This window comes from Bacteroides parvus (assembly GCF_017309675.2).
In the GTDB taxonomy this organism is placed as follows: Bacteria; Bacteroidota; Bacteroidia; order Bacteroidales; family Bacteroidaceae; genus Bacteroides; species Bacteroides uniformis.
In genome coordinates this window covers 57,672-115,342 of record NZ_CP084680.1, presented here as the reverse complement: position 1 = coordinate 115,342, position 57,671 = coordinate 57,672, and the positions used below count along the sequence as shown (strand labels likewise).

Annotated in this window: 47 protein-coding genes (2 of these 47 cut by a window edge); 32 read left to right on the top strand and 15 right to left on the bottom strand. The window is 46.0% G+C overall.

Annotated elements, in window-relative coordinates:
* The 4 genes from JXR92_RS00475 to JXR92_RS00460 form a co-directional block, all read right to left on the bottom strand.
* On the bottom strand, window positions 1–2,245 hold the 5' portion of the coding sequence (locus tag JXR92_RS00475) for a TonB-dependent receptor (protein ID WP_119961197.1). Its footprint begins 1,079 nt before the window's first position; 2,245 of the gene's 3,324 nt are visible here — the first part of the coding sequence; its start codon is at window positions 2,243–2,245; its stop codon lies off the left edge, out of view.
* A 225-nt stretch (window positions 2,246–2,470) separates the two neighbouring features.
* Window positions 2,471–3,475: a FecR family protein gene (locus JXR92_RS00470; protein ID WP_131225430.1), complete on the bottom strand. Its 1,005-nt coding sequence runs from the start codon at window positions 3,473–3,475 to the stop codon at window positions 2,471–2,473.
* Window positions 3,476–3,528: 53 nt separating this feature from the next.
* Window positions 3,529–4,110, bottom strand: coding sequence for an RNA polymerase sigma factor (locus JXR92_RS00465; RefSeq protein WP_118273886.1), 582 nt, complete (start codon window positions 4,108–4,110; stop codon window positions 3,529–3,531).
* Between the two features lie 545 nt (window positions 4,111–4,655).
* Window positions 4,656–5,525: an NAD kinase gene (locus JXR92_RS00460; protein ID WP_138344936.1), complete on the bottom strand. Its 870-nt coding sequence runs from the start codon at window positions 5,523–5,525 to the stop codon at window positions 4,656–4,658.
* Between the two features lie 104 nt (window positions 5,526–5,629).
* On the opposite strand from JXR92_RS00460, the gene JXR92_RS00455 reads away from it, so the two are divergent.
* The 13 genes from JXR92_RS00455 to folE all read left to right on the top strand — a co-directional run bounded on the left by JXR92_RS00455 (window position 5,630) and on the right by folE (window position 16,795).
* Entirely contained in the window at window positions 5,630–6,343 is a 714-nt protein-coding gene (locus JXR92_RS00455; protein ID WP_005829949.1) for a pyridoxine 5'-phosphate synthase, read from the top strand.
* Window positions 6,343–7,059 (top strand): MotA/TolQ/ExbB proton channel family protein, encoded by a 717-nt coding sequence (locus tag JXR92_RS00450; protein WP_005833356.1) that lies wholly within the window; start codon window positions 6,343–6,345, stop codon window positions 7,057–7,059. Before JXR92_RS00455 ends, JXR92_RS00450 begins: the two co-directional genes overlap by 1 nt.
* 34 nt (window positions 7,060–7,093) lie before the next feature.
* A complete protein-coding gene (locus JXR92_RS00445) occupies window positions 7,094–7,504 on the top strand; it encodes an ExbD/TolR family protein (protein WP_005833355.1) in 411 nt (136 codons plus the stop codon).
* Window positions 7,505–7,538: 34 nt separating this feature from the next.
* Window positions 7,539–8,357 carry a TonB family protein gene (locus JXR92_RS00440; protein ID WP_005829957.1) on the top strand — a complete coding sequence of 273 codons (819 nt, stop codon included), beginning with the start codon at window positions 7,539–7,541 and terminating at the stop codon, window positions 8,355–8,357.
* A 14-nt stretch (window positions 8,358–8,371) separates the two neighbouring features.
* Window positions 8,372–8,926 carry a DJ-1 family glyoxalase III gene (locus JXR92_RS00435; protein WP_005829959.1) on the top strand — a complete coding sequence of 185 codons (555 nt, stop codon included), beginning with the start codon at window positions 8,372–8,374 and terminating at the stop codon, window positions 8,924–8,926.
* A 34-nt stretch (window positions 8,927–8,960) separates the two neighbouring features.
* The gene (locus tag JXR92_RS00430) at window positions 8,961–9,635 is read left to right on the top strand and encodes a 2-C-methyl-D-erythritol 4-phosphate cytidylyltransferase (RefSeq protein ID WP_138344938.1); all 675 of its coding nucleotides are present in this window, start codon (window positions 8,961–8,963) and stop codon (window positions 9,633–9,635) included.
* Window positions 9,623–11,719 (top strand): ATP-dependent DNA helicase RecG, encoded by a 2,097-nt coding sequence (gene recG, locus JXR92_RS00425; protein ID WP_005829964.1) that lies wholly within the window; start codon window positions 9,623–9,625, stop codon window positions 11,717–11,719. The genes JXR92_RS00430 and recG overlap by 13 nt, the downstream gene beginning before the upstream one ends.
* Before the next feature lie 269 nt (window positions 11,720–11,988).
* On the top strand, window positions 11,989–12,858 hold the full coding sequence (locus tag JXR92_RS00420) for a M23 family metallopeptidase (protein WP_005837478.1): 870 nt from the start codon (window positions 11,989–11,991) through the stop codon (window positions 12,856–12,858).
* 135 nt (window positions 12,859–12,993) lie between these two features.
* Window positions 12,994–13,536 (top strand): DUF1599 domain-containing protein, encoded by a 543-nt coding sequence (locus JXR92_RS00415; protein WP_005833349.1) that lies wholly within the window; start codon window positions 12,994–12,996, stop codon window positions 13,534–13,536.
* On the top strand, window positions 13,526–14,818 hold the full coding sequence (locus JXR92_RS00410; protein ID WP_117965205.1) for a BT_3928 family protein: 1,293 nt from the start codon (window positions 13,526–13,528) through the stop codon (window positions 14,816–14,818). Before JXR92_RS00415 ends, JXR92_RS00410 begins: the two co-directional genes overlap by 11 nt.
* A gap of 64 nt (window positions 14,819–14,882) precedes the next feature.
* Window positions 14,883–15,638: a triose-phosphate isomerase gene (gene tpiA, locus JXR92_RS00405; RefSeq protein WP_005829974.1), complete on the top strand. Its 756-nt coding sequence runs from the start codon at window positions 14,883–14,885 to the stop codon at window positions 15,636–15,638.
* Window positions 15,639–15,740: 102 nt separating this feature from the next.
* The gene (locus JXR92_RS00400; protein WP_117600821.1) at window positions 15,741–16,199 is read left to right on the top strand and encodes an SPOR domain-containing protein; all 459 of its coding nucleotides are present in this window, start codon (window positions 15,741–15,743) and stop codon (window positions 16,197–16,199) included.
* An 8-nt stretch (window positions 16,200–16,207) separates the two neighbouring features.
* Window positions 16,208–16,795, top strand: coding sequence for a GTP cyclohydrolase I FolE (gene folE, locus JXR92_RS00395; RefSeq protein ID WP_005829983.1), 588 nt, complete (start codon window positions 16,208–16,210; stop codon window positions 16,793–16,795).
* A 22-nt stretch (window positions 16,796–16,817) separates the two neighbouring features.
* On the opposite strand, the gene dnaG is transcribed toward folE, so the two are convergent.
* The 9 genes from dnaG to recJ all read right to left on the bottom strand — a co-directional run bounded on the left by dnaG (window position 16,818) and on the right by recJ (window position 29,142).
* Window positions 16,818–18,920, bottom strand: a complete 2,103-nt coding sequence (gene dnaG, locus JXR92_RS00390; RefSeq protein WP_131225426.1) for a DNA primase — start codon at window positions 18,918–18,920, stop codon at window positions 16,818–16,820.
* Between the two features lie 87 nt (window positions 18,921–19,007).
* A complete protein-coding gene (locus JXR92_RS00385; RefSeq protein WP_117600823.1) occupies window positions 19,008–19,781 on the bottom strand; it encodes a prephenate dehydrogenase/arogenate dehydrogenase family protein in 774 nt (257 codons plus the stop codon).
* A 101-nt stretch (window positions 19,782–19,882) separates the two neighbouring features.
* Window positions 19,883–20,950, bottom strand: coding sequence for a bifunctional 3-deoxy-7-phosphoheptulonate synthase/chorismate mutase type II (locus tag JXR92_RS00380; RefSeq protein WP_119961191.1), 1,068 nt, complete (start codon window positions 20,948–20,950; stop codon window positions 19,883–19,885).
* A gap of 168 nt (window positions 20,951–21,118) precedes the next feature.
* On the bottom strand, window positions 21,119–22,303 hold the full coding sequence (locus tag JXR92_RS00375) for a pyridoxal phosphate-dependent aminotransferase (RefSeq protein ID WP_117965209.1): 1,185 nt from the start codon (window positions 22,301–22,303) through the stop codon (window positions 21,119–21,121).
* Complete coding sequence (locus JXR92_RS00370; protein ID WP_138344940.1) at window positions 22,278–23,126, bottom strand: prephenate dehydratase; 849 nt, start codon at window positions 23,124–23,126, stop codon at window positions 22,278–22,280. The genes JXR92_RS00375 and JXR92_RS00370 overlap by 26 nt, the downstream gene beginning before the upstream one ends.
* Before the next feature lie 294 nt (window positions 23,127–23,420).
* Window positions 23,421–24,170, bottom strand: a complete 750-nt coding sequence (locus tag JXR92_RS00365; protein ID WP_138344942.1) for an endonuclease/exonuclease/phosphatase family protein — start codon at window positions 24,168–24,170, stop codon at window positions 23,421–23,423.
* Window positions 24,171–24,191: 21 nt separating this feature from the next.
* Window positions 24,192–25,151 carry a tetratricopeptide repeat protein gene (locus tag JXR92_RS00360; RefSeq protein WP_138344944.1) on the bottom strand — a complete coding sequence of 320 codons (960 nt, stop codon included), beginning with the start codon at window positions 25,149–25,151 and terminating at the stop codon, window positions 24,192–24,194.
* A gap of 108 nt (window positions 25,152–25,259) precedes the next feature.
* Entirely contained in the window at window positions 25,260–27,239 is a 1,980-nt protein-coding gene (locus JXR92_RS00355; protein WP_226791221.1) for a RecQ family ATP-dependent DNA helicase, read from the bottom strand.
* A gap of 187 nt (window positions 27,240–27,426) precedes the next feature.
* Window positions 27,427–29,142 (bottom strand): single-stranded-DNA-specific exonuclease RecJ, encoded by a 1,716-nt coding sequence (gene recJ / locus JXR92_RS00350; RefSeq protein ID WP_117600829.1) that lies wholly within the window; start codon window positions 29,140–29,142, stop codon window positions 27,427–27,429.
* Between the two features lie 191 nt (window positions 29,143–29,333).
* Between recJ and yaaA the strand changes: the two genes are divergently transcribed.
* The 14 genes from yaaA to JXR92_RS00280 all read left to right on the top strand — a co-directional run bounded on the left by yaaA (window position 29,334) and on the right by JXR92_RS00280 (window position 50,961).
* Window positions 29,334–30,107: a peroxide stress protein YaaA gene (gene yaaA / locus JXR92_RS00345; RefSeq protein ID WP_138344947.1), complete on the top strand. Its 774-nt coding sequence runs from the start codon at window positions 29,334–29,336 to the stop codon at window positions 30,105–30,107.
* 147 nt (window positions 30,108–30,254) lie between these two features.
* Window positions 30,255–31,250 (top strand): phosphatidylinositol-specific phospholipase C, encoded by a 996-nt coding sequence (locus tag JXR92_RS00340; protein WP_138344948.1) that lies wholly within the window; start codon window positions 30,255–30,257, stop codon window positions 31,248–31,250.
* Window positions 31,251–31,333: 83 nt separating this feature from the next.
* Window positions 31,334–32,158: an ROK family protein gene (locus JXR92_RS00335; RefSeq protein ID WP_117600832.1), complete on the top strand. Its 825-nt coding sequence runs from the start codon at window positions 31,334–31,336 to the stop codon at window positions 32,156–32,158.
* Window positions 32,159–32,332: 174 nt separating this feature from the next.
* A complete protein-coding gene (locus JXR92_RS00330) occupies window positions 32,333–35,497 on the top strand; it encodes a SusC/RagA family TonB-linked outer membrane protein (protein WP_117600833.1) in 3,165 nt (1,054 codons plus the stop codon).
* A 34-nt stretch (window positions 35,498–35,531) separates the two neighbouring features.
* A complete protein-coding gene (locus tag JXR92_RS00325; RefSeq protein WP_117600834.1) occupies window positions 35,532–37,121 on the top strand; it encodes a RagB/SusD family nutrient uptake outer membrane protein in 1,590 nt (529 codons plus the stop codon).
* Between the two features lie 20 nt (window positions 37,122–37,141).
* Window positions 37,142–37,963, top strand: a complete 822-nt coding sequence (locus tag JXR92_RS00320) for an endonuclease/exonuclease/phosphatase family protein (protein WP_117600835.1) — start codon at window positions 37,142–37,144, stop codon at window positions 37,961–37,963.
* Window positions 37,964–37,975: 12 nt separating this feature from the next.
* Entirely contained in the window at window positions 37,976–38,785 is an 810-nt protein-coding gene (locus tag JXR92_RS00315) for a hypothetical protein (protein ID WP_117600836.1), read from the top strand.
* Window positions 38,786–39,009: 224 nt separating this feature from the next.
* The gene (locus tag JXR92_RS00310) at window positions 39,010–41,940 is read left to right on the top strand and encodes a GH92 family glycosyl hydrolase (RefSeq protein ID WP_138344950.1); all 2,931 of its coding nucleotides are present in this window, start codon (window positions 39,010–39,012) and stop codon (window positions 41,938–41,940) included.
* Between the two features lie 17 nt (window positions 41,941–41,957).
* Window positions 41,958–42,827 carry an endonuclease/exonuclease/phosphatase family protein gene (locus JXR92_RS00305; RefSeq protein ID WP_117600838.1) on the top strand — a complete coding sequence of 290 codons (870 nt, stop codon included), beginning with the start codon at window positions 41,958–41,960 and terminating at the stop codon, window positions 42,825–42,827.
* A gap of 122 nt (window positions 42,828–42,949) precedes the next feature.
* On the top strand, window positions 42,950–44,092 hold the full coding sequence (locus JXR92_RS00300; RefSeq protein ID WP_138344952.1) for an alkaline phosphatase: 1,143 nt from the start codon (window positions 42,950–42,952) through the stop codon (window positions 44,090–44,092).
* A gap of 19 nt (window positions 44,093–44,111) precedes the next feature.
* Window positions 44,112–45,716: an MGH1-like glycoside hydrolase domain-containing protein gene (locus tag JXR92_RS00295; RefSeq protein WP_117600840.1), complete on the top strand. Its 1,605-nt coding sequence runs from the start codon at window positions 44,112–44,114 to the stop codon at window positions 45,714–45,716.
* A 14-nt stretch (window positions 45,717–45,730) separates the two neighbouring features.
* Entirely contained in the window at window positions 45,731–47,182 is a 1,452-nt protein-coding gene (locus tag JXR92_RS00290) for a glycoside hydrolase family 125 protein (protein ID WP_138344954.1), read from the top strand.
* A complete protein-coding gene (locus tag JXR92_RS00285) occupies window positions 47,179–49,500 on the top strand; it encodes a glycoside hydrolase family 20 protein (protein ID WP_117600842.1) in 2,322 nt (773 codons plus the stop codon). Before JXR92_RS00290 ends, JXR92_RS00285 begins: the two co-directional genes overlap by 4 nt.
* 12 nt (window positions 49,501–49,512) lie before the next feature.
* The gene (locus JXR92_RS00280) at window positions 49,513–50,961 is read left to right on the top strand and encodes a PA14 domain-containing metallophosphoesterase (RefSeq protein ID WP_138344956.1); all 1,449 of its coding nucleotides are present in this window, start codon (window positions 49,513–49,515) and stop codon (window positions 50,959–50,961) included.
* A gap of 1 nt (window position 50,962) precedes the next feature.
* On the opposite strand, the gene JXR92_RS00275 is transcribed toward JXR92_RS00280, so the two are convergent.
* Together JXR92_RS00275 and JXR92_RS00270 are read right to left on the bottom strand one after the other, a co-directional pair.
* Window positions 50,963–52,135: an AraC family transcriptional regulator gene (locus tag JXR92_RS00275; protein ID WP_117600844.1), complete on the bottom strand. Its 1,173-nt coding sequence runs from the start codon at window positions 52,133–52,135 to the stop codon at window positions 50,963–50,965.
* Between the two features lie 67 nt (window positions 52,136–52,202).
* A complete protein-coding gene (locus JXR92_RS00270; RefSeq protein WP_117600845.1) occupies window positions 52,203–52,637 on the bottom strand; it encodes an acyl-CoA thioesterase in 435 nt (144 codons plus the stop codon).
* Window positions 52,638–52,717: 80 nt separating this feature from the next.
* On the opposite strand from JXR92_RS00270, the gene JXR92_RS00265 reads away from it, so the two are divergent.
* From JXR92_RS00265 to JXR92_RS00245, 5 genes are all read left to right on the top strand, one after another.
* Window positions 52,718–53,281 carry an L-threonylcarbamoyladenylate synthase gene (locus JXR92_RS00265; RefSeq protein ID WP_129643258.1) on the top strand — a complete coding sequence of 188 codons (564 nt, stop codon included), beginning with the start codon at window positions 52,718–52,720 and terminating at the stop codon, window positions 53,279–53,281.
* A gap of 9 nt (window positions 53,282–53,290) precedes the next feature.
* A complete protein-coding gene (locus JXR92_RS00260) occupies window positions 53,291–55,081 on the top strand; it encodes a chloride channel protein (protein ID WP_138344958.1) in 1,791 nt (596 codons plus the stop codon).
* A 99-nt stretch (window positions 55,082–55,180) separates the two neighbouring features.
* Entirely contained in the window at window positions 55,181–56,152 is a 972-nt protein-coding gene (gene fmt / locus JXR92_RS00255) for a methionyl-tRNA formyltransferase (protein ID WP_138344960.1), read from the top strand.
* Window positions 56,153–56,417: 265 nt separating this feature from the next.
* Window positions 56,418–57,068, top strand: a complete 651-nt coding sequence (rpe, locus tag JXR92_RS00250; RefSeq protein WP_005830060.1) for a ribulose-phosphate 3-epimerase — start codon at window positions 56,418–56,420, stop codon at window positions 57,066–57,068.
* A 58-nt stretch (window positions 57,069–57,126) separates the two neighbouring features.
* Window positions 57,127–57,671, top strand: the 5' portion of a protein-coding gene (locus JXR92_RS00245) for a ComEC/Rec2 family competence protein (protein ID WP_138345031.1). 1,492 nt of this gene lie beyond the right edge of the window; only the first 545 of its 2,037 coding nucleotides appear in the window; the start codon lies at window positions 57,127–57,129; the stop codon falls past the right edge of the window.

Below are 57,671 nucleotides of genomic sequence, written 5' to 3'. Positions count from 1 at the left end.
TGTTCCCAAATGCAATGGTTGACATATATGGGAAATCGCCAATACGTTCATTACCCAATGCTCCCCATGTAGCTCTAATCTTCAAGAATGACAGCCAGTCCCAATTAAGATTCTTCATGAAATTTTCTTCGCTGAGTACCCAACCGGCAGAGAAGGAAGGGAATGTCCCCCATCTGTGTTTCTTTGCAAAACGTGATGAGCCGTCATGACGTATATTGGCCTGGAATAAATATCTGTCGGCATAGCTGTACATGACACGTCCGAAGTAGGAACGATAAGCGTACTCTTTTCCTTTTCCAGAGTTGCCAATTAAATCTTTAGGTCCATTATTGAGGTATGGAAAGTTCGTGAGAACGTAGCCGTCTCTGTCAGCACCTAATTCTTCAATATATTCGTAATAGTTTTCGTAACCTGCCATAAGGTTGATGTCATGTTTTCCGGCAAACTTCTTTGCATAGTTTGCTATTAATTGTGTAGTGACATTGTAGCTGTCATTGCGGGTTTCTGAGAGTTTGGTTGTGTTGTATAGTCCGCTGTTGTCTAAGTATCCCCCTATTGTATTGGGATCATCTGCCAATGTATAGCTGGCTGCTTTCTTGAATGTTTTGAACTTGTCGTAATTAAAGCGAGGAGCAACGATTGCTGAAATTTTAAATCCGTCAAAAGGCTTGAAATCAATAGATGCTTTACCGCCCAATGCTGTGTACCATTTTTTTGTTGTACCACCCAATTTCATCAATCCATAAGGGTTGGCTCCTGATTTGCCTTCAGCTATACGGCCGTCATCCCATACTCCTGCATAAATAGCAGGCATGTAGCGCATCATTCCGAATGGAGTGAATTGCGGCATGTGGTGTTTAGTGCGCTTAACATTGAAGTCCAATGTAGCACTTAACTTTTGGGTAATGTTGAAGTCATTGTTTACACGTAATGTATAGCGTTGGAAATAACGGTCACCGTACAGACCGCCTACTTCATCATACGCTAAGGATGCTTTGGTCTTAACGACCTTGCTGCCGCCTGAAAGGTGGATACTGTGACTTTGACGGGTTGCGGACTTCTCAAGAATCAGATCTTGCCAGTCGGTTATAGGATACTGGTTGGGATTGGTTGCATTGTTTTTCACCCAGTTATTAACTTGATCTTCTGAATAGGCTTGGTATTTGCCACCGTCCGGATTATCTGTATATCGTAATTCATTAGCCATTTCCAGAAAACGTTGCACGCCTACAACCTCAGGCTCTGCGGTAGGTATTTCCCAACCGAATTCACCGTTATAGGTCAATGACAGTTCCTTGTCACTGGCTCTTTTGGTGGTGACAAGAATAACGCCAGCAGCGGCACGAGAACCATAAATAGCAGCGGAAGCAGCATCTTTCAATACAGAAATGCTCTCAACGTCGTTGGCATTTACTGAATTGATGTCACCAGGTACTCCATCAACGATAACCAAAGGATCTGAATTCCCGATGGTTGTGATACCACGTACATATATCTTGTCTGCATTTGCACCAGGCGCATTATTGTTACGGGTTACCATTAACCCAGGGATGGTTCCTTGTAAAGCGGTGGAAAGGGAAGTTGTTTTACGGGCGGCTACTTCTGCACCTCCCACAGAACCTACTGCACCGGTCAAGTCTTTCTTTTTTACGGTACCATAACCGATAACAACTACTTCTTCCAAAGTCTTTGAATCTTCTTGCAGCACTACATTGATTGCGCTTTTACCGTTGACAGCAACAGATGCCGGTATATAGCCTACGTAAGAAACGGTTAGAGTAGCTTTCTCCGGCACATCTTCCAATGTATATTCACCGTCAATGTTGGTTATTGTTCCTTGTGTAGAGCCTTTGATAATAACGGAAGCTCCGATAAGCGGCTCATCATTTTCGTCTACGATTCTACCGGTTACTTTCTTTTTAGCACCTACAGATTTGTTGGTTTGCTGGAACAGCAAAATCTGCTTGTTTGCTTTTATTTCAAAGGAGATTTTCGTTCCTTTAAATAATTCTTTCAATACGGTCTCAAGTGAAGCATTTGATACATTTAAATCCTTTTTTGTTTCAAGATTGGGAAGTTTGTCTGTGTAGAATACGTTATAACCGCTAGCTTTTTCAATTTGCGGTATAATCTGCTTGATGGTCTGCTTGTTTACAGATAAACTGATTTGGGCGAAGCTGTTTCCCCAGAAAAACAGTGCACCCAGCAGTACTAAAGACCGCATAATCATTTTGTTTTGTCTCATGTCTAATAATATTAGATTAATTGTTTTTTATTTTGAGAAAGGCGTACCAAAGACCTGCTCTAATAAGATATTAGAGTAACTTATGACGAATTTCTCGTGAATGTTTAAACTAGAATTTTATTTTGCTGCCGAAAGCTGGCAGTTGTGTTTGGTGAAGTAAAAAGTTTATAAAATCTATTCCATATTTTCCTTTTTAAGTTAACATAAAGAGTTTATTAAACACTACTAATATATTACGATCGTATTATCAGATTTTATTTTGTAATTAATGCCGCCAGCTTGGCTGATGTATTCTAATACATTATTCAAACTGCTATTCTTAATGATGCCGTGATAAGTATATTGTTTTACTTTCTCGTTTTTGAATATAAATTTGCAATTATACATTCGAGTAAGCATGGTACAAATTTCTTCAAAAGATTCACCGTAGAACGCTAGTTCATTGCTTCTCCATAGCAAATAACTTGCATTAGGATGAAGCTCGCTTTTTTCGAACTGTCCATTGGTCAGGTTACAAACGAGCCTTTCGTTTGGCTTCATATATGCCTCGTGTCTGCCGTCGTCTACTTTAACCTTTCCACTTATCAGGATTACAGCTACTGATTTATCGTCTTTATGTGCACGTATATTGAAGCTTGTACCTAGTGCTTGTACATTGATGCCATTTGCTTTCACGATGAAAGGCTTTTCCTTGTCCTTTGCAACTTCAAAATAAGCCTCTCCTTCCAGGGAGACCATACGTGTTTTCTTGTTGTAAGTGTTGTCATATACAATTCTTGAATCGGAATTGATGTAGACCTTTGTGCCGTCAGCCAAAATGATGTCGGCCTTCTGCCCGTTGGATACGGACATGGTGACTTCTGTATTGGCGTCATCGGCCGGTCGTTTGACTCCTGCATAATAGGCTCCGCTTCCCACTGCCAATATGATGCAGGCAACTGCAGCATAGCGCCCAATCTGACGCAGGAAACGGTTCCTTGTTTTCAGGACCTTCGTTTCCGTGGTGGAACTTGCGTCTATCTGGCTTAAAAGTTCGGTGAACATTTCATTTTGTACGGCTTTGTCCATCGTGTCCGGAGCCAGTGCCCAGCATTGCTGATAGTATACGGAAAATTTCTGTTGAAAATCCGGTTGCTTAATCCATGATTTTAACTGCACATCTTCTTCAGGGCTGGTCAGTCCACGAAAAAAACGATCCAATAGTTCAATATGACTGTCTTTTTTATCCATGTTCTGTAATATATATCCGCAAGTCTGTCAAAACACTCACAGAATTTTGAATTTTAACAATTGTTTAGAAAGTAAAAGGAGAGAAATAACATGATGAATTTACGTAGTTCTTCTTTCAGTAGTTTCATAGTACGGTAGAAATGAGCCTCTACAGCACGTTCCGTCAAATCTAACTGGGATGCGATTTCCTTATTGGACAGTTCTCCTGCTCTCTTCAGCTGAAAAACCTTTCGTGAAATTTCCGGTAAGCCTTGCAGTAGTTGTTCTATCTGTTTTTCAATGATGGAGATGTCCATATCCACGGTATCTCCTTCGATAGCTGCTTCTTCTGTTTTCAATTTGTTTTCTACAAATTTGTTGTGCAGTAGCATGCGTTCGGTTTCTTTATATACCATGTTGCGTGCAATGGTGCATAGATATGCCGGAAAGCTCTTCGCTGTATCCAGATTGCTGCGTTTTTCCCATATCGCCATGAAGCTGCTTTGGGTGATGTCTTTGGCTAATGACTTATCATATACAAGAAGAATAATGGTGTTATACAGCTTTGCACTATATTTTTCGTACAGCGCTTCAAAGGCAAATTTATTGCCTTCTCTCAATTTGGCTACCAATAGAGTATCATTTTCCTTCTGCATATTAATTCATCTTATATTTAAGGTTATAGACGCCATTCTAAATGGCATTTCCTTTGTTTGACAAAGTGTTATTTTACATAGATTATGCAAGAATAGACTGCAAAGGTGGCGTTTTTATTATTTATTTAAAAGCTTTTGGTTGAAAATATACATTCTTATTGCTTCTACGTCTGGACTTGTTTTATTCTTCTGTCGCGTGTTGAATCAGTTATCGGCTACAGGTGGTAGGTATCTCATTTCGGTATGTCGTTTTCATCTATTCCCAGCCGAAACAAGGGCTGAATAATAATCTGTATTGTTTACAAATAGTGTGGGCCTGAATAGAGTCGTATTCTGAACCTAATTCTGTCGTATAGTGAATGCCATTCAGTCGTATATTGAATAAGGTTCAGTAGTATATTGAATGCATTGTGTTTAATAATGTTGATAATCAGGCTGTTATAAATTTTTTGTTTCGTCCTTAATAAAATGCGACAAATTGCCGGAATATCATTGCGCTCATTTCGCAGTGGATACGAATAAGAATTTTGGGAAGTGATATAGGCTTATCTGATATCTGCCCCCCACATCAGTTTATTACGAAGCGTATCAAAAAAGATGTGGTTGTACCGCTTGACTACCTTTATGCTATAGTCGGCACGTGAGATGTGCAACCGGGTCGTTTCTTTGCAGGACTCGCTACGGCCGTCGATGGCAACCAAGAAGTTATGGCTGCGGCTTTCCACATCAAGTGTAATTTCCCAGTCGTCACAAATAACGATGGGACGGACGTTGAGGCTGTGTGGAGCCACAGGGGTGATGGCGATGGTTTTACTGTGAGGCACGATGACCGGGCCACCGACGCTGAGTGAGTAGGCGGTGGAACCGGTAGGTGTGGAGACAACCAGGCCGTCAGCTTGATAGGTGGTCAACGGAGCGCCATTGATGGCGGCGTGGATACTGATCATGGACGAACTGTCCCGCTTCAATACAGCTATCTCATTGAGGGCGTAAGGGGATTGCATCAAGCGTTCATCGTCGCACCTCAGTTGCAGTACACTACGCTCTTCTACCTTATAGTGATTGTTGTAGATTTCATCGAAGGTCTCTTCCATCTCTTCCGGTGAGATGTCGGCAAGGAAACCCAGCCGGCCGGTATTGATGCCCAGTATGGGGATATTCTTCTTTCCTACACGGCTGGCTGCTTTCAGGAAAGTGCCGTCGCCACCGATGCTGATAATCATGTCGGCACAGAAATCATCTCCGTCAAACAATTCGGCGTCAGGTATGTTTAGATGTAAATCGGCAGTCAGGAAGTGATGAAATTCCCGGCAGATGCAGAGCTGTGCATGATGCTGTCCGAGCAACCGGAAGAGGTTTTCTGCATGCGAGGATTTCTTTGCTTGGTAGGTATTTCCGAATATGGCAAATTTCATAATCAATTCTGTTGGATTGAAGTGCAAAGATGCTATTTTTTTCTCAGAATGCTGCCAATATATAACTATTATTTGTACTTTTGTCCCAAACTATAAACCGAATTATGACTAGATTAAGCGTTAATATAAATAAGGTGGCAACGCTGCGCAATGCCCGTGGAGGTGATGTCCCGAATGTTGTGAAGGTAGCGCTGGATTGTGAAGACTTTGGTGCTGATGGCATTACGGTGCATCCCCGTCCTGACGAGAGGCATATCCGCCGTAAGGATGTATATGATTTGCGGCCGTTGCTGCGGACAGAGTTCAATATCGAGGGGTATCCTGCACCCGAATTTATGGATTTGGTCTTGAAGGTGAAACCGCATCAGGTAACTTTGGTGCCCGACAGCCCTACACAGCTGACTTCAAACGCAGGCTGGGATACCAAGACCCATTTTGACTTCTTGAACGAAGTGTTGGATGAGTTCAACAATGCTGGTATCCGTACTTCCGTATTTGTTTCCACCGATGCCGAAATGATAGAATATGCTGCCAAAGCCGGTGCCGACCGCGTGGAGCTATATACGGAACCTTATGCTACGGCTTATCCCAAAGGACGGGAAGCGGCTGTAGCTCCTTTTGTCGAGGCTGCCAAGGTGGCCCGCAGCTTAGGCCTGGGGCTGAATGCCGGACATGACCTGAGCCTGGTGAATCTGAATTATTTTTATCAAAACATTCCGTGGCTGGACGAGGTGTCCATCGGGCATGCGCTGATTAGTGACGCGCTGTATCTGGGATTGGAGCGTACGGTCAAGGAATATAAAAACTGTCTTCGCTGATGAATGTAATGTTGTTATTGGCCCAAGTGGCTCCGGCACTGACTGACTCTATTGCAGGTGCCAATCCGGTACTGACACAAGTAAACGCTTCCGACGAAATGAATTTATGGAGCATGGCCATCAAAGGTGGCTGGATTATGATTGTCTTGGGTTTGATGTCCGTACTTTGTTTCTACATCTTGTTTGAACGTAATTATGTTATCCGGAAGGCGGGGAAAGAAGACCCTCAGTTCATGGATAAAATAAAGGATTATATTTTGGGTGGGGAATTGAAAGCTGCCATTGCTTATTGTCGCAGTGTGGATACTCCCTCGGCCCGTATGATTGAAAAGGGTATCAGCCGTTTGGGACGCCCGGTGAACGATGTGCAGGCTGCCATCGAGAATGTGGGTAATATTGAGGTTGCCAAACTGGAGAAGGGAATGACGATTATGGCCACGATTTCCGGTGGCGCTCCTATGCTAGGCTTCCTTGGCACGGTGACGGGTATGGTACGTGCATTTTGGCAAATGGCAAATGCCGGAAATAATATTGATATAACGTTGCTTTCCGGTGGTATTTATGAGGCGATGATTACTACGGTGGGCGGTTTGATAGTCGGTATCATAGCTATGTTTGCCTACAATTACCTGGTGACATTGATAGATGGCGTGGTCAACAAGATGGAAGCCAAGACAATGGCATTCATGGATTTGTTGAACGAACCGGCGAAATGATTAATTAAAGAATTAAGAATTAAAACTTAAAGGCGTGTTAAAACGTAGAGCTAAAATATCACCCAATTTCAGTATGGCGTCCATGACGGACCTGATTTTCCTGCTGCTGATTTTCTTTATGATAACATCTACCATGGTATCGCCCAATGCTATCAAGGTACTGCTGCCGCAGGGAAAGCAACAGACTTCTGCAAAGCCTTTGACAAGAGTCATCATAGATAAGAATCTGAATTATTATGCTGCTTTTGGCAATGACAAGGAACTGTCTCTGACGCTTGAAGAATTGACTCCTTTCCTACAATCGTGTGCGGAGAGGGAGCCTGAAATGTATATAGCTTTGTATGCTGACGAAACAGTGCCTTACCGGGAAATCGTGAAGGTGCTGAACATTGCAAACGAGAATAAATTCAAGATGGTGCTGGCTACACGACCACCGGAAAACTAAATCGTACATTGTACATGGCTAAATTGTAAATGCAATGGTGAATCGGAAGAAGAAAGGAAAATATATAGGTATGGCAGGTGCACTTGTGGTGCATGTTGCCATTATTGCCCTTCTGATACTGGTAGGATTCACACCGCCGGAACCCTCGGAAGAAGGCGGTGTACCCGTTATGCTGGGAGAGGTGCCCGATGCACTGGGCGCTGCCGACCCTTCTTTAGTAAAGGTGGATGTCATGCCGGAGGAAACCGCTCCTCAGGTGCAGGAAACGGTGGAGCAGGACATCATTACGCAGGAAACTGAAGAAACCGTTGCCATAAAGCCCAAAGCCGAACCCAAGAAAAAGGAGGAGGTGAAGAAACCGGAAAAGACGGAAGCCGAAAAAGCGGAGGAGGCCCGCAAACTGGCAGCGGCAAAAGCCGAACGGGAACGTAAGGAAGCCGAGGAAGCTGCCCGTAAACGGGTAGCTGGCGCTTTTGGCAAAGGTGCCCAAATGGGTAGTAAAGGCGATACGGAAGGCGAAGGTATTCAAGGAAGTCCTACGGGAAATGCTCCGTCCGGAGCCACTTCGGGTACGGGAGGCTACGGCTCGTTTAATTTGGGCGGACGTTCTCTTGGTGAGGGCGGATTGCCGCGGCCGGTATATAATGTGCAGGATGAAGGTAGGGTTGTGGTGACCATCACAGTGAACCCTGCCGGACATGTGATAGCAACCAGCATCAACCGCCAGACCAATACCGTCAATCCCGCATTGCGGAAAGCGGCAGAGGATGCTGCCAAGAAAGCCCGTTTCAATGCGGTAAGCGGCTTGAACAATCAGACGGGAACAATAACGTATTATTTTAATCTAAAATAAGAGGAGGAACAATTATGGGTACAGTTTATGTTTTTTTTGCCGACGGATTTGAAGAAATAGAAGCTTTTACTTCTGTGGATGTGATGAGACGCGCCGGACTGAACGTAGAAATGGTGACGGTAACCCCTGATGAAATAGTGACGGGAGCACACGATGTTCCGGTCTTGTGCGATAAGAATGTAGTGAACTGCGACTTCTTTGATGCAGAGCTTGTATTATTGCCTGGCGGTATGCCGGGTGCGTCCACTTTGGAGAAGTGTGGAGAACTGCGTAATCTGGTACTGCGTTTTGCCCAAGAGCAGAAACCGATTGCTGCTATTTGTGCGGCTCCTATGGTATTGGGTAAGCTGGGATTGCTGAAAGGCAAGAAGGCTACTTGCTATCCCGGCTTTGAACAGTATTTGGAAGGTGCCGAATGTACGGGTGCTCCGGTAGAAAGAGACGGCAATATCATCACTGGTAAAGGACCGGGCGCTGCCATGGAGTTTGCATTGGCCGTAGTGGAGCTGTTGCAAGGCAAAGAGAAGGTGCAGGAACTGAAAGAAGCCATGTGTGTAACGGATTTATGATTTTAAATCATAAATCATAAATCATAAATCATAAATGGTTCAGTATGCTCTGATTGTTGCCGGTGGTAAGGGCTTGCGCATGGGGACCGAACTCCCCAAACAGTTTCTCCCGATAGGGGGGAAACCTGTTTTGATGCGCACTCTGGAGGCGTTTTATGACTACAATGCTGAGATACGGATAATATTGGTGCTTCCCCACAGCCAGCAGGATTACTGGAGGCTGCTGTGCAGGGAGTACCGTTTTTCATTGCCGCATGCCATTGCAGATGGAGGGGAGACGCGGTTCCACTCTGTAAAGAACGGTTTGGCTTTGGTCAAGACACCAGCTTTGGTCGGTGTGCACGATGGGGTGCGTCCGTTCGTGGCCCGGGAAGTGATTGCACGCTGTTATGACTTGGCGGCCGAAAAAAAGGCCGTAATTCCGGTAATCGGTGTGGTGGAGACCGTTCGCCGTATGGAAGGGGAAGGCAGTGTGACTGTCGGCAGGGATGATTATAGATTGGTGCAGACTCCCCAGGTTTTTGATGCGAAACTGCTGAAAGCGGCATACGAGCAGCCCTATACACCCCATTTTACCGATGATGCTTCTGTGGTGGAGGCATTGGGCGTATCTGTCTTTTTGACGCCGGGAAATCGGGAAAACATTAAAATAACCACTCCTTTTGATTTAAAAATAGCCACAGCTCTGATAGGTTCATGTTCGATTTAGCCACGCGTGACATAAAATATTTGTCGGGCGTCGGGCCGCAGCGTGCTTCGGTGCTCAATAAGGAATTGGGCATTTACTCCTTGCACGATTTGCTATATTACTTTCCATATAAATATGTAGACCGCAGTCGGATTTATTATATTCAGGAGATCGATGGGACGATGCCCTATATTCAGCTGAAAGGTGAAATACTAAGTTTTGAGACGGCTGGAGAAGGGCGCCAGCGCAGGTTGATTGCTCATTTCTCGGACGGTACGGGGGTGGTGGACCTGGTTTGGTTCCAGGGCATCAAATATTTGGTAGGGAAGTATAAAGTGCATCAGGAATATATTGTGTTCGGAAAACCGACCTTCTTCAATGGTAGAATAAATATGGCTCATCCGGATATAGACTCTGCTTCGGATTTGAAATTGTCGTCCATGGGGTTACAACCTTATTATAATACGACTGAAAAGATGAAACGGAGTTCTCTCAATTCGCATGCCATCGAGAAGATGATGAATACGGTGGTGCAGCAGTTGCGTGAGCCGTTGCCCGAGACCCTTTCTCCCGCTATACTTGCCGAGCATCATCTGATGCCGTTGACGGAAGCTTTGGTCAATATACACTTTCCCGCTAATCCGGATTTATTGCGTAAGGCACAGTATCGCCTGAAGTTTGAGGAGCTCTTTTACGTACAGTTGAATATCCTGAGGTATGCAAAAGACCGTCAGCGGAAATATCGCGGTTATATTTTTGAAAGGGTGGGCGAAGTGTTTAATACTTTCTACTCCCGTAATCTTCCTTTTGAACTGACCAATGCACAGAAGCGGGTATTGAAGGAAATCCGTAAGGATGTAGGCTCAGGAAAGCAGATGAACCGCTTGCTGCAAGGGGATGTGGGAAGTGGAAAGACGCTTGTTGCACTGATGAGTATGTTGATGGCGCTCGATAATGGTTTTCAGGCATGCATGATGGCACCTACCGAGATTTTGGCAAACCAGCACTATGAAACCATCCGTGAGCTGCTGTATGGAATGGAGGTACGTGTGGAACTGTTGACCGGTTCTGTTAAGGGCAAGCGGCGCGAAGCTATCCTTGCCGGTTTGTTGACGGGAGACATACATATACTGATAGGTACCCATGCCGTCATTGAAGATACGGTGAATTTTGCTTCGCTCGGTTTGGTTGTGATTGACGAGCAGCATCGTTTCGGTGTGGCCCAACGGGCACGCTTGTGGACAAAGAATGTACAACCTCCCCATGTATTGGTGATGACGGCAACCCCGATTCCCCGCACATTGGCAATGACGCTTTATGGCGACCTGGATGTGTCTGTCATCGATGAATTGCCTCCAGGACGTAAACCGATTGTCACTCTTCATCAGTTTGATAGCCGTCGGATAAGCTTGTATCAGTCCATGCACAAGCAGATTGCCGAAGGCCGGCAGGTCTATATTGTCTACCCGCTGATTAAGGAAAGCGAAAAGATTGACTTAAAGAACCTTGAAGAAGGGTATCTGCATGTTTGTGAAGAGTTTCCCGAGTGTAGGGTTTGCAAGGTACATGGAAAGATGAAACCTGCTGAAAAGGATGCTCAGATGCAATTGTTCGTATCCGGCGAGGCACAGATAATGGTGGCTACCACCGTGATTGAGGTAGGTGTAAATGTGCCCAATGCTTCGGTGATGGTGATTGAGAACGCCGAGCGTTTCGGGCTGTCCCAGCTTCATCAGCTTCGGGGACGTGTAGGACGTGGAGCTGACCAGTCCTATTGTATTCTGGTTACCGGCTACAAGTTGGCGGAGGATACAAGGAAGCGTTTGGAGATAATGGTGCGGACTAATGACGGCTTTGAAATAGCGGAAGCAGACTTGAAACTACGTGGTCCTGGAGATTTGGAAGGGACACAGCAGAGCGGCATTGCTTTCGATCTGAAGATTGCCGATATAGCCCGTGACGGACAACTGCTGCAATATGTCCGTGAAGTAGCGCAAACGGTGGTGGATGCAGATCCACATGGCATGTTGCCTGAGAACGAGGTCTTGTGGCGACAACTGAAAGCGTTGAGAAAAACGAACGTTAATTGGGCTGCCATTAGCTGAAAAAACGGTTAAACATGCACTTTTATTGCATTTTATGTTGTAAAACATGTTTGCTTGTAAATCTCCTATCTATAGGGGATTAAGACATCTTTGCGAGCTTTACAGTTTCCTCCTCTTCGAAAAAATAGTTAATGACTGATGTCGTTTTTCAGAGAGAAATGTTACCTTTGGGAGAATTTTTGAAAATCAATCTGGATATTCGCATAGAACAGGTGGTGTTTGATTTGCCGAGATGCTTGCAACGGATATCAAAATGAATGACGAAACGGATGAATTTTAATTGGATAAAAACTGCTTTATTGGCTGCGACGGCAATGGTTAGCTTGAATTCTTTCTCGCAAGACCTGATTGCCCGCCAGGCCCCCATCGACAGAAAACTTAAGAGTGTTGATTCACTGGCTTTGCAAAAACAGATACGTGCAGAACAATCATTGTATCCGGGTTTGGATTTGTATCCCAACTGGAACAACGAATTCGTACAAGCCTATGGCAATGCGATTGTGCCTGAGAGCTATACATTTGATTTGACCGGTTTCTGTATGCCTACTCCCAATACCCGTATCACGGATGTATTCGGTTACCGTCCCCGGAGAAGAAGAGCTCATTATGGTTTGGATATCAAGGTGTATGTAGGCGATACAATCCGTGCGGCTTTTGATGGAAAAGTGCGCGTTGTCAAGAATCAAGGTCGTCGTGGATACGGCAAATACGTCGTTATTCGTCACGACAATGGCTTGGAAACCGTTTACGGACACTTGTCTAAACAATTGGTTGATACAAACCAGTTGGTAAAAGCCGGCGAGCCAATTGCATTGGGAGGAAATACCGGACGTTCTACCGGTTCACACCTTCACTTTGAAACCCGTTTCTTGGGTATTCCCATCAATCCTGCGCTTATGTTTGATTTTGAAAAGCAGGATATCGTAGCTGATTCCTATACTTTCCATAAGACAAAAGGCTCTTCCGGTACGGCGCGTAGCATGGCATCGGGTGAAGGTCTGTTCTATAAGGTAAAGAAGGGAGACACATTGGGACGGATTGCAGCACGTCAGGGAACCTCCATCGACAAGCTTTGCAAACTGAACAGAATTACGCGTAAAACAATCCTGAGACCGGGACAAGTATTACGCTGCTCATAAAAACGTAAACAATCTCTATAGAAGAGGGTACTTTAATAGATTTTAGAGTGCCCTCTTTTTCTTTTTCTTTAATTATTCCTATCTTTGCAGCGCACTGTGAAAATAGGCTGTATTCCAGCATAAACAAGCAAGGAAATGAAAGATACCAAGCAACAGTTTGAACATGTCATTGCGGTTTGCCGTGACTTGTTCTCCAAAAAACTTCATGATTACGGTCCGGCGTGGCGCATTCTTCGTCCGTCTTCTGTGACAGACCAGATATTCATCAAAGCTAACCGCATTAGAAGCATTGAAACGAAAGGAGTGACTTTGGTAGATGAAGGCATCCGTTCTGAATTCATAGCTATTGTCAACTACGGAATTGTAGGGCTGATACAGTTGGAGCTTGGATATGCCGAGGCTGCCGATATGACCAATGAAGAGGCATTGGTGCTGTATGATAAATATGCCAAAACCTCTTTGGAGTTGATGCTTGCCAAAAATCATGACTATGATGAGGCTTGGCGCAGTATGCGTATCAGTTCGTATACGGATTTGATATTGATGAAGATTTATCGGACAAAGCAGATTGAAAGCTTGTCCGGAGCGACTTTGGTTTCGGAAGGTATTGATGCCAATTATATGGATATGATTAACTATTCTGTATTTGGTTTAATTAAGATTGAATTTGGAGATTGACAAGAAACATATTATCAGGAAAGTTTGGGTGAACCTCTGCCGTTTTCTGTTGGGGGCTTTGTTCATATTTTCCGGATTTGTGAAAGCCGTTGATCCGTTGGGCTTCTTCTATAAAATTCAAGATTACTTGACGGCTTTCGGCATGATTTCCTGGTTTCCTTCTTATGCACCTTTGCTGGTAGGGATAGTGTTGTCTGCCATAGAGTTTAGTGTAGGTGTTTTCTTGTTTTTGGGTATACGCCGGAAGGTGGCATCTGCATTGGCGTTATTGCTGATGGCTGTAATGACTCCGCTAACACTTTATTTGGCTTTGGCGAATCCGGTATCTGACTGCGGATGTTTCGGTGATGCGTGGATATTGACCAATTGGCAGACTTTCGGCAAGAACGTAGTCTTGTTGGTGGCGGCAGTATCTGTATTCAAGTGGCAGGATTTACTGGTACGTTTCATTACTCCGAAGATGGAGTGGATGATTTCCATGTATACGTTTCTATTTGTGTTTGCGTTGTCCTTCTATTGCCTGGAGAATTTGCCGATACTTGATTTCCGACCTTACAGAATTGGAGCGAATATCAAGGAGGGCATGGAAATTCCGGAAGGTGCTAAACCAAGCGTGTTTGAAAGCCGGTTCATTTTGGAAAAAGGAGGAAAGCGTCAGGAATTTACATTGGACAACTATCCGGACAGTACATGGACGTTTGTAGAATCACATACGATACTGAAGGAAAAAGGTTATGAACCTCCCATTCATGATTTTTCCATGATGAGTCTGGATACATGGGAAGATATAACGGACAGCGTACTGTCGGATAAAGGATATACGTTTCTGCTGGTTGCCCATCGGATAGAAGGAGCGGACGACAGTAACATCGACCTTATCAATGAAATATACGATTACAGTGTGGAGCATGGTTATGGCTTTTATGCCTTGACTTCATCTCCGGAAGACGAGATAGAATTGTGGCGTGACAAGACTGGAGCAGAATACCCTTTCTGCCAGACAGATGATATTACGCTGAAGACCATTATCCGTTCAAATCCTGGTCTGTTGTTGGTAAAGGACGGAACAATTTTGAATAAGTGGAGTGACAACCGGCTGCCTGATGAATATGTGCTGACCGATAGCCTGGACAAGTTGGAATTGGGCAAGCAGAAACAGGAAAGTGACTTACAAACAATAGGCTATGTGTTGCTGTGGTTCATCCTTCCTCTGATGATGGTGCTTTGTGTCGATATTTTAGTCGTAAGGCGTCGGGAGAAACAACGCCTCAGACAACAATAGTATCAAATAGTAAATAGTAAATTGTCAAATAGTAAATACATTAACCCTTTTAATAATAAAAAAAATGAGAAAAAACATTGTTGCAGGAAACTGGAAAATGAACAAAACCCTCCAAGAGGGTATTGCTCTTGCAAAAGAACTGAATGAAACATTGGCTAACGAAAAGCCTAACTGTGATGTAATCATCTGTACTCCGTTTATCCACCTGGCATCTGTTACTCCTTTGGTAGACGCTGCCAAGATTGGTGTAGGTGCAGAAAACTGTGCAGACAAGGAGTCAGGCGCATATACCGGCGAAGTATCAGCTGCTATGGTTGCTTCTACTGGTGCAAAATATGTCATTCTGGGTCACTCTGAACGTCGTGCTTACTATGGTGAAACAGTTGCTATTCTGGAAGAAAAAGTAAAATTGGCTTTGGCTAACGGTCTGACTCCGATTTTCTGTATCGGTGAGGTATTGGAAGAACGTGAAGCAAACAAGCAGAATGAAGTGGTAGCTGCTCAGCTGGCTTCTGTATTCTCTTTGTCTGCCGAAGATTTCTCTAAGATTATCTTGGCTTACGAGCCGGTTTGGGCTATCGGTACCGGTAAGACTGCTACTGCAGAACAAGCACAGGAAATCCACGCTTTCATCCGTTCATTGATTGCTGAAAAGTATGGTAAGGAAATCGCTGACAACTGCTCTATCCTTTATGGTGGTAGCTGCAAGCCCTCCAATGCAAAGGAATTGTTTGCCAACCCGGATGTTGACGGCGGTCTGATTGGCGGTGCTGCCTTGAAGGTTTCTGACTTCAAGGGTATCATCGATGCCTTTAATTAATGGATAATGGAGGATTGATAATTGATAATGGGGATGTGCCCGTTGTCAGTTATCAATTCCCTTTGTTTTTCATTATCAATTATCTACTATCAATTATCAATTATGAAAAAGCTTGGTTTACTTTTAGTTGCATGTTTCGTTTTTGCAACGATTTCTGTAGCGCAGAACAATATTGTGAAAAGCCTGGAACGTAATGTACCAGGACAAGGCAGGGTGACTATCCATCAAGATGCGCGCATTGCGGCATTGATAGGTTCAGAATATGTACCTGCCGGTTCGGATGAGCAGAAAGTAATTAAAAGTTCGGGTTACCGCATACAGGTTTATGCAGGGAATAATACCCGTCAGGCCAAGAACGAAGCTTATGCGGTAGCTACCCGCATCAAGGAACATTTCCCCGAACTTACAGTTTATACCTCTTTCAATCCTCCTCGCTGGTTGTGCCGTGCAGGAGATTTCCGCAGTATCGAAGAAGCGGATGCCATGATGCGTCAGTTGCGGGCTACCGGTGTATTCAAGGAAGTCTCTATTGTGAAAGAGCAGATAAATATCCCTTTATAAAGAATATCATGTTAGGAAAAGAAGAAATTGTATCTCCTTCATTGGATGAACTGAAGGAACATTATCACCGCATCCTTACTCTGCTGGGTGAAGATGCCGGACGTGAAGGTTTGCAGAAGACACCTGAACGGGTGGCGAAGGCCATGTTGTCGTTGACGAAAGGGTATCATATGGACCCGCACGAGGTACTTCGTTCAGCCAAGTTTCAAGAAGAATACAGTCAGATGGTGATTGTGAAAGACATTGATTTCTTCTCACTTTGCGAACATCACATGCTTCCCTTCTACGGAAAGGCACATGTGGCATATATTCCTAACGGCTATATTACCGGACTGAGCAAGATAGCCCGCGTAGTGGATATTTTCTCTCACCGCCTGCAAGTGCAGGAACGTATGACTCTCCAAATAAAAGAATGTATTCAGGAGACGCTGAATCCGCTGGGGGTTATGGTTGTTGTGGAGGCTAAACACATGTGCATGCAGATGCGCGGAGTAGAGAAACAGAACTCCATTACCACTACATCCGATTTTACCGGAGCATTCAACCAAGCGAAGACCCGCGAGGAATTTATGAATTTAATCAGGCATAATTCTTGATGGAAAACTCTCCGAATTGAATTTAAAAATTCAGGATGACTCTGTCTCCCAGTCGCTTTGCCATGATGCTTTTTACTTTGTTCAATTCGTTGTAGCGCTCCATGATACTGTTGCATTGAGTTTCATCGTTGGCTATGGTAGGGTTTTGCAATGCAAATAGAGTATGCTTCAATTCTTCGCAGACGATGGCATATTTGAAGTTAATCATTAACCGTGGTATTAGCTCATAAAGGCGTTCTTCGTCCGTCACCATTTGTTCTATCTGTGATTTCCTTAACTGATAGCGGTTGCTGATAAGCTCCACGCTCAGCTTGCTGATGACGGGGTCGGGATGCGCCACAAAATACCGTTCGGCAGTAAAGCCCTCATTGTGGATACGTTCGGCAGCCTCTGTCAGGATTTGCCGGTGAAGCGGATTATGGAAGGCAAGCTCGTCTTCTTTTAAATCATTGACTATATATTCAGTTACAGTGATAGGAGTTTCCTGCCCCTCTTCATTGGTGACATTGCACATCACCCGCTCGCCATAGAGCACTACCATCTTCAGAATAAGCCGTTCGTATTTATAGAACTCCTGGCCTTCCTTGCCTTCCTGCGGGATGAAGGATACATATTCTTCCTGGGGTAGAAAAGGTGGAGGTGTTTCGGAAGGGAGACTGGCAGGCAGTGATTCGGGCGTGTAGCCGATAACTTGCTGTGCGTCGGGGGGGGCAACTGTGGCTGTTTGACTGCCATTGATGCCTGCTTCTGCATTGGCTCTTGAGGCATTGGCCGACCGACGCTCACGTTCTGCTCGCTCAGCTTGTTGCTCGGCTTGCTTTTCGCGACGTTTGGCAACCTCAGAAACCAGCAGTTTGTCTTCTACGTGCAGTAATTGGGCGCACTCCTTGATATAGACATCGCGCACAATGGCTTCGGGAATGATGGAAATGCTCTGCACAAGGTTTCCTATAAGCTCGGCGCGCTTGATGGGGTCTTTTCCTGCATCTTCAAGCAACAGATTGGTTTTAAAGCGGATAAAGTCCGTTTCATTCTCTTGTATGAAATTCTGGAATTCCGTCGCATTGTGTTTGCGAGCAAAGGAGTCCGGGTCGTCCCCGTCGGGCAGGAGGCAAACTTTGACGTTCATGCCTTCTTCTAGCAACATGTCAATACCTCGGATAGAGGCCTTTATACCGGCAGCATCACCGTCGTAAAGTACTGTCATATTGTTGGTGAAGCGATGAATCATCCGGATTTGTCCGGGTGTCAATGCTGTACCCGAAGAAGCAACCACATTCTCTATGCCCGATTGGTGCATGGAAATGACGTCTGTATAACCTTCGACCAGAAAGCAACGATCTTGTTTCATAATGGCTTGTTTGGCAAAGTATATGCCGTACAGCTCGTTGCTTTTATGATAAATTTCCGATTCAGGCGAGTTGACGTACTTTACCTTGACGCCTTTGGTGGCACCGGCAAGCACACGTCCTCCGAAAGCTACCACCTTGCCGGAGAGAGTGTGTACCGGAAAGATGACCCGCCCCCAGAAGCGGTCACGCAGTCGGTGGTCGTCTGTTTCGTAGCAGAGGCCGGTCTTGACGAGATAGTCTTTTTTGTATCCTTTCTTTAGGGCTTCTTGAGCGAGTGCATCGTGGCTCTCGGTACAGTAACCTAACTGGAACTTCTCGATGATGTCATCGCGGAAGCCGCGGCTGCGGAAATAGGCCATACCGATACTCCGTCCGTCTATGTGGTTCTTTAGGATGTTCTGGAAGTAGTCGCGGGCAAAGTTGTTTACGATGAAGAGGCTTTCCCGTTCGCTCTGTGCTATCTTCTCCTCACTGGATAGTTCGCGTTCTTTGATTTCAATGCCGTATTTCTTAGCAAGATATTTCAGTGCCTCAGGATAAGACATCTGTTCGTGTTCCATGATGAAATGCACTACATTTCCTCCTTTTCCGCAGGCAAAGCACTTGCAGAGCCCTTTGGCGGGGGATACATAGAAGGAAGGGGTTTTGTCATCGTGGAAGGGACACAGTCCTACATAATTCACACCGCGTTTGCGCAGGGTAACGAAGTCCGATACTACATCGTATATTTGTGCGGCATCAAGAATTCTGTCTATAGTGGGTTGGTCTATCATGAAAGCGGTTCTATTAACAGTGCAAAGATAAAAAAAATCCCTCGTTGAGGACGAGGGAACCTGATGTTTTCACAATGGACATTTTATCTATTTAATCTTTTCTCTGATTTTGGTCAGATACTTCTTCATGCCTTCCGCATCCTTGTTGTTGATGATTTCCAGCAGATTCTTCAGTTCCAGACGGATGTTCTCCACTTGTGAGGGAGTGCGCGGGTTGAAGAGAATTTCTTGGAGCAGGTAATCGTCTTCACTCAGCAATCCTTTGGCGATAGCCATGTGCTTTTTGAATGTAGTGCCCGGAGCTTCCTGGTGTTTCATGACTGCCGAAAATACGAAGGTAGAAACAAAAGGGATGGACAGCGAATAGGCTACAGTCTCATCATGTTCGTCGAATGTATATTCAAAGATATTTAGCTTCATTGTCTGGTAAAGGTCTTTAAAGAAAATTTTTCCCAAGTGGTCACCTTCGCTGATGATGATGGCATTCTCTGTATTCAGATTACTAAGACTGGCAAAAGTCGGGCCGAACATGGGGTGTGTCGATACATATCGGAAACCGCTTTCTTCGTAAAATTTCTTCAATCCGGTCTTTACCGAAGCAATGTCACTGATGATGCAGTCCTTAGGCAGTACTGGCAACACTTGGCGGAAGGCGTCCAGTGTGTATTTCACCGTAGCTGCATTGATGACTAGTTCTGGTTCGAATTCCTTGATTTCTTCCAATGTAGTGAAACGGTAGGTGTTGTAGACAAAACGCAGTTGGTGCGGGTTAACGTCGAACACAGCCGTCTCGTGCTGGAAACTCAATATATCTGTAAAGAAAGAGCCCATTTTTCCGGCTCCAAGTATTAATATTCTCATGATGTTTAATGTGCTAATGTGTTAATGTGCTGATGTGCTAATTGCCATGCGGCATTACTGCGCAGCCAATTAGCACATTGGCACATTAGTACATTAAATAATTACTTATTTATAATTTCCATTTGTTGCCTCACACTCTCTTCGTGTATCGCCTCAAATACCTTTTTGATGAACTCGGCATCCATACCGCACAATGCACCTTGCGAGCCGCGTTTCTCAAGGATTTCGTTGTAGCGTCCGGTTTGTAGGATGGTCATATCATGTTCCTTTTTGTAAGTGCCGATTTCTCGTGCCACACGCATTCGCTTGGCCAGCTCTTGAATGAGATTGTTATCACATTCGTCAATCTGCTTACGTAATTCACTGAGGTTTTCAGTGCTTTGCGTTTCCTTGCGGATGACGAGCAGGTTGAGGATGTAATCTAGCACATCCGGAGTTACTTGTTGTGCTGCATCGCTCCAGGCACAATCCGGGTTGCAGTGACTTTCGATAATCAGTCCGTTGAAGCCCAAATCCATAGCTTGCTGGCAGAGTGGAGCTACCAGTTCGCGCTTTCCACCTATATGGCTGGGGTCGCAGATGATGGGCAGGTTCGGGATGCGTCGGCGCAACTCAATGGGGATATGCCATTGGGGCAAGTTACGGTAGAGCTTCTTGTCATAGCTGCTGAATCCGCGGTGGATGGCACCTAGGCGTTTCAGGCCTGCATTGTTGATGCGTTCCAGAGCTCCAATCCAGAGCTCCAAGTCGGGATTTACCGGATTCTTTACCAGTACCGGGATATCGACGCCTTTCAGTGCATCAGCAATTTCTTGTACGGCGAAAGGGTTGGCGGTGGTACGTGCACCTACCCAAAGAAGGTCAACTCCAGCCTTTAGGCATTCGTATACATGTTTGGCGGTGGCTACTTCGGTGGAAACGTACATGCCGGTTTCCTTCTTTACCTCTTTCAGCCAGGCAAGGCCGTCTACACCGACGCCTTCGAAACCGCCCGGTTTGGTACGCGGTTTCCAGATGCCGGCACGGAATAGTTTGATGCCTTTGTCTGCCAGTTGTTTGGCAGTGCTCATTACTTGTTCTTCTGTCTCTGCGCTACAAGGGCCGGCAATGATGAGGGGGCGTTTGTCCTCAATGCCGGGAAGGGTGATGGGTTCTAATTCGAGTTCCATATTTTTTGTTTATTAGTTTTTTAAAGTTCGTTGTATGAATGTCTCTTTTTCACTGTCCGTTTTCCTATATGGGAACTATCGTTACCCTATATGGAAAATGCATTTACCTGCCTTTGAAAATACAGGTAAGCATAAGGGTATGATTCTTAATATACTATATCCTATGTGCTAATTCATTATCTCCTTGATGCGGCTCAATGCTTCTGCCAGCTTCTGGTCCTTGCAGCAGAGGGAGATGCGGATGTATCTCTTGCCGTTGCTGCCGAAGATAAATCCCGGGGTGATGAATACACGCGCCTTGTGCAGCACGCGTTCCGTCAGCTCCTCCACATCGGCACAGGTGTCGGGTATTTTGCCCCAGAGGAACATGCCTACCTGGTTTTCATCGTATGTGCATCCCAGGGTGTGCATGATTTCGCCTGCCAGCCTGCGGCGGTTGCGGTAGTTGGCGTTGTTGCCGTCATACCAGTCGTGTTCGGCTTCCAGTGCAGTGGCGGCGGCGAGTTGCATGGCGCGGAACATGCCGCTGTCGATGTTGCTTTTCACTTTCAGTATCCATTGCACGAAGTCGGCATTAGAGGCAAGCATGCCGATACGCCAGCCCGGCATGTTGTGGCTCTTGCTCATGGAGTTGAACTCTATGCAACACTCCTTGGCGCCGGGGATGCTGAGGATACTGATGGGGTGTTCGTTCAGGATGAAGCTGTAGGGGTTGTCGTTCACGATGACGATGTCCTTGCGGCGGGCAAAGTCTACCAACTTCCGGTATAGTTCGGGGGTGGCGTTGGCTCCGGTGGGCATGTTGGGATAGTTGGTCCACATCAGCTTCACGCGGCTCATGTCCATTTGTTCCAGCTCGTCGAAGTCGGGCATCCAGCCGTTTTCTTCTTTTAGGTTGTAGTTCACCACTTCGGCACCGAGAATCTTGCTCAATGAGGTGTAGGTGGGATACCCCGGATTGGGCACCAGCACTTGTTCGCCGGGGTTGACAAAGGCAAGCGTCACGTGCAGGATGCCTTCTTTGGAACCGATAAGCGGTTGTATCTCTGTGTTGGGATTCAATGCTACGCCGTACCACTTCTCGTACCACCGGGCAAAGGCTTGGCGCAGTTCGGGGATGCCCACGTAGGGCATGTAGCCGTGTCCATCTGGGTTGCAGGCGGCTTCGCACAGCGTTTGGATGGTCTTTTCAGAGGGTGGCATATCAGGGCTTCCGATGCCCAGACTGATGACATCCTTGCCTTCGGCGTTCATTTGCGCCACTTCTTTCAGTTTCTTCGAGAAGTAGTATTCGCTTACGCTTGCCAGACGTTCGGCTGGCTTTATCTTAGATGTTTGATTTTCCATCTTCATATTCTCCTAATATTTTTAGTTCTTTGGTCAGCGGTGTGATTGCTGCGATAGATTGTTTGTATCTCAGTACATTGTCGAACACGACATCTACGTAAAACTGATACTCCCATTCCCGTCCGATGATGGGGAGGGACTGTATTTTGGTCAGATTGATTCTGTAGAAGGACAAGATGGACAATACTTGAGAAAGGCTTCCTTCGGTGTGGGGCAGTGTGAACACCATGCTGGCCTTGTTGACATCCTTGCTGCGGTGCCGGTTCAGTTCATCCACCTGCCAAGGGTCGGCTACCACAAGGAAGCGGGTGAAGTTGTGCTTGTTTGTTTCGATACCTTCCTGCAGAATCTTCATGCCATAACGCTCTGCGGCTGCTTTGGAGCAGATGGCAGCATGGCCTTTCAGGTTTTCTTTTTGGATGATTTCGGCACTGCGGGCGGTATCTTCGCCTTCCACCACTTTTATACTGGGGTGCTGTCCGAGGAATTCACGGCATTGCATCAGGGCGATAGGGTGGGAGTTGACTTCGGTAATATCAGCCCAGTCTTCATCGGGCAGGCAGACAAAACTATGGGAAATGCGCAGCTTGTACTCGCCAACAATCTGTGCACCACTTTGGCGTAATAGCTCATTGTTATGTAGCAAACTACCTGCAATGGTGTTTTCTATTGCCAGCATTCCTATGGTCTGACTGTCTTTTTTGATGGCACTGAACACGTCTTCAAAGTTGGTGCAACAGATTAACTCTATTTCTTCTCCTTCGAAGTACTTGTGTGCGGCGATGTCGTGATACGAGCCTAATATTCCTTGAATGGCTACCTTTCTCATTATTCTTTATTTTCTTGGTTATGCTATAAAAAAAATCCCGCTTCCATACGATGGAGCGGGATTCTGTATATTTACTTGTTTCTCTATTCAGTCCTTAAGCATCACTGTCACTTGATACATACAAACTCCCGCTCTACTTTCTGGCTAAAGTAAAAGTAAAAAAAGAAGTAATATGCATAAGTAAATGACTTCATACTTGTATTCTCTGTTTTTGAATTACGCGACAAAAGTAATGCTTTTCTTTTATATACAAACAAAAAACAATGTTTTTTTTAGGGATAGTAGCAATTTAACTTATTTCCCTTTAATTTGTACAATGACTTGAACCGGACGATGGTCGGATGAAATGGTGTCTTCTATGACTTTCCGGTATTGTACGTCAAACCGATACCCATTCTTGGAATAGCCGTAGATGTAGTCTATACATCGGTTGGGACGGTCTGCCGGGAAAGTATAAGAGGTTGTGTCATTGAGGGTGGCAAAATGTTTTGCCAATTCCAGCTGGGGAGCGCTTGCTGGTGCAGAGTTCATGTCGCCTGCCATAAAGATGGGCTTATCGACGTTTTGCAAGGCTTTTTCTATCAATGGTACGGCAAGGAGCTGGTCTTCTGGAGTGAGGGACTGGTGTGTGGCACAAAATACATAATCTTTAAATTCTGCAATAATGAGGGTACGTTTTTCTTCCCGTCCGGGCATTGGAATGATTTTGTATTTTATGGGTATCTCTCTGGAGAGGATTCCGATGCCGTAGCTTCCACCCTGAAAAGGAATGGCTGCTGCATAAGTCTCGTGCATTCCGGTCAGTTTTTCTAGTTCTCCGAGAGCATGGATTCCTTTGTTGCGCACCGTTACACTGTCAAGTTCCTGCAGGGCGACTATGTCCGGAGAAGTTTGACTGATAACATTGGCAATGCGTCGGTAATTGTACTCCTTGTCCATACCGATGCAATTATGTACGTTATAGGACAATATGTTCACTTGCTGTGCATGGGCAGGTGCGAACATCAGTACAAAAAGTACTGATAGAAATAAATTTCGTTTCATTGGCGGCAATAATTGAATTTGTTATAATCCTAGGATATTACCGGTACTTCCCCCCGGTTGGTTACCATATTGTCCGTTAAAGTTCTGTATCTCTTTAGGATTGAGTTCCAGTCCTTTCTTCATGTCCTCCGCAGAGCCTTCCTTGTCTCCGTTCAGCAACTTGGCACGTCCGCGCTCATGATAGGCCTCTGCGAAATTAGGGTTCAGTTCTGTGGCTTCCGTAAAGAGCTCGATGGCTTCTGCCAGCTTGTTTTGGGTGATGTAAAGCTGTCCTAAGTAGAGGAAGGCTTGTTCGTTGAAGGGATTCAACTCTGTCACTTTCTGATAACTGCTTTCTGCTTTTTCTTTGTTTCCCGTAGCTTCTTCTATCTTTCCGCGGAGCAAGATGGCACTTTCGTCTTCCGGGTCTTGTGCCAGAATGGTGTCTATGTCTTCCATCGCTTCCTTGTATTGCTGCATTTGGACCAGTGCTTCGGCACGAAGCAGACGTGCTTCGATGAAATCATCTTTCAGTACGATGGCTTTCGTAAGATGAGCGATGCACATGATGCCGTCCCCTTGCCCATTGTCTGCTTTGCCTAGCAGGTAGTGTGCCATGGCGTTGCCCTCTTCTATTTCGATAGCTTTCTTTGCCGCTCCTGCCATGGCAGGATAGTCTTCCTGCATGTAGCATACGTTGGCAAGACTGAGGTAGGTGGAGGTATGTTCCGGCTCTATTTCGGTCATGCGTTCCAGTAGTTTGTGTGCCTCGTCCAGTTCGTTGGTCTGGGTGTAGACTTGGGCAAGGTAGCCCATGGTTTCAAAGTCTTCCTGAATGGCAAGGGCTTCAATGAAGCATTTGATGGCGTAGTCTGTACGGCCCATGCGTTGTGCACGCATACCGTCATACTTGAATATCTCAAAATTCTTCTGCTCGTTTTTTTGTTTCTCATTTGTCGGACTGTCTGACTTGCCGGAGAAAAAAGATTTAAAGAATCCCATAGGTGATTAAAAATTAAAGAATTAAAAAATAAAAAGGAAAAGCATGGCTGATAAGAGATGTTCCTCGTCAGCGGCAGGACATTCTTTTCCAACGGCAAAAGTAATGAATTATTTTTTGATTTGAAGCATTCCGTTGACAGCAATTACCTTGCCTTCGTCCAACAATTCATGTAACACATCGATGAGCATGTTTTTATCGTCCGGTATCTGTTCTGCCAAAGTGGCTGGAGTTTGTTGTTTATCAGATAGGGCTTGAAGAATCTTTTCAGAAAATTCCTTTTCCGAAAGGTGGCCGGAAGGTTTCTTGTTCTTCAAATTGATGCAAGTGTCGCACTGCCCGCAGTTATGCTCGTTCTTTTCTCCGAAGTAGTGTAGCAGCATCCGGCTACGGCACACGGTATCGCTGCTCACGTAATCCAGCATGGCACTTATGCGTTTCTCATATCGCTCTTTGCGTTCCTCGTACACGGTGGGAGGGATTTGCAGGTGGCGCATTTCAACCCTCTCTCGCGTGTATATTATATATGGTGTCTTTTTGCGGGGGATGTAACTGACGATATGTAGCTTGGCTAGGTGGATGAGCTGTTCATACACTTGCCGGCGTGTGAGTCCGGTGCATATGGCCAGTGAATCTTCATTGATGAAAGCATGGTCTGTGAAGACCCCGGTATAGGAGCGGAGAATGGTTTGGATGAGTTTGTCCATATCTTCGCCGAGCTCTCTCAGTTTATAAAGTTCATCTCGGCGGATAGTGAACAGTAGCCGGGATGCATTGTCTTGTTCATCTGTATATTCCAGGTATCCCGCTTGTGTCAGAATCTTCAAGGCACTGTCCACGGGAACGGGGAAGTACTTGAACTTTCGGCAAAAGTCTTCTATATTGAACTCGCGTACACAGCCTTGTCCATCTCCCATTGCCATCTGGTAATAGTATTGAAGATGCTCATATACTTCCTTTATATACTCTTTTTCAGGAAAGGTGTCGGGAATGCGTTTGTGCAGTGTTGCCTTATCCGACTTGGCGTAAAGGATGACCGCGTAGGCTTTTTGTCCGTCCCTTCCGGCACGTCCTGCTTCCTGGAAGTAGGCTTCTATGGAATCGGGCAGATCCATGTGGATGACAATCCGTACATCCGGTTTGTCGATACCCATACCGAATGCATTGGTGGCGACCATGACACGGCTTTCTCCTGTTTGCCAGCGTTGTTGGCGGATGTCTTTGGTGGCGTTATCCAGTCCGGCATGGTAGAAATCTGCGGTGATGTCTTCGTTGTGCAGCAGTTCGGTAATTTCCTTGGTGCGGCGGCGGTTGCGCACATAGATGATGGCGCTTCCGGGCATACGGCGCAGGATGTGCAACAGCTCTCCCGTCTTGTTTTCCGTCTTGCGGACGATATAGGCAAGGTTTTTGCGTTCGAAACTCATGCGGAACACATTTTCCTCACGGAAATGCAAACTGGCCTGGATATCTTTCACTACTTCCGGAGTGGCGGTGGCTGTCAATGCCAGGATGGGGATGCCGGGCAGCAGTTTGCGTATTTCGGCTATCTTCAGATAGGCAGGACGGAAATCGTAACCCCATTGTGATATGCAGTGGCTTTCGTCTACTGTAATCATACTGATTTTCATCTTCTGCAGTTTGGTGCGGAAGATTTCGGTATCGAGCCTTTCGGGGGAGATATAGAGAAACTTGAAATTGCCAAAGATGCAGTTCTCTAATGTGACGATGATTTCCTGCCTGCTCATGCCTGAGTAGATGGCAAGCGCTTTGATTCCTCGTTTTTTCAGGTTTTGTACCTGATCTTTCATGAGGGCAATCAACGGAGTAATGACCAGGCAAAGTCCTTCTTTGGCAAGTGCCGGAACTTGGAAAGTGATGGATTTTCCTCCTCCCGTGGGCATTAGTCCCAAAGTGTCCCGTCCCTCGGTAATGCTGTTGATGATGTCTTCCTGGATTCCTCGGAAGGCGTCATAGCCCCAGTATTGTTTCAGAAGCTTCCCCCCCAATCCACCTTCTCCAGCTCCTCCGCTATCAGGGGAGAGCAATCCCGTAGGGAGGGGAGTTTTGAAGTTACTATTGCTGTTCATGGTCTTATTAAACTTCTTGCCATTCCTATCGTAGGTGTTTCAAAATACTCTTAATGCTTTCTTTAGAAGCGGATTACGAGGAATAATGCGGATTCAGTAAAATAAATCCGTGGAATCCGCGTAATCCGCGCCTGAAATTATAACATAAAGAAAATGCTTATATACTTTTGATACATCCTCATGACTTTTAATTCGGCTTTATGTCTTCAATCTGCAACTGCACTTCACCCCTCTTATGAGTATTCTCTTCAATAGAATAGCAGATGTCGAAGGAACGTTTGGTCTTGATGAAGCGTACGTGGGAACTTTGCCCGAAAGCGATGCCGTTCATCACATTGTTCGATTTATTATCCACTAATTCCAGCTTGATATGTTCTTGGTCGCGACCTACGACTTTGCTGGTACCATAATCATAGACATTGTGCGTGCAGAAAATAGGTTTGGCATTGTCCGGTCCGAATGGATTGAACTTCTTCAGGTCGCTGAAGAATTTCGGAGTGATGTCTCTGAAATCAATCTCGGCATTGATGTCGATGACGGCGCATGTCTGTTCCGGCAGGATATTTTGTGATACGAACTCTTCGAAACGTTCGATAAAAGCTGGTACATTTTCCACCTTCATGGAAAGGCCGGCGGCATAGGTATGCCCTCCGAAGTTTTCCAGAAGGTCGCGGCAGTATTCAATGGCTTTGTAGACGTCGAATCCGGAGACGGAACGGGCAGAGCCGGTTGCCATGTCATCCGTGCGCGTCAGCACTACTGCCGGGCGGTAATAGATTTCAGTCAGCCGGGAGGCAACGATTCCGATGACACCTTTATGCCAGTCTTCATTGTACAATACTATAGAACGGCGATCGGCAAGTCCGTCCAAATCGGCCACAATCTTATTGGCTTCTTCGGTCATGGTCTTGTCCAAGTCCTTGCGGGTCTCATTGTATTGATTGATTTGTCCGGCTTTCTCCAGGGCAAGAGAGAAATCTTTTTCAGTAAGCAGGTCAACGGCTTCTTTTCCGTTCTGAATACGTCCGGAGGCATTGATACGAGGACCTATTTTGAATACAATGTCACTGACAGTGATATCCTTGTCCGTTAGTCCGCAGACATCAATGATGGCTTTCAGACCTACACTGGGATTGCTGTTCAATTGCTTTAGGCCATGGTAGGCAAGGATACGGTTTTCACCCATGATGGGTACAATATCTGATGCGATGCTGACGGCGCAAAGGTCCAATAGGGGAATTAGGTGATGGAACTCGATACCATTGTTGATGGCAAATGCCTGCATAAACTTAAAGCCTACACCGCATCCGGACAGATGCTCATAAGGATAGGTATTGTCTTCCCGTTTGGCATTCAGAATAGCTACAGCAGGGGGGAGTACATCATCGGGGACATGATGGTCGCAGATGATGAAATCAATGCCTTTCTCCTTGGCGTATGTGATTTCTTCGACGGCTTTGATACCGCAGTCCAATACAATAATTAAGCCTACACCACTTTCTGCGGCATAGTCTACTCCTTGGATTGAAACTCCATACCCCTCATTGTAACGGTCGGGGATATAGTAATCAATGTTCGAATAGAACTGTTGAATAAACTTATAGACCAATGCCACAGCCGTGGTACCGTCTACGTCATAATCTCCATAAACAAGAATGCGCTCTTTCTTTCCCATTGCCTTGTTCAGGCGCTCTACGGCTATATCCATATCCTTCATCAGGAATGGGTCGTATAAGTCCGGTAATTGGGGGCGGAAAAACTTTCGGGCATCCGCTGCCGTTGTTATTCCCCGCTCCACCAGCAATTTTCCCAATATTGAGCTAATTCCCAATTCTTGGGCCAGTTGTTGGCTTGCTTCTGCCTGTTCGGGTGTAATGGGTTGATAATTCCATTTGTAAGTCATTTTATATATTATTTTTTCTTTTTCTATCTCGAGATGTTGGGGAGTGGGGGCTAATACGTGCACTTTTCTCTAACAAGGTGTAAAGGTATGAAAAACTCTTGAAACGGAGGTGGATTCTGTGGAAAATCTTTATAACTATATGCATTCTCCACTAAAAATCTTTATTTTTGTATCTATAAAAAAATATCGCTATGCTTGTTTTTATTTCTTGTGCAAAGACCATGGCAGCGCACAACTCTGTTGTCGTGCCCGAAGTCACAGTCCCGAAATTTGAGGTGGAGGCTGTGCGGAATGCGTTGGAAATGTCTCAGTATTCGGTATCCGAATTGGAAAGGCTTCTTCGGGTGAATACCAAAATTGCTGCCGAGAACCGTTTGCGTTTTCATGATTTCTGTTCGGAAGAGAATTGTCCGATGCCGGCCATCTGCGCCTATACCGGAGCTGTTTTTAAACGTATTCTTCCGAAGGATTTTTCGGCGGAGGATTTTCGTTATGCGCAAGAACATCTGCGTATCACTTCTTTTCTTTATGGGTTGCTTCGCCCGCTGGACGGTATCAAACCCTATCGCTTGGAAGGAGATGTCCGTTTGCCCGAAAAAGGTGGAATATCCATGTTTGATTATTGGAAGCCTTTGTTGACGGATTACTTCATAGAGGAAATTAAAAACTGTGGCGGTGTTCTCATTAATTTGGCAAGTGCTGAAATGAAAGATTTGTTCGACTGGAAGCGGGTGGAGCAAGAGGTGCGTGTTATTACGCCCGAGTTTCAAGTTTGGAAGGCCGGACAGCCGAAGACTGTCGTTATCTATGCCAAGATGTGTCGCGGAGAGATGACGCGTTTTATTGTCAAGAACCGTCTGGAGTGTCCTGAGGAGTTGAAATCCTTTTCTTGGGAGGGCTTCGTCTGGGATGAGATACGCAGTACGGAGAATGTATGGCATTTTTTGTTAGGTACATCTATGTAATGAAAAGGTACATTACGTTTGGCTCGGATGTTACTATATGTTGCTTTTGATGTTTGCGCAAAATGAAGAACTAAATACGCAATTTAGGATGAGGGAAAAGAATGAACCCTCTACATTTGCATGCAGTAAACTTAAAAGCAATATACTATGAAGAGAAACGGATTTAGAACAGTTGTTGTATTAGCTTTGACCATATTTCTATTGAATGCTCCGGTTTGTGCTACAGCTCCCAGATTGCAGGATACTTGTGCGGAGGCGGGGGATGAGGCTGCATTGCGGCCTGAGTGGATGAGGATTCTCCATGATACACTTCCTATATGTAAGATTTCTATTCCCGGTTCACACGATAGTGGTAGTATCAAAGGAGGGCATATGTTGAAAACGCAAGCAACAGATATTCCTGCCCAATTGCAACAAGGCATCCGCGCTTTTGATATCCGTTTGGAAAAGAAGGATGATAAACTGGGGGTATTTCACAGCCATGCCTTTCAGGATATATATTGGGAAGATGATGTTTTACCTGCTTTTATACACTTTTTGCAAACATATCCTTCTGAGACTTTGATTGTTTCTTTGAAAAAGGAAGGGGGAGAATCGCGGGATTATGCTTCTCTGCTGTCTGCTTCTTTAAGCAACCCTAAGTATCAAAGTTATTTCGTGATGGACTTTCGCCCTGAACTGACGCTGAAAGATTGCCGTGGAAAGATTCTTTTCCTGCATAGGGATTATGCTATGGATAATTATCCTGGAGCAGCATGTGTAGGTTGGGAGGATGACAGCACTTGCCTGCTCACTCTTCGCAATAAAGATGGTAAGGAAGGGATAGCTCTGCTCGAAGATGAGTATCAATATGAATCGGGTGAGGAGGCCGGGAAGAAGGTCGGGGTTTGTATTCATAATATTGAAGGGATATCTGTTGAGCCGGTTTCTTCACGTCGGTGGGGGATTACTTTTGTAAGTGCGACGGGGCTGCCCTTGGGAACCCCTAAAGTCTTTGCTGATAAGGTGAACAAGTCTATTGCTGACTATTTAAAACAAAAGAATAGCCGGAATTGTGGTATTGTTTTTATCGATTTTGTCTGTGAACCTGGAGGAAAAGATTTGGTGGAATATTTGATTGACAGTAATGTTTGCGCAAAATGAAGATTTATATGCGCAATTGGGAATACTGAAAAAAAAGCATTTTTTTAATTTTGCACATGTTGAACACCTTAATGTTATATACTATGAAACTGTCAATAGATTTAGGAGGAACCAATATTCGAATAGCCCAAGTGGAAAAAGGGAACTGCTTGAATAAAGTGTCGGTTCCATGTTTAGCTCAGCAAGATGCTTCTACTGTGTTAAACCAGCTTTCCCAGCTTATTCGGAATATGATGAATGAGCAGGTAGATGGTATCGGTATCGGTGTCCCTTCAATTGTTGATCCGGAGAAAGGAATTGTATATAATGTAGCAAATATATCTTCTTGGAAAGAAATACACTTGAAGGAGATTTTGGAGAACGAATTCAAGGTGGCAGTTGCCATTAATAATGATTCCAACTGTTTCACTTTAGGGGAGAGCCTATACGGCGAAGGAAAATCTTACACCAATATGGTAGGCGTTACTATTGGGACCGGAATTGGAGCTGGTGTTGTCATTGACCGCCATTTGTATGGTGGGCAATATATGGGAGCCGGTGAGATAGGCTCATTTCCTTATTTGGACTCTGATTTTGAACACTATTGCAGTAGTTTCTTGTTTAAACGTTATGGAACTACCGGTGCGGTAGTAGCTGAAAAAGCCCAGCAAGGAGAACAAACTGCATTGGAGATTTGGAAAGAGTTTGGGAGGCATTTGGGCAATCTTATAAAGGCAATTCTTTTTGCCTATGCTCCCCAAGCTATTGTTTTAGGAGGCGGTATCGTATCGGCTTTTCCTTTCTTTAAAGATGCTATGGAACAAACAATGCAAAGTTTCCCCTACAAAATCATATCGGATAATGTGAGGGTAGTGGCTTCGCATAAAAAGGATTCCAGTCTATTGGGTGCTGCCGCTCTTCTTGAGTAATAATCCCTATACGATTTAATTGAAAAAATAATAAACGTTTTATTGTTATATTGTTTCACGAATAAATAAGGGCTGTTAGAGAAATACTCCTTTTGTAATAACTATGTAATTCTGCTTTCTGACCTTTGTGGCAGAATTATAATTTTTATATTATAAACTTTAAATTTTGAATGCATGAAACAAGTAAATCTTAGAATCTATCGAACGATTCTGACCCTATTGTTGGGGCTGTTCTTGTCGGCAGGTGCTTATGCACAGCAGATTTCTGTGAAAGGAACAGTAAAGGATCAGAATGGCGAACCAGTGATTGGTGCCAATGTCCTTGTCAAGGGGACGACGAATGGGGTAATTACGGATGTGGACGGAAAGTTCGCATTACAAACCACAGAAAAAGATGTTTTGGAAATCAGCTTTCTGGGGTATAAAACGCAAGAAGTAAAGGCATCGTCGAAGCCTATTACCATAATTTTGCAGGAAGATGCGGAATTGCTTGACGAAGTGGTGGTCATTGGCTATGGAACGAGTCGTAAGGAAGACTTGTCCACCGCGGTTTCTACAGTGAAAATGGATGATAAGTTGAAAAGCCGTCCTGCAAATTTAGGTTCTTATTTGCAAGGACAAATGCCGGGAGTCATGATACAGTCCAATGGTGGAGACCCGATGTCCGATGTCTCTCTGTCTATCCGTGGGCGTGGTTCGCGTGGTACGGACGACAGTTATAACAGCGGTGATGGTGTGCTCTATGTGGTCGACGGCGTGCCGGGAGCCCCTTTCAACATGGAAGATGTGGAAAGTATCACTGTGCTGAAAGACGCTGCTTCTGCTGCCATCTATGGTGCTAGCGTAGGTTCGGGCGGTGTGGTTGTGGTAACCACCAAGCAGGCTTCCGCAGGCAAGGTGAAGGTGAACATCAACATTTCCAAGAGCTTTAAGAACGCTGTGAACCTGCCGGAGACGCTGACTGCCGAAGAGTATAACAGAATCTGGGCTGATGCTTGTACGGCTACCGGTGACCCTCTCCACGCTTCCAGAAACCCGGAGATTTTCCCTTATGGCAACGTTACCCGTACCGATTGGATGGATGCCATCTTCCGCACCGGCTCGCTGGAACACTATGCCCTCTCTCTGTCGGGGGGTAGCGATACGATGAAGGGTTTCGCTTCGTTTGCTTATGATGACGACAAGGGGGTGCTCCTCAATACCTATGCCCGCAAGTTCTCTGCCAAGGCCAATCTGGACTTCCAGGTGGTAAAATGGCTAAAGGTGAGCGAGCGTGTCAGCTACGAATATAAAAACGGACAGGGCGATGTAGGTACCGGTCACGAAGGTGTGCTCAATCAGGCTGTCTTCTTCCCCCGCTCGGCAAGTATATATGACTACGACAAAGAGGGAAAATTGATGATTGATGAAAAAACAGGCAAACCGCTTTACCATGGCACTATCCCCCGTTGGGCATCTGCAGAGGGCATCAATAGTCCTTACGGTGAGATGCGCAACCCTGTTGCCATGTTGGAACGCCTCGACCAGATACGACCTTCCAACCGCATCTACTCTACTACTTCGTTTGAGTTGAAGCCTGTTTCGGGTCTTACGGTGAAGAGTGACTTTACTGCCGGAATCGACATTCGTACGGAAGACATATTCAATTGCCGTGTTCCCGAAATCGGTCGCCCAAATTCTGATAACTCTCGCGATAAGACCAATACTTGGAACAGCAAGCTTTTGTGGGAAACTACAGCCACTTATGCCAAGGTGTTTGCCGACAAGCATCACTTCAGTCTCATGGCGGGTTACTCCATGAGCTACGAAAAGTATAAATATGACGCTTACTACACTACCGGCTACGTCAATGAGGATCGTCACTCCATTACCAACGGCCAGGCAGGCGAATGGAGCAAATTTCAGCCGGAGGAAAACATTTGGGAGGAAAGTATGTTGTCGGTATTCGCTCGTCTGGGCTACTCTTACGAAGACCGCTACTTCCTTACTGCTAGCGTGCGCCGCGATGCCACTTCCAAACTCTATAAGGATAACAACTCCGGCGTGTTCCCTGCATTCTCGGCTTCTTGGAAGATTTCTTCCGAAGAATTCTTTGAACCTTTGAAGAATGTGGTGAATCTGCTGAAAGTCCGCGGAAGCTGGGGACAGGTAGGTAACGTGGCATTGGTTCCGCGCTATTCTTGGAATGTGCCTCTGAATGAAACCGATTGGGCGATGATTTATGGTAAAGATTTGAACAACATTGTATATGGTGGTGTATATGCCGGTTCTATCGGTACGAAAGACTTGAAGTGGGAGACCACCGAGCAGTGGGGAGTAGGTTTGGACATGGGCTTGCTGGACAACAGCCTGAATCTTACTGTGGACTACTTTAATAAGCGCACGAAAGACCTTATCGAGGTGGTGCCTGTTCCTTCGGTGGCAGGTATCTCTGTCTCTCCTTACGGCAACGTGGGCGATGTGGTGAACCGTGGTTGGGAATTCGGCTTGAGCTACAGCAAGAAGATAGGACACGTGACATTTGGTGTAAACGGTAACCTTTCTACTGTTCACAATGAAGTGCTCGACCTTGGTAACCTTGAATTCATGCAACACAATGTGGTAATCAACAGTCTTACCCCGTTGCGTTCCGCCGTGGGCCATCCTTGGTATTCTTATTACGTGCTGAAGACCGAAGGTATCTTCCAGAGTCAGGAAGAGATAGACAACTTTACTTGGAGAGACCCCGAAACGGGCATCAAGCAAAAAGTGCAGCCCAATGCCAAGCCCGGTGACTTCAAGTATGTGGACTTCAACAACGATGGCAAGATTACCGATGATGACAAGCAATATCTGGGCAGCTATATGCCTAAGATTACTTTCGGCTTTGGCGGTAACTTGCAGTGGAAAGGCATCGACTTCAGCTTCCAGTTCCAAGGTGTGGGGAAATCCACCGTTTACAACGGCTTCAAGCAGATGGGTTACACCGGTCGCGGACAGGGTGGCAATATGCTTGCCGACGTAAAGAACTCCTGGGAATATAACAAGACTTCGGGCGTGCCCAGAATCGGTTTGATTTCCGATCCTAATGGAAACTACAACAGCTTGAACGACTTCTTCTTGGAAGATGCCAGCTACCTCCGCCTGAAGAACGTTACCATCGGCTACACATTGCCCGACAATGTGATGAGAGCCATCGGTCTGCCGGGCAGCACGGCTCGTTTCTACCTGAACGGCGAAAACCTCTTTACGGCTACCGATTATAGTGGTATCGACCCCGAAGTAGGAAACTTTGGTATCGACGGAGGTACATATCCCGTGGCACGCTCTTTCAGTATCGGATTTAACTTTAGCTTCTAAATGAAAACCAAACTCTAAAAAACAGTAGATTGAAATGAAAAAATATAAAACTATAGCATTGTCGCTCTTGCTGGGCTTTTCATTGGCCGCCTGCAGTGATTTCCTGGAATTTGACCCTTATGGACTGGAGGGCAGTACCAATTTCTGGAAAACGGAAGAAGATGTGGAAAAGGCGTTGAATGCTTTCCATGAATTCACCTACCAAGAAGGAGTGACGGGCCGCGGATTCATGTGGTTTGAGAATTGTAGTGACAACATGGTGACCGGTCGTTCACAGAGTGAGGCACAGGCCATTAAGGATTTCCAAATGACCCCGGAAAACGGTCGCGACCAAAAAGACAATTGGCCGTGGATGTACCGCATCATTGCCCGTGCCAACGATGTGTTGCGCAATGTGCCCGACATGTCCATCTCCGGGAGTGTAAAGAACCGCGCCATCGGTCAGGCACGCTTCTACCGCGGTTTCAGCTATTTGTGGCTGGCTCCTTGGTATGGCGATAACGGTGTGAACGGCGGTATTCCTATCGTAACGGAAAAAACGCCGACTGCCGAAATAGACCAACCGCGTCCGACTTCGGTGCTTGCCAACTATGACATGATTATAGAAGACATGCGCGCTGCCGCCGATTTGCTTCCCTATTTGTCCGAAATGGCCAACGAAGACTATGGTCGTCCTCACAAGGCTGCATGCTGGGCATTTGCAGCTCGTGCGGCACTTTACGCTTCGCAGTTCGATGCTAAGTATTACGACACGGTTATCGAGATGTGTGACAAGGTGATGGGTATGACAGGCGCGGATAAACGTGGCCTCTATCCCGACTTTGCCCGTCTGTGGCGCGAAGAGAACAACTTCTGCGAAGAATACATCTTCTCGTTGCTGGGTAATGCAGTGGAAGGTCCTAAATTCCATGGCATGTCGTTTGAGAACGGTGGCTGGGGATTGTATAATACGTGGGGGTACTTCCAGCCTACGCTTGAGCTTTACAACGCTTACGAAGCAGGTGACGAGCGCCGTGACGCTACTATCCTTTATCCGGGCGACCATATCCAGTTTGTGGGGCAGGATGTTACATGGGCGGTAGGCTCATGGGCTACATCAAGCACGTCAGGCTTGACCTGGAGAAAATTCATGTCTCCTTGGGAAAACGCCGACTGTATAGGAAAAAAAGTGAACTCCAATATGAACAATGCCAGCAACGTGCTGGGCACTTGCCTTATCCGTTATGCCGACATTCTGCTGATGAAGGCAGAAGCCCTTATCTGGAAGAACGGCGAAGGTGATTCCGAGGCCAAGTCTCTGCTGAATCAGATTCGCAAGCGTGCCGGATTGCCTGAAAACAGCCAAGCCACCAAGGTGCAATTGAAGAACGAACGCCGTTGTGAACTTGCATTTGAGTTCCAACCCAGCCGCCACCTTGACCTCGTGAGATGGCACGATGCACAGGAAGCTTATGCCAAGCCGTTGCATGGGGTGAAGACCACTACTAACCCTGACGGCTCATTTAATGTGCAGGAGGTTGAAATCTGGCCTGCACGTACATTCAATCCGAATGTAAACCATGTGTTCCCGATTCCTGCCAAAGAGGTGGCAAACAGCAAGAACTTGAAGCAGAATGTTTATTAATGTTTAAATAAATCAATAAAATGAATACGAGATTTTATCCTTATATCATATTGGTGCTCTTCGTGATGGTCTTTGGGGGATTTTTCTCCAAAGCCAAGGCGCAGGACAACCGGTTTAAAGTGATTACTTTCAATGTCTTGTCCTTCGAACAGGAGGATAAATGGGGGGAGCGTAACTCTTTTGATGTGACTCCTTATTCCGACTTCTTGAAAGATGAAAATGCGGACTTTATCATACTCAATGAGGTGGAGAACAGAAGTTCCCGCCAGATGAGAGATGGAAAATATATAGATAAAGTGCAGGAAATTGCCGATAAGTTGGGTATGTTTGCCATCTATGGCTATTCTTATAACCTGAATAACAAGCAGGGACAAAACCCCGAAGAGAACTATACCTATTGCATGAACGAGCTTTATGGTAACGCCATTTTGAGCAGATACCCTATTATCGCTTCTCGTACAATGCAGCTTCCCCGTCCGGCAGGTTCTTCTGACCAGCGTGGTGCCGTGATTGCCGAGGTGGCGTTGCCTTCGGGCGACATCATTGCTGTGGTTGCCACTCACTTCGACCATACCGGAGGACAGCAGGAACAGGCGGAAGCATTGATTGCATTCTTGAACGATACCAAGGTGCCTGCTCTTCTGGCCGGTGACTTGAACGTTTATCCCGGTGCTTCGCCCATAGAGCTTATTGGAACTGAATTTGACCAAATGGGGAACCATTGGGTAGATTATATCTTTGCTTCCAAAGGCGGTTGGAATAAAATTAGTGAAAAGTTTGTGGATGCAGGAAAGCTTTCTGACCATGATCCGGTAATAGTTGAGGTTGAACTTAAAAAGTAATACGATAACGATATGAAAAAGAATATATTATATACATTCGCCGCACTAGGATTCTGCTCAGTACTGGCAGGCTCCTGTATCGCAGAGGACCTTGGAGTGGGCAATATCAAGCAGGAAGAGAACGCTAACTCCGATTGGAACAAAACCAGAAGCGTGGAAGTTCACTTTTTGTCGGCACTGAATGACGCCAACATTGGGGAAACCGATGCGATTGTCAATCATATCAACGCGTTGGGCGAGGATTGTTCCATTGGTGTGATAGACCGTGTGGACGTAAGCGGTGGCAGCAATATGGCCACTCATATCTCTTTTGCCACCAGCCGTTTTCCCGGTTATGCATTGAATAAGGTTGTTAAGAATGGAAATGGCATTGCTACGGAAGGCTCTCTTATCTTGTACAATCACAAGAACAATGCTGAAGAAGGATTCAAGGTGAGTAACGATTGCTTCATCAAGTTTATCAGCATTATGTGCAAGAGTATGGTGAAGGAGAACCAGAAGGACATATTGGTGCCTTTCGCTACGGCACGTTTTAGCTCTAAAGAGCAGATAAATGCTGCAAAATCGGCACTGGGAACCGTTGTGGACAGCAGGCACAATGGTGTGTTGATTGGTACTGTGAAAAGCAATCTTGTGGAGGACTTGAAGAGGGTTGCAGAGTCCATCAGCAACGTAAAGTTTAGCCAAGCTGATATTGCAGCCGGAGAATATGCTATCTTTATGGTTGCAGACAAATCGTGGGTTCTTCGTGAGACTACCACAAATTCAGTGTCCGGCAATGTGAAAGATTATTGTCTGGCCATTGAACCGGGTGTGGAATGATAAAATAGACCTCATTGCCATTGGTCTGATCTGCAAGGGTTGGTGTGCGTGGCATATCGGCTCTTGCAGAATTTTGTTATATGGGAAGGTTTTGTTATCTTTCCTCTGAAGAAAAAATGATTTCTTTATTATGGCGGTGTAAAAAACTCATGCTTTTTATGTACTTTTGTGTCTGTAAGAGTAGGAAAACATCGTAAACAATAACTTGAAAAACATTCATCTCAATGAATTTGAAAGAACTTCTGTATGCCGTTTTGGTCGGTGTAGTGTGTGGGGCTTGTTCGTCCGATGTGAAACAGCCTGTTGATTGCGTAGACCCGTTCATCGGTACCGGCTTCCACGGACATACCTATCCGGGGGCGACTGTGCCTTTCGGGGCAGTGCAACTGAGTCCCGACACGCGTGCCGGAAACTGGGATGCCTGTGCGGGGTACCACTATGACGACAGCACTTTGAAGGGATTTTCGCATACCCACCTTAGCGGCACCGGCTGCATTGACTTGGGCGACGTCCTGTTTCGCCCCACTACACAAAAGCCGGACTTGACGGCCGAAACGCTTTGTCTTCCTGCGGCTTTCAGCCATAAAGAAGAGGAGGCTTCCGCCGGATATTATTCCGTCGTGCTGAAAGAAGAAGGTATAAAGGTGGAACTGACGGCAACCGCCCATGCCGGTGTGCACCGCTACACATTCCCCGCTGGAAAGGAAGCGGCTGTCATCATCGACTTGGCACATCTGCTCGATAACGAACATATCTATGAAGCTACACTGGAACAGACGTCCGACTATGAGATTGCCGGTATGCGCCGCACTAGGGGATGGACGGATAACCAGTATGTCTATTTTGTGGCGCAATTCTCTAAACCTTTTAAGACGGTGGACTTTGTGCAGGAACGGAAACCGGTTGCTACACAGGCAAAATTGACCGGTACCCACTTGCAGGTTTGCTTGGCTTTTGACAACAGCGACGGAGAACCCTTGGTGGCAAAAGTCGGGCTGTCCGTTGTTAGCGAAAAGAATGCACGTGAAAATTTGGAATTCGAAGTGGCGGATTTCGATTTCGATACCGTGCGCAGTGCTGCTCGTACTGCTTGGGAACAGGCGCTCTCTGCCATTGTGGTAGAAGGCGGCAATGCGGACGACAGGAAGATTTTCTATACGGCTTTGTATCATTCGATGGTGGTGCCCAATGTGGTGAGCGATGTGAATGGTGAGTATCGCCGTCACGACATGACGACAGGCAGGATGCCCGAGGGCAGGAAGCATTACTCCACTTTCTCCTTGTGGGACACTTTCCGTGCTTGGAATCCGCTGATGACACTACTCGATGCCGGATTGGTGAATGACATGGTGAACTCTTTCCTGGATATTTATGATGCTTCGGGCGAACTTCCCATCTGGCCTCTTTCTGCCGGAGAGACGGGGACGATGATAGGCTATCACTCCGCTTCTGTCATAGCAGATGCTTATCTGAAAGGCATCCGTGGGTTTGATGCCGAGAAAGCGCTGGAAGCGATGGTAACCTCTGCCGAGAAGAACGAAAAAGGGGCGGACTGCTATGTGCGGAACGGTTTCATCCCCTCGAACATCAAGCGGGAATCTATCTCTTGCCTGCTGGAATTTGCCTACGATGACTGGTGCATAGCCCGCATGGCGCAAGAGATGGAGAAAGAAGATATTTGCAAGACATTCATTGCACGTTCGCAAAACTATGTGAATGTGTTTGATGGGGCTACCAAGTTTTTCCGTCCCAAACGGATGGATGGCAACTGGGAAGCACCGTTCAAGCCGTTGGAGGTGGGACGTGCCTATACGGAGGCCACTGCCTGGCAATATCGTTTCTTTGTGCCGCATGATGTGAACGGCATGATGCAGTTGTTTGGCGGCAAGGATGATTTTGTAGTGGCACTCGATTCCATATTCTCTTCGGACTTGAAGCTGGAAGGGGAACTTTCGGACATCACCGGCTTGATAGGTCAGTATGTGCATGGCAATGAGCCGAGCCATCATATCGCTTATCTGTATGACTATGTCGGTCAGCCTTGGAAAACCCAGGAACTGACACGCCGGTTGCTGCGTGAGATGTATGCACCCACTCCCGAAGGCATCATCGGTAACGAAGATTGCGGGCAGATGTCGGCATGGTATATCCTTTCAAGTCTGGGCTTCTATTCCGTGTGTCCCGGTAGCAATGAATTTGCACTGACCACGCCGCTGTTTGATAAGGCGGTGATAAGGCTGGCCAACGGAAAGACATTGTCTGTGCTTGCCAACAATCCGGAAAAGAATATCTACATAAACAAGGTAGAACTGAATGGAGAAGCCATAGAGGGTAACTTCATTACCTATGAACAGCTGATGGAAGGGGGCGAATTGCGTTTTACGCTGACAGACAAGCCGGACAAGAGCCGTGGAGTTTCGGAAGAGTCGGCGCTTTACTCTTATACTAAGGAGCATGTGGTGTCTGTCCCATACGTTGACAAAGACCTGAATCTGTTTATGGATAAGATAACGGTGGCACTGGCCACGGTAACGGCAGGAGCAGAAGTGAGATATACGCTGGATGGAAGCGAACCTACAGAACTGTCACCGCTCTATGAAAAGCCGCTGGAACTGGACCAGACTACTCCCATAAAGGCAAAAGGATTCAAGGACGGATTCTGCCCAAGCCATACACTCTCCATCATGGCCACCAAGGCTGAGATGAAACCTGCACTTGCAGTCTGTCCTGTGCGGAACGGCACATCCTACAAATATTTCGAGGGTACTTACCGGAAGGTGGCGGATATAGAGAAGAGTCCGTTGCTTGATATCGGTATCATGGCAGAACCTTCCATCAAGGAGGCACGTCAGGAAGACCACTTCGGCTATATCTTCTCCGGCTTGATAGAGGTGCCCGAAGATGGAATCTACACCTTTATGACTCGTTCGGACGATGGCAGCGTATTGTACATTGATGATGAGATGGTGGTGAATAACGATGGTTCGCACGCCGCTATTCCTGCTACGGGGACTGTGGCACTGAAGAAAGGATTCCATGCTTACAAGCTGTATTACTTTGAGGATTACGAAGGAGAAGAGCTGGGTTGGGGCTGGAAACTTCCTTCGGCACAGGAGCTGTCACCTATTCCTGCTTCTGCATTGTATGTGAAATAGTCAAAAAACAGATAACCATGAAGAAAATAGCTTTATTACTTTTCCCGCTTCTGCTCGTATCGTGCGGACAGGAGAAACAGGACAAGCCTGCCGTGCAGGAATCTACTATGAATGTGATGTCTTTCAATATAAGGTATGACAATCCAGAAGACAGCCTGAACAATTGGCGGTACAGGAAAGACCGTGCGGCCAATGCCATCCGCTTTTATGATGCGGACATTGTGGGCATGCAGGAGGTGCTGCACAACCAGTTGCAGGACTTGCAGCAGCGCCTTCCGGATTATGGAGTGATAGGTGTGGGTCGCACAGATGGTAAGGAAAAAGGAGAATATAGCGCGCTCTGGTATAAGAAAGAGCGTTTTGAGGTACTTGATTCCGGCACATTCTGGCTGAGCGAAACGCCCGAAGTGGCAGGTTCCAAAGGTTGGGACGGTGCTTGTGAACGTGTTGCCTCATGGGCGAAATTGAAGGACAAGGTTTCGGACAAGGAGTGCCTGGCCATGAACACGCACTTGGATCATGTGGGCGTTGTGGCACGCCGCGAGGGAATCAGCCTTATCTTGAATAAAGTGAAAGAATTGGGTAACGGGATGCCGGTGGTGCTGACCGGAGACTTTAACTCTACACCGGAGTCGGATGTCATCAAGCATATCACCAACCCGGAAGATCCGGGACATCTGACGGATGCACGCACGGTGTCGCCCGTAGTATATGGACCTGCATGGAGTTTCCACGATTTCGGCAGCATTCCCTACGAACGTCGTTCACTGATAGATTATGTGTTTGTGGGCAACGGATGGAAAGTGCTGAAATATGGTGTGTTGGCCGAGATGGAAAACGGGGCTTTCTTGTCGGACCATGCTCCGGTGCTGGTGACGGTAGAATGAAATGATATGTCGTAATTCACCACAGAGGACACAGAGTTCTACAGAGTTTTTTTGAATTATGAATTAAGAGAAGAATTTGTGTCAATCTGTGTAATTTGTGGTGAAAAATAAAAAATAGAAAGATGAAAAGAATAGCAAAGATAAGTGTATGGGCACTTTTGGCAATCGTGTTGCTGCCCGTTGGAACATCGGCACAAAGCCGTCGTGACAAAGAACAGACCTACGTGTTGGAACAACCGTATGAAGTGACCAAAATAACGCCTCCGCAAGGCAAGAAGGTGAAGAACGTCATCCTAATGATTGGCGACGGAATGAGCTTGATGCACGTTTATTCGGCATGGACCGCAAACAGGGGAAAGCTTTTCCTGGACAACTGCCAGGCGGTGGGTTTGTCTAAGACTTATTGTGCCGACAAGCTGATTACGGACTCCGGTGCCGGAGGAACGGCGATTGCCACCGGACAAAAGACCAATTACCACTATGTGGGAGTGGATACGGAAGGACGACCTTTGAAATCTCTGATTGATTTGGCTTCGGAAAAAGGAAAATCAACGGGTCTGGCAGTGACCTGCCGCCTATGGGATGCTACTCCTGCCGACTTCTGCTGTCACAACAAGGACAGGGATGCAGAAGAGGATGTGGTGACGGGATATGTGGATTGCAAGGCCGACTATGTGTTTGGCGGCGGTGCACAATACTTCGAGAACCGGAAGGACGGACGCAATTTGTTTGAAGAACTGCGTACGAAGGGTTTCCAGACACCCCGCACTTGGGACGAACTGGCGGCTATAGGGAGTGGCAAGGTGTTCGCAGTGCCTTATCCAAAGGATACACCTCTTCCGGCAGAGCGTGGCGACCTCTTGGCGCGTGCATCCTTGAAAGGTATCGAATTACTGAATCAGAACAAGAAAGGGTTCTTCATGATGATAGAGGGCTCGCAGCTGGATGATTACGGACATTTCAACGATCTGGACTTGCTGATGCAGGAAACGCACGACTTTGACCGTACCATCGGAGCTATCTATGAATGGGCTGCTAAGGACGGCGAAACGCTGGTTGTAGTGACGGCCGACCATGAAACCGGAGGACTTACGCTTGTGGACGGCGATTTGAAACAAGGCAAGATTGTCTGCAAGTTTTCCACCGGCAGCCATAGCGGTGTGATGGTGCCTGTATATGCTTTTGGTCCCGGAGCGGAAGAATTTACCGGAATCTATGAGAATACGACCATCTTTGATAAAATAAAGAAGTTGCTTAAATTATAACCAAATAACTCTATTTCCCATGCTGAAACATGTTTTATTGGCAGGTCTGTTGTCGCTCTCGGTGGGTTCGTCGCTCAATGCCCAGAGCTGTGGCAACGATGAGAAGTATCGTCTGCCCTACAAGAATACTTATGTGAAAGAACCGTTGGTCACTGAAAACGAATATCGTGTGGCAAAACCTGAGACGATTGTGCCGAAAAGCTTCGAAGAAGCCCGGCAGATTCTTCCCAATCCCATTTGGGGTGGACATGACAAGGAACTTGAAATGTATTGGAAGGCATGGGAAATAGCTATCGGTAATATTCGTGCTCCTCAAGCAGGCTCGGGTTTTGTCTCAAGCTATTTGGATACAGCTTATAATGGTAATATCTTTATGTGGGATTCCTCTTTCATTCTGATGTTTGCCCGCTATGGTACCCGTTTCTTTCCTTTCCAGAATACGCTGAACAACTTTTACGCCAAGCAGCATCCCGACGGTTTCATTTGCCGTGAAATAAAGGCAGATGGTGCCGATTGCTTTGAACGCTATGATCCGGTGAGTACCGGACCGAATTTGATGCCTTGGTGTGAGATGGTCTATTTCCATCAGTTTGGTGATACAGAACGCCTGCACAAGATATTTCCGGTACTTTGTGCTTATTATAAGTGGTTGAAATTGAACCATACTTGGAGAAATGGAACCTACTGGTCAAGCGGATGGGGAACCGGCATGGATAATATGCCCCGTGTTCCGTCGGAATACAGCCCTATCTACAGTCACGGGCATATGATTTGGTTGGATACAAACCTACAGCAATTATTTACTGCCAATTTACTACTTGAGATGGGCTTTTATCTGGAACGTTGGCAAGAGATAGAAGAGTTTGAAGACGAAGCCAAAATGCTGGGAAAATATATCCATGACAATCTTTGGGATGAAAAGACCGGTTTCCTTTATGACCAATATGCTGACGGTACTCTCTGTACAACCAAGGGAATAGGTGCCTATTGGGCTCTGTTTACTGATGTATTGGATTCTGTACAGTTGGACCGTATGGTGAAGGAATTGGATAATCCTGCCACATTCAACCGGAAACACCGTATTCCTTCTTTGTCTGCCGATAATCCCAAATACAAGGAGAATGGCCGTTATTGGCAGGGTGGCGTATGGCCGGGAACTAATTACATGGTGATGCAGGGACTTGTGCAGAAAGGTTATGGTAAACTGGCACGGGAGATTTGTTTGAATCATTATGCTCAAGTGTTTGAGGTCTATAAGAAGACTGGAACTTTTTGGGAATATTATGCTCCGGAAAGTGCTGAGCCGGGATTTATGGCAAGGGATAATTTTGTAGGTTGGGCAGGACTTCCTCCTATTGCCGAATTGATAGAATTTATTATCGGTATTCGGGGAGATTATGCCAAAAAGCAGATTATCTGGGATATGAATTTGACGGAGACTAACGGCATAGAACGTTATCCTTTTGGTCCCGAAGGGCTTATTTCCTTAAAAGCTGAGGCACGCCGTTCGGCAAGTGATGAACCTCGTATTACAGTAGATTCCAATATCGATTTTGAACTGTGTGTACTCTATGGTGGAAAAGAGAAAAAGATAAATGTGACATCCGGTAAGCATACCTATTAAAGAAGACATCAATCATGAAAAACAATATGTCAAGACGCCAATTTCTGAAGACTGGCGGGCTTGCCTTGGCTGCAATGACCTTTCAGCCCGCTTCCGTGTTATCTTCATCCGGGACTTTGAGCCAGAGATATGTTTCGTTGCGTCCTTCTGCAAGCAAAAGGAGCTTCATTTCGAAGGCAGTAGATGCTGCCATTGAAGAAGCAAAGCCTAAAATAAAGGACGAGAAGTTGCGCTGGATGTTCGAGAACTGTTTTCCCAATACGCTTGACACTACTGTCAGATATAGAGTGAAGAATGGCAGACCGGATACTTTCGTCATTACAGGTGATATAGATGCCATGTGGCTGCGCGACTCTTCAGCGCAAGTATGGCCCTATCTGCCGTTGATGAAGAAAGATAGGGACTTGCAGCTGATGGTGGCAGGACTTGTCAACAGACAGACTGAATGTATCTTGATAGACCCGTATGCCAATGCCTTCAACGACGGGCCGTTGGGCAGCTATTGGGAAACCGACCATACACAACATATGGTTAAGGAACTGCATGAACGCAAATGGGAGATAGATTCTTTGTGCTATCCCATTCGTTTGGCCTATCATTATTGGCAATACACGGAAGACACGTCTGTGTTCGATGAAAATTGGCATAAAGCGATGCTGCTGGTGGTCAAGACCTTTAAAGAGCAACAGAGGAAACAAGGCTTAGGACCTTATAGCTTTACGCGCGATTGCGACCGCCCTACAGATTCGCAGATTAACAACGGATGGGGAGCACCGGTAAAGCCGGTCGGCTTAATCGTTTCTTCTTTCCGTCCGTCAGATGATGCTACACAATACGGTTTTCTGATTCCTTCTAATATGTTTGCAGTTGTGTCATTGCGCCAATTGGCCGAGATAGAGGATAAAGTTTATGGAAACAAGGACTTCTCTGGCAAATGTATAGCACTGGCAGATGAAGTGGATGCAGCTATCCGCAGGTATGGTACTTTCAATCATCCGGTTTGTGGACGTATTTATGCTTTTGAGGTCGACGGTTTTGGTAGCGCGCTTTGTATGGACGATGCCAATGTACCCAGTTTGCTGGCTGCGCCTTATCTGGGTTATTGTTCTTTTAAAGATGCGATTTACCAGAGTACCCGCAAAATGATATGGAGTGACAATAATCCTTATTTCTTTAAAGGAAAAGCCGGCGAAGGGGTAGGAGGTCCTCATGTGGGATTGAATTATATCTGGCCGATGAGCATCATTATGAAGGCTTTTACAACGGATGATTCCGAAGAAATACGTGCTTGTCTGAAGCAACTTCGTGATACGGACGGAGGGACGGGCTTTATGCATGAGTCTTTCCATTCGGAGGATGCCGCGGACTTTACTCGTTCCTGGTTTGCCTGGACAAATACTTTGTTCGGTGAACTGATATTGAAGACAATCAAGGAATATCCCAACTTATTATCCCAAATACTATGAAGATAAGATATTGGTTACTGGCTATGTCATTCATTTTTCTCTCTTGTGGGAGAGTGGCTGATGATGTAGCGGCAAACTATGGTATTATACCCATGCCGAATGAACTTGCTCCAATGCAGGGAGTGTATGTCCTGCAAGGGGAAAAAACAGTGGCTGTCCCTTCCGGGGAAGCCGCGATGAAAGTTTTTCATTATTTGGAGGATGCGTTGAAAAACACTTCTGTAACGCTGAAGGGTATTTCGGAAACGGGAAAGGCCGATATTTGCTTATCTATAGATAATTCCTTGCCCAATGAGGCCTATACATTGGAGGTTTCTTCCGATAGGATAAATATATCTTCCAATGAAACTGCCGCAGGATTTTTTTATGGTGTCCAGTCTTTGCTGCAGCTCATGCCGGCAGCCATTTATGATGGTGACCGGAAATACGAAGGAAAGATTAGGATTCCTGCTGTCAGCATTACGGATGCTCCCCGTTTCCCTCATCGTGGGGCTATGATGGATGTAGGACGTAATTTTCTGCCCAAAGAGGAAGTGCTGAAGTTTCTTGATTTGATGGCATTCTATAAATTGAATAAATTCCATTTTCATCTGACAGATGACCAAGGATGGAGAATAGAAATAAAGAAATACCCGAAACTGACTGAAATAGGTTCTTATCGTAAACAGACTCAGATAGGACACTCTGATTATTATTTTCCACGGCGTTACGATGGAAAAGAAAAGAGAGGTTATTATACGCAGGAAGAAATAAAGGAAATTGTGAAGTATGCATCCGACCGTTTCATTACGGTCATTCCCGAAATAGAAATGCCGGGGCATGCATCCGCAGCACTGGCTTCCTATCCGGAACTTTCTTGCGGATTGGGAAAGACTTATGTGGTGCGTGATTATTTTGATGTTTTTGATGAGGTCTATTGTTCCAAAGAGCATACATTTGAATTCTTACAAAATGTGCTGACCGAAGTTATGGAACTCTTCCCCAGCCATTATATCCACATTGGTGGAGATGAGTGTCCCAAGAAAGCATGGAAGAAGTGTGCCCATTGCCAGCATTTGATGAAGCGGGAAGGTCTGCCCAACGAAGAAGCTCTGCAAAGTTGGTTTATCCATCGGATTGAGCAATTTGTGAACAGTAAAGGGCGTGACATCATCGGGTGGGATGAGATTCTGGAAGGAGGGCTTGCCCCTAATGCTACCGTCATGTCATGGCGTGGCGAGAAAGGAGGTATCGAAGCGGCTCGCCAACGGCATAAAGTCATTATGACACCCGGCAAAAAGTGTTATTTGGATTACTACCAGGAAAGTCCGGAATTCGCTCCGTTGGCTATCGGCGGTTTCCTTCCATTGGATACGGTGTACAATTATAACCCGCTTCCTGCAGAACTGACTCCGGAAGAACAAGCTTATATAATAGGTGTACAAGCCAATATCTGGGGAGAGTACATACAGACTCCTGAGTATTTTGAATATATGGCTTTCCCCCGTTTGCTGGCTATGTCAGAGGTGCAATGGACACAGCCGGAACATAAGGACTTCGAGTCGTTTGCCCGTAGGCTGGATAAGGAGTTTGAACGATTGGATTATTGCGGAGTGAATGCTTGCCGCAACTTCTATGAAGTCAATCAGACTGGTGCGTGGAACAAGTCGCAGCAGACTTATGAGGTGACTTTGAACACCTTCTGTCCGGATGCCGATATTTACTATGCCGTAAATGATTCAACGGTCAACACTTCATCTTCCCTTTATGGGACTCCGATACCGTTGGACGAGGATGCAACTGTTTATTCGGCAGTTTACAGAGACGGTAAGCCGCTAGGGAAAGTGACCCGCAAGAGTTTTGCTGTAAACAAGGCAACCGGATGTGACTATACTTGTAATCCTGAAGCAGGATGGGAGCACTTGAATAAAGGCTTCGGACTAACTGATGGACGATGTGGCTATGCCCGCGACATGCGTCGCTGGATTAGCTTCTACCAGGATACTGTACAGATTGTAGTGGAACTGAAGAAACCTCAAAAAGTCAAGGAAGTTGCCTTTTCTTCTTTATGGAGGCCGGTAAATGGGATATGGCCGGCAAGAGCGATGGGTGTCTCTGTTTCAATGGATGGTCAGACTTTTATTCCGGTGGGCACTAAACGGCTGACTTATGATTTTACCTTGACGGAAGGTACCCGCTTCCCGGTATCTCTTTCATTTGCCGAAACGGAAGCTGCATTTGTCCGCTTGGAATTATTGAGTGGTGGCTTGTGCCCGAAAGGATATTTTCATGAAGGGTTGCAGAGTGAGTTGGCAATAGATGAAATAGAAATATATTAATCTCAAGAAATTATGAAGAAAATAGCTGTTTTTTTAATTGTACTATTGGGCTGTATGTCGGTAACGGCTTTTGCGCAGAAGCAATTCTTTTTTAAGAATGGCAAGTTTGTAGTAGCACAATTTACAGATTTGCACTGGATGCCGGGTTCTGCAAAGTGTGCCGAAACGGCAGCTACTATCCGTGCTGTCCTGGCAGCCGAACATCCGGACATTGCTATACTGAGTGGGGATGTGGTGACCGATGACCCTGCTATGGATGGATGGAAAAGTGTAGTGGATATTTTCAATGAAGCTAAGATGCCTTTTGTGGTGATGATGGGAAACCATGATGCAGAATATTTGACGCGCAATGAAATCTATGATTTCCTCTTGAAGTCTCCCTACTATGTGGGGGCAAAAGGCCCTGAAGATATTATGGGATGTGGTAATTGTGTGATTTCTATTTATAGTCCGGAGAAGAAGGACCAGGTAGAGGCATTGCTCTATTGCATGGATTCCAACGACTATCAGCCTAATAAAATCTATGGTGCTTACGACTGGATTCATTTCGACCAAATAGAATGGTACAGAAAGCAAAGTAAACACTTTGCGGAGAAGAACGGTGGTAATCCCGTTCCTGCTTTGGCCTTTTTCCATATTCCGCTGATTGAATACAACGAAATCAGAGGTGACGGGAAAACTTATGGCAATGATAAAGAAGGTGGAGTTGCCTCCGCTAACATCAATTCCGGTATGTTTGCTTCCTTCCTTGACATGAGGGATGTAATGGGAGTATTTGTAGGGCATGACCATGATAACGATTTTATAGGAATAGATAAAGGTGTTGCATTGGGATACGGACGGGTGACCGGTGCGGATGCGTATGGAGAGTTGACGAGAGGAGCCCGTATCATTGAACTGTACGAAGACCAATTCAAATTTGACACATGGATTTCCACTCCTTCGGGAAGGGAGGCTGCCTACTATTACCCTTCAGGTCTGAATTCGGATGAGGAGCAGAGTATGGCTTATTTGCCGGCTACGGGAACTTCTTCCAAGAAGCAGGGTGTGGCATATACCTATTATGAAGGCAAATGTAAACGTGTTGCCGATATTGCCGCCTGTAATAAAGTGAAGGAAGGGGTGATGAAGAATTTCTCGATTGAAGAAGCAGCCGTCCCTGATCATTTTGCTTATGATTTCCGTACGTTGGTGAAAATTCCAGAAAGGGGAGTATACCGTTTCTATACTTTTTCCGATGATGGTTCTAAACTATACATAGACGGTAAATTGATTGTTGATAACGACGGCGGACACAGCGGACGCCGTTCCGAAGGGAAAGTCGCTCTCGAAGCAGGGTACCACGAGTTGCACCTGCTGTATTTCGAAGATTACATGGGCCAGGAATTGGAAGTCGGGTATTCGGGGCGGAATGTTCTGGAAACCGTGTTACCTGATACCATGTTGTTTGTACCAGATTAAATCAGTGCTGGTAACTCTTTGTCTGGTACTCTTTCCGATATTCATTGGGAGAAACTTTCTTCAAAGCTTTAAATTGGCGGGACAAGTTCTTCAGGTTATTTATTCCGACTTGTTCCGCCACATCTGCAATCGGAGCATCACTGGTCAACAGCAATTGGGCAAAGCGTTCCATCCTAAGGTTGAAGATATATTTGTGGATGGACTGCTGAGTGACTTGCTTGAAACGAATCTCCAATAAACGGCGTGATAATGGTACTTGTTTCACTATATCCGATACAGTGATATCAGCCGCTATATTCTGATGGATATATTTCAGAGCGGTTTGGATATGGGCATCGGTGGTAGAATAGAAGTCGGTCGAAAGCCGGTTAATTATATTAACCGGTTGGAGGACTACGTCCTGATAAGTGGCCTCCTCGTCATTCAATAGATGTTCTATGAGGGCGGCAGCCTCAAATCCGCCTCTTACAATGTTTTGGCTGATGCTGGACAGGGGAGGGTCTGAAAGGTTGCATATAATCTCATCATTGTCGACTCCTAATATTGCTATCTTGTCGGGCACTCTGATATTGTTGACTTTACAGATTTCCGTAATGCGGTTACCTTGATTGTCATCGCAAGCCATGAGTGCCGTAGGTTGCGGCAATGACTTTAACCAATTGAGCAGAGGTGGTGCCTCATAAAACCATAAGTCATCAAGTGATTGATCTTGATAAGAATAGAAATTGTTTCCAAACCCTTGGGATACTATGCACTCATAGAAACCCTCGCAACGTTCTTGTGACCATACCGTATCGCGATAACCGTAGAATGCGAAGTTCTGAAAGCCTTTACTCAGAAAAAACTCTGCTGCCATTCTGCCGGTCTTGCGGTAATCGCCGGTGATGTTTGGAATATTGCTGAACCTTGATTTGTAATCCTGGGCCAACGCGATAATCCCGTTTTCACGGAATAGCTCCACATTGTCATCATTGTCAAATCTGCCGATGATTGCATCTGCATGCCATGTCTTTGCCCATTTCAAGACTCCTTCTATACCATGACTGTTTTTGTAGGAGGGTGGCATACGGCATACTACCCATGGTTCATGGCTTTTGGAATAGGCCAATACCCCCTTTAGCAGATTGTACGAAAAGGACTCTGTAAAATCGGTCAATAATATCAATCGAATCATAGCAGTTGACTAAATGTAACAGATTGTTACTTATACAAATGTTAGCTTAATTGACAAATATAGGATTTTATTTCTTTTTCTTCAAATCTTTTCCCTCATATTTGCAGATTGCTTCAATCCACTCTTCTTCCAGTGGTTTGGATTCGTGTTTGGCGAGGTCGAAGGCTACCATGACGGAAGTACAAACGCATTTTACTTCTTGGGTTTCCGTATCGATGACACGCTGTGCCAGATGGAAACTCTTGGTTCCTATTTCAGTAACGGCAGTTTGCACGGCAATATGGTCCGAACCATAAATCTGCGCAAGGAAATTTGCTTCAATATGGACGACAACGATGCCATCCTTTTCCCAATCTACATCCGGGCATACGGAAGCGAAATATTCCGTTTTTCCTAAATCATAAAAAGAAAAGTAAACAGTGTTGTTTACATGGCCGAATTTGTCGACGTCATTGAAGCGTAGTTGTATGGGCAGGGTGTGGTTAAATTGAATTTCTTCCATTGTTTTCTCTTAAACTTTATTTATAATCGCTGCAAAAATACTATTTTTGCATGTTAATCCGTGAACTTATATATCAAGAAATGATAGAAGACATTAAAAAAGCCTGCCAGGTGATGAGCGAAGGCGGGGTAATTTTGTATCCGACAGATACGATTTGGGGCATAGGTTGTGACGCTACCAATGAAGAAGCGGTGCGCCGTGTATATGAAATCAAGCGACGCTCTGACAGTAAGGCGATGCTGGTATTGGTAGATTCCCTGGTAAAGGTGGATTTCTATGTGCAGGATGTTCCAGAGGTTGCCTGGGATTTGATAGAACTGGCTGACAAGCCTCTTACCATAATTTATTCCGGAGCGCGTAATCTGGCTCCTAATTTGCTTGCCGAAGATGGTAGTGTGGGTATCCGCGTCACCAGTGAGGCATTTTCAAAGCGGCTTTGCCAGCAGTTCCGTAAGGCGATAGTCTCTACTTCTGCCAATGTCAGCGGGCAACCGTCTCCCGGCAACTTCAGTGAAATAAGTGAAGACATCAAGTCTGCGGTAGATTATATAGTAGGATACCGCCAAGAGGAAACGGGACGCCCGAAACCGTCCAGCATCATTAAGTTGGGCAAGGGCGGAGTCATCAAGATTATTCGCGAATAAAAGGAAAAAATGGCAGAGGATAAGAGGAGTTTGTTGCAGCGCTTCATCATTTGGCGCGAAAAGAATATCAAGGAGAAGCAATTCATACTGATTCTCAGTTTTCTTGTGGGTATTTTTACGGCGTTCGCCGCACTGATACTGAAAGGCATCATACACTGGATACAGAACTTCCTGACGGACAATTTCAATGCGACGGAGGCCAACTATCTTTATCTGGTTTATCCGGTAGTGGGTATCTTCCTGACCGGATTGTTTGTCCGTTACGTGGTGAAGGACGACATCAGTCATGGTGTTACGAAAATCTTGTATGCCATCTCGCGGCGACAGGGACGTATCAAACGACATAACACTTGGTCGTCCATCATAGCCAGTTCCATTACCATCGGTTTCGGTGGTTCGGTCGGGGCGGAGGCGCCTATTGTGTTGACGGGTTCGGCTATCGGTTCTAATCTGGGAAATATATTCAAGATGGAGCATCGTACGCTGATGCTGTTGGTGGGATGTGGTGCTGCTGGTGCGGTTGCAGGCATTTTCAAGGCACCAATTGCCGGTCTGGTATTTACGCTGGAGGTACTGATGATAGATTTGACAATGTCTTCCTTGTTGCCGTTGCTGATATCTGCGGTGACGGCTGCAACTGTTTCCTATATCGTGACGGGTACGGACGCCATGTTCAAATTCCATCTGGACCAAGCTTTCGAATTGGAGCGTATTCCGTATGTCATTATGTTGGGCATCTTCTGTGGATTGGTTTCCCTTTATTTCACCCGCGCCATGAACTCTGTGGAAGGCGTGTTCGGAAGGTTGAGAACTCCCTATAAGAAGCTGATAATGGGCGGTGCCATGCTGAGTATCCTGATATTCCTTTTCCCACCGTTGTATGGCGAAGGTTACGATACGATAGAATTATTGCTGAATGGAGTGAGTAATGCCGAATGGGACACGGTGATGAATAATTCCTTCTTCTACGGGCACGGAAATCTGTTGCTGATATACCTCATACTGATTATTCTGTTCAAGGTTTTTGCCTCGAGTGCCACGAATGGCGGTGGCGGTTGCGGCGGTATCTTCGCACCTTCATTGTATTTGGGGTGTATTGCCGGTTTTGTCTTTTCACATTTCAGCAATGAAATAGAGATGACGGCTTATCTGCCCGAAAAGAATTTTGCCTTACTGGGAATGGCGGGGGTTATGAGTGGGGTCATGCATGCTCCGCTGACCGGCGTGTTTCTCATTGCCGAACTTACGGGAGGATACGACTTGTTCCTGCCGCTGATGATTGTTTCCGTCAGCTCCTATCTTACCATTATCATGTTCGAACCTCACAGTATTTACTCCATGCGTTTGGCAAAGAAAGGAGAGTTGCTGACGCACCATAAGGACAAGGCCATCCTTACCCTGATGAAGATGGAGAATGTGGTGGAAAAGGATTTTGTGACCGTGCATCCCGAAATGGATTTGGGTGAACTGGTAAAGGCCATTTCTGCTTCGCATCGTAATGTCTTTCCCGTGGCCGATAAGGAAGGAGTACTGATTGGCATTGTTTTGTTGGACGATATCCGGAACATTATGTTCCGTCAGGAGTTATATCATCGCTTTACAGTGGGAAAACTGATGACTTCGGCTCCGGCACGTCTGTATGATACGGACAGTATGGAGCAGGTGATGCGTACCTTTGATGATACGAAGGCGTGGAATCTGCCGGTGGTGGATGCGGAAAACAAATACTTGGGATTCGTGTCCAAGTCGAAGATATTCAACTCGTATCGTGAAGTGTTGGTACATTTTTCAGAGGACTGAGGACATGTACAATTTACCATTTACAATGTACAATTTGCCATTCGGAGTGCTGTGTACATTGTACATGGTAAATAGTAAATGGAGTAAATTGTAAATGAAATGGTGGAAAAGAAGAATTTGAGGATTGTATATATGGGTACTCCCGATTTTGCGGTGGAGGCTCTTCGTTGTCTGGTAGAAGGAGGTTACAATGTGGTGGGTGTCATTACGATGCCGGACAAGCCTGCCGGACGGGGGCATAAGCTCCAATTCTCTCCGGTGAAACAGTATGCACTGGAACATAATCTTCCGCTTCTTCAGCCGGAGAAGTTGAAGGATGAGGTTTTTGTGGAGGCGTTGCGTGCATGGAAGGCCGATTTGCAGATAGTCGTTGCTTTCCGCATGTTGCCGGAGGTAGTATGGAACATGCCGCGATTGGGCACCTTCAACCTGCATGCTTCCCTGCTTCCGCAGTATCGCGGCGCAGCCCCCATCAACTGGGCGGTGATTAATGGTGATACGGAAACGGGCATCACCACTTTCTTCCTGAAACATGAGATTGATACCGGTGAGGTTATTCAGCAGGTACGGATACCCATTGCCGATACGGACAATGTGGGTATCGTTCACGACAAACTGATGCTGTTGGGCGGTCGCCTGGTGGTAGAGACTGTTGATGCCATTCTTGCCGGTACGGTGAAAAGTATTCCTCAAGAAGAAATGGCCGTAGTGGGTGAACTGCGTCCGGCACCGAAAATCTTCAAAGATACTTGTCGTATTGACTGGAACCGTCCGGTGAAGCGTATTTACGATTTTGTACGCGGCCTTTCTCCCTATCCTGCCGCTTGGACGGAGTTGGTCCAGTCCAGTGGAGAATCTATTGTAGTAAAAATCTTCGAGACGGAGAAGATAGGGGAATCCCATCAACTGGCTCCCGGAACCTTGCAGACAGACGGGAAAAACTATATCCGCGTTGCTGCCGAAGATGGCTTTGTCGGCATCCGCTCCCTCCAGCTTCCGGGCAAGAAGAGACTGAAGACGGATGAACTGCTGCGCGGCTTCCGGTTGACGGAAGAATGTGTGATGAAATAACTGATTGTCATTCATCAACTTCCTACTGCAAAACTACTGCATTTGTTTTGCAGCGTCACTGCAAACCGCTTTGCAGTGTTGCTGCAACTAATATGCAGTGTGACTGCAACTGCTTTGCAGTAGCACTGCAACACGTTTGCAGTGACGCTGCAAAAGGTATGCAGTAAGTTTGCAGTGAGAGTTTTGACTTCCAATGTTAGGCCGACTTAAATCTTTTATCTATATTTGTACATCACAAAGTTCGTAAACTTTAGAATACAGCATTATGAAACCAATCATATCCCCTTCTATTCTCTCTGCCGATTTCGGTTATCTGGCACGGGACATTGAAATGATTAACGAAAGTGAGGCAGAGTGGGTACATATCGACATCATGGACGGTGTGTTTGTCCCCAATATTTCTTTCGGATTCCCGGTACTGAAGTATGTGGCAAAACTGTCGCAGAAACCTTTGGATGTGCATCTGATGATTGTACAGCCGGAGAAGTTTATTCCGGAGGTGAAGGCTCTGGGAGCCCATGTCATGAATGTGCATTATGAGGCTTGTCCGCATCTGCACCGCGTGGTGCAGCAAATTCGCGAAGCAGGGATGCAGCCGGCAGTAACGATTAATCCGGCAACTCCCGTGTCCTTGTTGAAGGATATTATTAATGATGTATACATGGTGCTGATCATGAGCGTAAATCCTGGCTTCGGCGGACAAAAGTTCATAGAGCATTCTCTTGATAAAGTGCGCGAGTTGCGTGAATTGATTACGGTTACTGGTTCGCAGGCCTTGATAGAAGTGGATGGTGGCGTAAACTTGGAAACCGGTTCGCGTCTGGTAGAAGCTGGAGCAGATGTACTGGTGGCAGGCAATGCCGTTTTCTCAGCTCCCGATCCGAAGGAGGCCATCCGTGCATTAAGGAATCTGTAATCCGTCTTCTGGATTGATAATCGACAGCTGGCAACGGCATCCTTTCCTTCGACTGTTGATGCCGTTGGTAGTTGGTATTTTGTGTGGAGATGCGTTTCCACACGTGCTTTCTGCATGGGAGTATGTGGCAGGTTTTCTGCTTTTTCTTTTTATCATAGGCAGATACAAGCATACCGGATGGGTGTATGGAGCGGCGGTATACCTTTTCTTGGGTGGTACGGGGCTCTGCTTGATGAGTTGGCAGCAGGGAAAGACGGCATTTCCCTTTTCGGGCAAACCTGCTGTTTATAGGGTTTGTATCCGCGAGCATCCCGAAGAGAGGGAGCGCAGCATATTGTGCAGGGTTGTCCTGCTGGGAGAGGTAGAGCAGGATGCAGTTACGGGTTGCCCCCGGAATCATCTTTTTCTGGCTTATTTTCCGAAAGATTCTGCTACGGCCACTTTGCGCAGTGGTGATGAGTTGCTGGTATCTACCCGGCTTGTTCCTCCGGCAAACAATGATAATCCCGACGAGTTTGACTATGCTCGCTACCTGAGGCGGAAAGGCTATAGCGGCACGGCCTACGTGGCTGACGGACATTGGCGGAAGACGGGGCATAATGC

Bases quoted from the DNA above. Each gene is read 5' to 3' on its own strand.
- JXR92_RS00470 (WP_131225430.1), bottom strand. From the start codon at position 3,475: ATGGATAAAAAAGACAGTCATATTGAACTATTGGATCGTTTTTTTCGT.
- JXR92_RS00465 (WP_118273886.1), bottom strand. From the start codon at position 4,110: ATGCAGAAGGAAAATGATACTCTATTGGTAGCCAAATTGAGAGAAGGC.
- JXR92_RS00460 (WP_138344936.1), bottom strand. From the start codon at position 5,525: ATGAAATTTGCCATATTCGGAAATACCTACCAAGCAAAGAAATCCTCG.
- JXR92_RS00455 (WP_005829949.1), top strand. From the start codon at position 5,630: ATGACTAGATTAAGCGTTAATATAAATAAGGTGGCAACGCTGCGCAAT.
- JXR92_RS00450 (WP_005833356.1), top strand. From the start codon at position 6,343: ATGAATGTAATGTTGTTATTGGCCCAAGTGGCTCCGGCACTGACTGAC.
- JXR92_RS00440 (WP_005829957.1), top strand. From the start codon at position 7,539: ATGGTGAATCGGAAGAAGAAAGGAAAATATATAGGTATGGCAGGTGCA.
- JXR92_RS00435 (WP_005829959.1), top strand. From the start codon at position 8,372: ATGGGTACAGTTTATGTTTTTTTTGCCGACGGATTTGAAGAAATAGAA.
- JXR92_RS00430 (WP_138344938.1), top strand. From the start codon at position 8,961: ATGGTTCAGTATGCTCTGATTGTTGCCGGTGGTAAGGGCTTGCGCATG.
- recG (WP_005829964.1), top strand. From the start codon at position 9,623: ATGTTCGATTTAGCCACGCGTGACATAAAATATTTGTCGGGCGTCGGG.
- JXR92_RS00420 (WP_005837478.1), top strand. From the start codon at position 11,989: ATGAATTTTAATTGGATAAAAACTGCTTTATTGGCTGCGACGGCAATG.
- JXR92_RS00415 (WP_005833349.1), top strand. From the start codon at position 12,994: ATGAAAGATACCAAGCAACAGTTTGAACATGTCATTGCGGTTTGCCGT.
- tpiA (WP_005829974.1), top strand. From the start codon at position 14,883: ATGAGAAAAAACATTGTTGCAGGAAACTGGAAAATGAACAAAACCCTC.
- JXR92_RS00400 (WP_117600821.1), top strand. From the start codon at position 15,741: ATGAAAAAGCTTGGTTTACTTTTAGTTGCATGTTTCGTTTTTGCAACG.
- folE (WP_005829983.1), top strand. From the start codon at position 16,208: ATGTTAGGAAAAGAAGAAATTGTATCTCCTTCATTGGATGAACTGAAG.
- dnaG (WP_131225426.1), bottom strand. From the start codon at position 18,920: ATGATAGACCAACCCACTATAGACAGAATTCTTGATGCCGCACAAATA.
- JXR92_RS00385 (WP_117600823.1), bottom strand. From the start codon at position 19,781: ATGAGAATATTAATACTTGGAGCCGGAAAAATGGGCTCTTTCTTTACA.
- JXR92_RS00380 (WP_119961191.1), bottom strand. From the start codon at position 20,950: ATGGAACTCGAATTAGAACCCATCACCCTTCCCGGCATTGAGGACAAA.
- JXR92_RS00375 (WP_117965209.1), bottom strand. From the start codon at position 22,303: ATGAAGATGGAAAATCAAACATCTAAGATAAAGCCAGCCGAACGTCTG.
- JXR92_RS00370 (WP_138344940.1), bottom strand. From the start codon at position 23,126: ATGAGAAAGGTAGCCATTCAAGGAATATTAGGCTCGTATCACGACATC.
- JXR92_RS00365 (WP_138344942.1), bottom strand. From the start codon at position 24,170: ATGAAACGAAATTTATTTCTATCAGTACTTTTTGTACTGATGTTCGCA.
- JXR92_RS00360 (WP_138344944.1), bottom strand. From the start codon at position 25,151: ATGGGATTCTTTAAATCTTTTTTCTCCGGCAAGTCAGACAGTCCGACA.
- JXR92_RS00355 (WP_226791221.1), bottom strand. From the start codon at position 27,239: ATGAACAGCAATAGTAACTTCAAAACTCCCCTCCCTACGGGATTGCTC.
- recJ (WP_117600829.1), bottom strand. From the start codon at position 29,142: ATGACTTACAAATGGAATTATCAACCCATTACACCCGAACAGGCAGAA.
- yaaA (WP_138344947.1), top strand. From the start codon at position 29,334: ATGCTTGTTTTTATTTCTTGTGCAAAGACCATGGCAGCGCACAACTCT.
- JXR92_RS00340 (WP_138344948.1), top strand. From the start codon at position 30,255: ATGAAGAGAAACGGATTTAGAACAGTTGTTGTATTAGCTTTGACCATA.
- JXR92_RS00335 (WP_117600832.1), top strand. From the start codon at position 31,334: ATGAAACTGTCAATAGATTTAGGAGGAACCAATATTCGAATAGCCCAA.
- JXR92_RS00330 (WP_117600833.1), top strand. From the start codon at position 32,333: ATGAAACAAGTAAATCTTAGAATCTATCGAACGATTCTGACCCTATTG.
- JXR92_RS00325 (WP_117600834.1), top strand. From the start codon at position 35,532: ATGAAAAAATATAAAACTATAGCATTGTCGCTCTTGCTGGGCTTTTCA.
- JXR92_RS00320 (WP_117600835.1), top strand. From the start codon at position 37,142: ATGAATACGAGATTTTATCCTTATATCATATTGGTGCTCTTCGTGATG.
- JXR92_RS00315 (WP_117600836.1), top strand. From the start codon at position 37,976: ATGAAAAAGAATATATTATATACATTCGCCGCACTAGGATTCTGCTCA.
- JXR92_RS00310 (WP_138344950.1), top strand. From the start codon at position 39,010: ATGAATTTGAAAGAACTTCTGTATGCCGTTTTGGTCGGTGTAGTGTGT.
- JXR92_RS00305 (WP_117600838.1), top strand. From the start codon at position 41,958: ATGAAGAAAATAGCTTTATTACTTTTCCCGCTTCTGCTCGTATCGTGC.
- JXR92_RS00300 (WP_138344952.1), top strand. From the start codon at position 42,950: ATGAAAAGAATAGCAAAGATAAGTGTATGGGCACTTTTGGCAATCGTG.
- JXR92_RS00295 (WP_117600840.1), top strand. From the start codon at position 44,112: ATGCTGAAACATGTTTTATTGGCAGGTCTGTTGTCGCTCTCGGTGGGT.
- JXR92_RS00290 (WP_138344954.1), top strand. From the start codon at position 45,731: ATGAAAAACAATATGTCAAGACGCCAATTTCTGAAGACTGGCGGGCTT.
- JXR92_RS00285 (WP_117600842.1), top strand. From the start codon at position 47,179: ATGAAGATAAGATATTGGTTACTGGCTATGTCATTCATTTTTCTCTCT.
- JXR92_RS00280 (WP_138344956.1), top strand. From the start codon at position 49,513: ATGAAGAAAATAGCTGTTTTTTTAATTGTACTATTGGGCTGTATGTCG.
- JXR92_RS00275 (WP_117600844.1), bottom strand. From the start codon at position 52,135: ATGATTCGATTGATATTATTGACCGATTTTACAGAGTCCTTTTCGTAC.
- JXR92_RS00270 (WP_117600845.1), bottom strand. From the start codon at position 52,637: ATGGAAGAAATTCAATTTAACCACACCCTGCCCATACAACTACGCTTC.
- JXR92_RS00265 (WP_129643258.1), top strand. From the start codon at position 52,718: ATGATAGAAGACATTAAAAAAGCCTGCCAGGTGATGAGCGAAGGCGGG.
- JXR92_RS00260 (WP_138344958.1), top strand. From the start codon at position 53,291: ATGGCAGAGGATAAGAGGAGTTTGTTGCAGCGCTTCATCATTTGGCGC.
- fmt (WP_138344960.1), top strand. From the start codon at position 55,181: ATGGTGGAAAAGAAGAATTTGAGGATTGTATATATGGGTACTCCCGAT.
- rpe (WP_005830060.1), top strand. From the start codon at position 56,418: ATGAAACCAATCATATCCCCTTCTATTCTCTCTGCCGATTTCGGTTAT.